Origin of the sequence: Corynebacterium sp. HMSC072G08 (assembly GCF_001809185.1) — a bacterium.
Classification (GTDB): Bacteria; Actinomycetota; Actinomycetes; order Mycobacteriales; family Mycobacteriaceae; genus Corynebacterium; species Corynebacterium phoceense.
On record NZ_KV796397.1, the window covers coordinates 1 to 53046 of the forward strand.

53 protein-coding genes and 1 pseudogene are annotated in these 53046 nt (G+C 65.5%); 9 read left to right on the forward strand and 45 right to left on the reverse strand.

The genetic code is table 11. From position 1 onward, the window contains the following. Window positions 1-201 precede the first annotated feature (201 nt). Window positions 202-1209 (reverse strand): aldo/keto reductase, encoded by a 1008-nt coding sequence (locus HMPREF2559_RS01865; RefSeq protein WP_210387025.1) that lies wholly within the window; start codon window positions 1207-1209, stop codon window positions 202-204. Further along, window positions 1143-1988 (reverse strand): aldo/keto reductase, encoded by an 846-nt coding sequence (locus tag HMPREF2559_RS01870; RefSeq protein ID WP_070539377.1) that lies wholly within the window; start codon window positions 1986-1988, stop codon window positions 1143-1145. Before HMPREF2559_RS01870 ends, HMPREF2559_RS01865 begins: the two co-directional genes overlap by 67 nt. 74 nt (window positions 1989-2062) lie before the next feature. Between HMPREF2559_RS01870 and HMPREF2559_RS01875 the strand changes: the two genes are divergently transcribed. Then, on the forward strand, window positions 2063-2860 hold the full coding sequence (locus HMPREF2559_RS01875) for a LysR family transcriptional regulator (RefSeq protein WP_066486110.1): 798 nt from the start codon (window positions 2063-2065) through the stop codon (window positions 2858-2860). Here the strand turns inward: HMPREF2559_RS01875 and HMPREF2559_RS13105 are convergent. After that, window positions 2850-3692, reverse strand: coding sequence for a GNAT family N-acetyltransferase (locus HMPREF2559_RS13105; RefSeq protein WP_083297750.1), 843 nt, complete (start codon window positions 3690-3692; stop codon window positions 2850-2852). The two genes, HMPREF2559_RS01875 and HMPREF2559_RS13105, sit on opposite strands and share 11 nt — an antisense overlap. Window positions 3693-3757: 65 nt before the next feature. Further along, entirely contained in the window at window positions 3758-5326 is a 1569-nt protein-coding gene (guaA, locus tag HMPREF2559_RS01885; protein ID WP_070539379.1) for a glutamine-hydrolyzing GMP synthase, read from the reverse strand. A 17-nt stretch (window positions 5327-5343) separates the two neighbouring features. Here guaA and HMPREF2559_RS01890 point away from each other — a divergent pair, with 17 nt between their 5' ends. Then, window positions 5344-5673 (forward strand): hypothetical protein, encoded by a 330-nt coding sequence (locus HMPREF2559_RS01890; RefSeq protein ID WP_066486120.1) that lies wholly within the window; start codon window positions 5344-5346, stop codon window positions 5671-5673. On the opposite strand, the gene HMPREF2559_RS01895 is transcribed toward HMPREF2559_RS01890, so the two are convergent. Next, window positions 5670-6551, reverse strand: a complete 882-nt coding sequence (locus HMPREF2559_RS01895) for a LysR family transcriptional regulator (protein WP_066486122.1) — start codon at window positions 6549-6551, stop codon at window positions 5670-5672. The genes HMPREF2559_RS01890 and HMPREF2559_RS01895 overlap by 4 nt on opposite strands. An 82-nt stretch (window positions 6552-6633) precedes the next feature. Here HMPREF2559_RS01895 and HMPREF2559_RS01900 point away from each other — a divergent pair, with 82 nt between their 5' ends. After that, window positions 6634-7506 carry an EamA family transporter gene (locus HMPREF2559_RS01900; RefSeq protein ID WP_070539384.1) on the forward strand — a complete coding sequence of 291 codons (873 nt, stop codon included), beginning with the start codon at window positions 6634-6636 and terminating at the stop codon, window positions 7504-7506. Here the strand turns inward: HMPREF2559_RS01900 and HMPREF2559_RS01905 are convergent. From HMPREF2559_RS01905 to guaB, 3 genes are read right to left on the reverse strand one after another with little or no spacing between them, the layout of a single operon-like run. After that, window positions 7503-7976, reverse strand: a complete 474-nt coding sequence (locus tag HMPREF2559_RS01905) for a phosphatase PAP2 family protein (RefSeq protein ID WP_066486146.1) — start codon at window positions 7974-7976, stop codon at window positions 7503-7505. The genes HMPREF2559_RS01900 and HMPREF2559_RS01905 overlap by 4 nt on opposite strands. 31 nt (window positions 7977-8007) lie before the next feature. Beyond that, the gene (locus HMPREF2559_RS01910) at window positions 8008-9144 is read right to left on the reverse strand and encodes a GuaB3 family IMP dehydrogenase-related protein (RefSeq protein ID WP_066486149.1); all 1137 of its coding nucleotides are present in this window, start codon (window positions 9142-9144) and stop codon (window positions 8008-8010) included. A 9-nt stretch (window positions 9145-9153) separates the two neighbouring features. Beyond that, complete coding sequence (gene guaB, locus HMPREF2559_RS01915; protein WP_066511062.1) at window positions 9154-10674, reverse strand: IMP dehydrogenase; 1521 nt, start codon at window positions 10672-10674, stop codon at window positions 9154-9156. A 119-nt stretch (window positions 10675-10793) separates the two neighbouring features. Between guaB and HMPREF2559_RS01920 the strand changes: the two genes are divergently transcribed. Further along, the gene (locus HMPREF2559_RS01920) at window positions 10794-11165 is read left to right on the forward strand and encodes a DUF5319 domain-containing protein (protein ID WP_066486154.1); all 372 of its coding nucleotides are present in this window, start codon (window positions 10794-10796) and stop codon (window positions 11163-11165) included. Window positions 11166-11258: 93 nt separating this feature from the next. Here HMPREF2559_RS01920 and HMPREF2559_RS01925 read toward each other — a convergent pair whose 3' ends face one another. Both HMPREF2559_RS01925 and HMPREF2559_RS01930 read right to left on the reverse strand, forming a co-directional pair. Further along, window positions 11259-12161 carry a hypothetical protein gene (locus HMPREF2559_RS01925; protein ID WP_070539389.1) on the reverse strand — a complete coding sequence of 301 codons (903 nt, stop codon included), beginning with the start codon at window positions 12159-12161 and terminating at the stop codon, window positions 11259-11261. Between the two features lie 39 nt (window positions 12162-12200). After that, window positions 12201-12773, reverse strand: a complete 573-nt coding sequence (locus HMPREF2559_RS01930; RefSeq protein ID WP_066486156.1) for a sigma-70 family RNA polymerase sigma factor — start codon at window positions 12771-12773, stop codon at window positions 12201-12203. Window positions 12774-13060: 287 nt separating this feature from the next. Here HMPREF2559_RS01930 and HMPREF2559_RS01935 point away from each other — a divergent pair, with 287 nt between their 5' ends. Then, on the forward strand, window positions 13061-13360 hold the full coding sequence (locus HMPREF2559_RS01935) for a WhiB family transcriptional regulator (protein ID WP_066486158.1): 300 nt from the start codon (window positions 13061-13063) through the stop codon (window positions 13358-13360). Here HMPREF2559_RS01935 and HMPREF2559_RS01940 read toward each other — a convergent pair. The 12 genes and pseudogenes from HMPREF2559_RS01940 to glmS form a co-directional block, all read right to left on the reverse strand. After that, window positions 13357-15768 (reverse strand): annotated as a pseudogene (locus HMPREF2559_RS01940) (excinuclease ABC subunit UvrA). The gene HMPREF2559_RS01935 and the pseudogene HMPREF2559_RS01940 overlap by 4 nt on opposite strands. Before the next feature lie 54 nt (window positions 15769-15822). Then, window positions 15823-17436 carry a chaperonin GroEL gene (gene groL / locus HMPREF2559_RS01945; protein ID WP_070539392.1) on the reverse strand — a complete coding sequence of 538 codons (1614 nt, stop codon included), beginning with the start codon at window positions 17434-17436 and terminating at the stop codon, window positions 15823-15825. Between the two features lie 6 nt (window positions 17437-17442). Next, window positions 17443-17742 carry a co-chaperone GroES gene (gene groES, locus HMPREF2559_RS01950; RefSeq protein WP_181734627.1) on the reverse strand — a complete coding sequence of 100 codons (300 nt, stop codon included), beginning with the start codon at window positions 17740-17742 and terminating at the stop codon, window positions 17443-17445. 239 nt (window positions 17743-17981) lie between these two features. Further along, complete coding sequence (locus tag HMPREF2559_RS01955) at window positions 17982-18410, reverse strand: hypothetical protein (RefSeq protein WP_066486172.1); 429 nt, start codon at window positions 18408-18410, stop codon at window positions 17982-17984. Between the two features lie 322 nt (window positions 18411-18732). Continuing rightward, complete coding sequence (gene tsaD / locus HMPREF2559_RS01960) at window positions 18733-19785, reverse strand: tRNA (adenosine(37)-N6)-threonylcarbamoyltransferase complex transferase subunit TsaD (RefSeq protein WP_066486174.1); 1053 nt, start codon at window positions 19783-19785, stop codon at window positions 18733-18735. A 2-nt stretch (window positions 19786-19787) separates the two neighbouring features. After that, entirely contained in the window at window positions 19788-20291 is a 504-nt protein-coding gene (rimI, locus tag HMPREF2559_RS01965; RefSeq protein ID WP_066486181.1) for a ribosomal protein S18-alanine N-acetyltransferase, read from the reverse strand. Next, the gene (gene tsaB / locus HMPREF2559_RS01970; RefSeq protein ID WP_066486183.1) at window positions 20292-21044 is read right to left on the reverse strand and encodes a tRNA (adenosine(37)-N6)-threonylcarbamoyltransferase complex dimerization subunit type 1 TsaB; all 753 of its coding nucleotides are present in this window, start codon (window positions 21042-21044) and stop codon (window positions 20292-20294) included. It abuts the gene before it with no gap. Continuing rightward, window positions 21044-21514: a hypothetical protein gene (locus HMPREF2559_RS01975; RefSeq protein WP_066511076.1), complete on the reverse strand. Its 471-nt coding sequence runs from the start codon at window positions 21512-21514 to the stop codon at window positions 21044-21046. Before HMPREF2559_RS01975 ends, tsaB begins: the two co-directional genes overlap by 1 nt. Before the next feature lie 131 nt (window positions 21515-21645). Next, entirely contained in the window at window positions 21646-23235 is a 1590-nt protein-coding gene (locus HMPREF2559_RS01980; protein WP_066486341.1) for an aspartate:alanine exchanger family transporter, read from the reverse strand. Window positions 23236-23334: 99 nt separating this feature from the next. Further along, window positions 23335-23838: a tRNA (adenosine(37)-N6)-threonylcarbamoyltransferase complex ATPase subunit type 1 TsaE gene (tsaE, locus tag HMPREF2559_RS01985; protein WP_066486192.1), complete on the reverse strand. Its 504-nt coding sequence runs from the start codon at window positions 23836-23838 to the stop codon at window positions 23335-23337. Next, window positions 23831-24943 (reverse strand): alanine racemase, encoded by a 1113-nt coding sequence (gene alr / locus HMPREF2559_RS01990; protein WP_066486194.1) that lies wholly within the window; start codon window positions 24941-24943, stop codon window positions 23831-23833. The genes tsaE and alr overlap by 8 nt, the downstream gene beginning before the upstream one ends. A 129-nt stretch (window positions 24944-25072) precedes the next feature. Beyond that, a complete protein-coding gene (gene glmS, locus HMPREF2559_RS01995) occupies window positions 25073-26944 on the reverse strand; it encodes a glutamine--fructose-6-phosphate transaminase (isomerizing) (protein WP_066486196.1) in 1872 nt (623 codons plus the stop codon). A gap of 161 nt (window positions 26945-27105) precedes the next feature. On the opposite strand from glmS, the gene HMPREF2559_RS02000 reads away from it, so the two are divergent. Beyond that, entirely contained in the window at window positions 27106-27933 is an 828-nt protein-coding gene (locus tag HMPREF2559_RS02000; protein ID WP_066486345.1) for a poly(ethylene terephthalate) hydrolase family protein, read from the forward strand. Here the strand turns inward: HMPREF2559_RS02000 and HMPREF2559_RS12290 are convergent. From HMPREF2559_RS12290 to eccCa, 11 genes are all read right to left on the reverse strand, one after another. Further along, on the reverse strand, window positions 27930-28313 hold the full coding sequence (locus HMPREF2559_RS12290) for a hypothetical protein (RefSeq protein WP_210387024.1): 384 nt from the start codon (window positions 28311-28313) through the stop codon (window positions 27930-27932). The genes HMPREF2559_RS02000 and HMPREF2559_RS12290 overlap by 4 nt on opposite strands. Beyond that, window positions 28313-30079, reverse strand: a complete 1767-nt coding sequence (locus tag HMPREF2559_RS02005; RefSeq protein ID WP_066486203.1) for a hypothetical protein — start codon at window positions 30077-30079, stop codon at window positions 28313-28315. The genes HMPREF2559_RS12290 and HMPREF2559_RS02005 overlap by 1 nt, the downstream gene beginning before the upstream one ends. Further along, window positions 30076-30384 (reverse strand): hypothetical protein, encoded by a 309-nt coding sequence (locus tag HMPREF2559_RS02010; RefSeq protein WP_066486210.1) that lies wholly within the window; start codon window positions 30382-30384, stop codon window positions 30076-30078. Before HMPREF2559_RS02010 ends, HMPREF2559_RS02005 begins: the two co-directional genes overlap by 4 nt. A gap of 203 nt (window positions 30385-30587) precedes the next feature. After that, the gene (gene glmM, locus HMPREF2559_RS02015; protein WP_066486221.1) at window positions 30588-31931 is read right to left on the reverse strand and encodes a phosphoglucosamine mutase; all 1344 of its coding nucleotides are present in this window, start codon (window positions 31929-31931) and stop codon (window positions 30588-30590) included. Window positions 31932-32039: 108 nt separating this feature from the next. Continuing rightward, a complete protein-coding gene (locus HMPREF2559_RS02020; RefSeq protein ID WP_068801215.1) occupies window positions 32040-32219 on the reverse strand; it encodes a hypothetical protein in 180 nt (59 codons plus the stop codon). Between the two features lie 345 nt (window positions 32220-32564). Then, complete coding sequence (rpsI, locus tag HMPREF2559_RS02025; RefSeq protein WP_066486232.1) at window positions 32565-33098, reverse strand: 30S ribosomal protein S9; 534 nt, start codon at window positions 33096-33098, stop codon at window positions 32565-32567. Further along, a complete protein-coding gene (gene rplM, locus HMPREF2559_RS02030) occupies window positions 33098-33541 on the reverse strand; it encodes a 50S ribosomal protein L13 (protein WP_066486240.1) in 444 nt (147 codons plus the stop codon). The genes rpsI and rplM overlap by 1 nt, the downstream gene beginning before the upstream one ends. A gap of 440 nt (window positions 33542-33981) precedes the next feature. Next, window positions 33982-34269: a WXG100 family type VII secretion target gene (locus HMPREF2559_RS02035; protein WP_066486245.1), complete on the reverse strand. Its 288-nt coding sequence runs from the start codon at window positions 34267-34269 to the stop codon at window positions 33982-33984. Between the two features lie 94 nt (window positions 34270-34363). After that, on the reverse strand, window positions 34364-34681 hold the full coding sequence (locus HMPREF2559_RS02040) for a WXG100 family type VII secretion target (RefSeq protein WP_066486252.1): 318 nt from the start codon (window positions 34679-34681) through the stop codon (window positions 34364-34366). Window positions 34682-34871: 190 nt separating this feature from the next. Next, window positions 34872-35897, reverse strand: a complete 1026-nt coding sequence (locus HMPREF2559_RS02045) for a type VII secretion-associated protein (protein ID WP_070539394.1) — start codon at window positions 35895-35897, stop codon at window positions 34872-34874. A 1-nt stretch (window position 35898) separates the two neighbouring features. Next, on the reverse strand, window positions 35899-39579 hold the full coding sequence (gene eccCa, locus HMPREF2559_RS02050; RefSeq protein ID WP_070539404.1) for a type VII secretion protein EccCa: 3681 nt from the start codon (window positions 39577-39579) through the stop codon (window positions 35899-35901). A 220-nt stretch (window positions 39580-39799) separates the two neighbouring features. On the opposite strand from eccCa, the gene eccD reads away from it, so the two are divergent. Then, a complete protein-coding gene (gene eccD, locus HMPREF2559_RS02055) occupies window positions 39800-41194 on the forward strand; it encodes a type VII secretion integral membrane protein EccD (protein ID WP_070539397.1) in 1395 nt (464 codons plus the stop codon). 2 nt (window positions 41195-41196) lie between these two features. Further along, window positions 41197-42399: a S8 family serine peptidase gene (locus HMPREF2559_RS02060; RefSeq protein WP_082723183.1), complete on the forward strand. Its 1203-nt coding sequence runs from the start codon at window positions 41197-41199 to the stop codon at window positions 42397-42399. 213 nt (window positions 42400-42612) lie between these two features. Here HMPREF2559_RS02060 and eccB read toward each other — a convergent pair whose 3' ends face one another. After that, complete coding sequence (gene eccB / locus HMPREF2559_RS02065) at window positions 42613-43911, reverse strand: type VII secretion protein EccB (protein WP_070539399.1); 1299 nt, start codon at window positions 43909-43911, stop codon at window positions 42613-42615. A gap of 62 nt (window positions 43912-43973) precedes the next feature. Continuing rightward, a complete protein-coding gene (gene truA / locus HMPREF2559_RS02070; protein WP_070539401.1) occupies window positions 43974-44831 on the reverse strand; it encodes a tRNA pseudouridine(38-40) synthase TruA in 858 nt (285 codons plus the stop codon). Between the two features lie 189 nt (window positions 44832-45020). On the opposite strand from truA, the gene HMPREF2559_RS02075 reads away from it, so the two are divergent. After that, window positions 45021-45368: a hypothetical protein gene (locus tag HMPREF2559_RS02075; protein ID WP_068801227.1), complete on the forward strand. Its 348-nt coding sequence runs from the start codon at window positions 45021-45023 to the stop codon at window positions 45366-45368. A 113-nt stretch (window positions 45369-45481) separates the two neighbouring features. On the opposite strand, the gene rplQ is transcribed toward HMPREF2559_RS02075, so the two are convergent. From rplQ to secY, 10 genes are all read right to left on the reverse strand, one after another. Beyond that, on the reverse strand, window positions 45482-45937 hold the full coding sequence (gene rplQ / locus HMPREF2559_RS02080) for a 50S ribosomal protein L17 (RefSeq protein ID WP_066486273.1): 456 nt from the start codon (window positions 45935-45937) through the stop codon (window positions 45482-45484). A 49-nt stretch (window positions 45938-45986) separates the two neighbouring features. Further along, window positions 45987-46997, reverse strand: coding sequence for a DNA-directed RNA polymerase subunit alpha (locus tag HMPREF2559_RS02085; protein WP_066486281.1), 1011 nt, complete (start codon window positions 46995-46997; stop codon window positions 45987-45989). 69 nt (window positions 46998-47066) lie between these two features. Beyond that, a complete protein-coding gene (rpsD, locus tag HMPREF2559_RS02090; RefSeq protein WP_066486284.1) occupies window positions 47067-47672 on the reverse strand; it encodes a 30S ribosomal protein S4 in 606 nt (201 codons plus the stop codon). Between the two features lie 29 nt (window positions 47673-47701). Beyond that, window positions 47702-48106: a 30S ribosomal protein S11 gene (gene rpsK, locus HMPREF2559_RS02095; protein WP_066486287.1), complete on the reverse strand. Its 405-nt coding sequence runs from the start codon at window positions 48104-48106 to the stop codon at window positions 47702-47704. Between the two features lie 3 nt (window positions 48107-48109). After that, complete coding sequence (rpsM, locus tag HMPREF2559_RS02100) at window positions 48110-48478, reverse strand: 30S ribosomal protein S13 (protein ID WP_066486295.1); 369 nt, start codon at window positions 48476-48478, stop codon at window positions 48110-48112. A gap of 211 nt (window positions 48479-48689) precedes the next feature. Further along, the gene (infA, locus tag HMPREF2559_RS02105) at window positions 48690-48908 is read right to left on the reverse strand and encodes a translation initiation factor IF-1 (RefSeq protein WP_004566852.1); all 219 of its coding nucleotides are present in this window, start codon (window positions 48906-48908) and stop codon (window positions 48690-48692) included. Window positions 48909-49106: 198 nt separating this feature from the next. Further along, window positions 49107-49898, reverse strand: a complete 792-nt coding sequence (locus tag HMPREF2559_RS02110) for a L,D-transpeptidase (RefSeq protein WP_066486305.1) — start codon at window positions 49896-49898, stop codon at window positions 49107-49109. A 117-nt stretch (window positions 49899-50015) separates the two neighbouring features. Next, window positions 50016-50804 carry a type I methionyl aminopeptidase gene (gene map / locus HMPREF2559_RS02115; protein ID WP_066486315.1) on the reverse strand — a complete coding sequence of 263 codons (789 nt, stop codon included), beginning with the start codon at window positions 50802-50804 and terminating at the stop codon, window positions 50016-50018. An 84-nt stretch (window positions 50805-50888) separates the two neighbouring features. Further along, complete coding sequence (locus tag HMPREF2559_RS02120; RefSeq protein ID WP_066486318.1) at window positions 50889-51434, reverse strand: adenylate kinase; 546 nt, start codon at window positions 51432-51434, stop codon at window positions 50889-50891. Next, window positions 51434-52759 (reverse strand): preprotein translocase subunit SecY, encoded by a 1326-nt coding sequence (secY, locus tag HMPREF2559_RS02125; RefSeq protein WP_066486322.1) that lies wholly within the window; start codon window positions 52757-52759, stop codon window positions 51434-51436. The genes HMPREF2559_RS02120 and secY overlap by 1 nt, the downstream gene beginning before the upstream one ends. Window positions 52760-53046: the final 287 nt, after the last annotated feature.

Genomic DNA, 53046 nt, shown 5'->3' on the forward strand with positions numbered 1-53046 from the left:
GCGGCGACACGAATGTCGCGAACCTTGTGCCGCTGTGCCGGTTCCATAACGGACGCAAGGGCGACGGTGATTCGTATACCCGCGATGCCGAGGGTAATTACTGGTACGTCACCCCGTACGGCAAGCGCCTACTCTGCACGGTGGACTAACCCCCACAAACGCAAACCCGCCCCCGAGGGGCGGGCGATTCGGCGTGCCGTTTTAGCTCTTGGTGCCACCGAAGACCTCGGACACGGCGGTGACGTCGAGGGCTGCGTCGATGTCGGCGACCTCGTCAGCTGTGAGAACAATGTCGGTCGCGGCGAGATTCTCACGCAGACGCTCAGGCTTGCGGCTGCCGGGGATAGGCACCGCGCCCTTGGCCATGACCCAGGCCAGCGAGAGCTGCGCAGGCGTCGCGTCATGCACCGCAGCCAGCCGGCGGACGAGCGCGAGCAGCTCCGCGTTCGCGCCGTAGTCGCGGAACTGCGGCATCACGGCGCGGTAGTCGCCGTCGCCGAAGGAGGCGTTGGCACCCACGGTATCGGTGAGCAGGCCATTGGCCAGCGGACTAAACGCGATGAACTGCGCGCCGAGCTCCTCGACGACGGGCAGCAACGGCTCGTGCCACCGCGCCATCATGGACAGGCGGTTCTCGATGGCGGCCACTGGGGTCACCGTCTGCGCGCGGCGCAGCGTGGACTCGTCAACCTCGGACAGGCCCCACCCAAGGATTTTGCCCTTTGCGATGAGCTCGCCCATGACGCCTGCGACCTCTTCTACGGGCACCGCCGGATCTTGACGGTGCTGCAGGTAAACGTCGATGTGGTCCGTACGCAGCCGCCGCAGAGAGCCTTCCACGGAGGCGCGGATTCCCGCAGGCCGGGCGTCTGGCACGATAGGGTGCGTGCCCGTACCGTCTGAGGGCGCGAAGCGGATGCCGAACTTAGTGAGGATCTGCACCTCGTCGCGCACGCCCGCGAGCGCCTCGCCGACGACGCGTTCGTTGAGGTGCGGGTCCTCGAAGGGCCCGTAGATCTCCGCCGTGTCGAAGAAGCGATAGCCGGCGTCGAAGGCGGCGGTGAGGCTGGAGGGGCATCGGCAAGCGGGGCTCAGTACGCGTGGGACAAGCCCATCGCGCCGTAGCCAATGCGGGGCAGCATTTACATATTCTCCTTGATGTAACCCAACAGCCCGCGGACCGTTTCCACGTTGGTGTGATCGAAGCAGCTAAAACCAGGCTCCTCGAGTGAAGCGAGCGCGGCGTGGTCGGACTCGGTAAGCGAGAAGTCGAAGACGTCGAGGTTCTCCGCCATGCGCTCCGGGCGCACGGTCTTCGGAATGACAATGACGTCGAGGTCGAGCAAGTAGCGCAGCGCGACCTGGCCGGCGGTTACGCCGTGAGCGGAGGCGATTTCGTTCAGGACGGGGTTTGCGAAAATGTTGTTCATGCCCTCGGCGAACGGGCCCCAGGACATGTGCGCCACGCCGAGGTCGTCCATCACGGCATGGTCCTCACGCGCGGGACGGAAGACGTGGCTCTCAATCTGGTTGACCATCGGCGTGACATCGGAGAACGCCGCGATGTCGAGCATGCGGTTGGGGTTGAAGTTGGACACGCCGATGGCGGAGGCGAGGCCGTCGGAGTACGCACGCTCGAGGTCACGCCACGCGCCGTAGTAGTCGTTGTAGGCCTGGTGTAGCAGCACGAGGTCCACGTGGTCGGTGCCCAGGCGTTCGAGCGATTCCTGCAGCGAATCGTAGGCGCGGCCGTAGTTGGTGACCCACACCTTCGTCACGAGGAAGATATCCTCACGCGCCACGCCGGAGTCCTTGATGCCCGCACCGACGCCGCGCTCGTTGAAATACGCCTGCGCCGTGTCAATCATGCGGTAGCCCGTGTCGAGCGCCTGGGCCACGGTGCGCTCTGTGGTGTCGTCGTCAATCTGGAAGACGCCGTAGCCCAGCTTCGGCATCTGCAGTCCGTTTGCAAGTGTTGTGAATTCCATGAACCCACTAAGACATGCCGGCTGCGCATGCGTACAATGCTTTTTCAACAGACCACCATGCACTGGAGGCATACATGGAGCTTGAACAGCTACGCCAGCTTCAGGCTGTCGCGGAGGAAGGCACGATTTCCGCGGCTGCCGATGCCCTCCACCTCACCCAGCCCGCACTCTCCCGGTCCATCCAACGGCTCGAACGCGAACTCGGAACCGAACTGTTCCGCCGGACGAAGAACCACGTCGAATTCAACGAAGCTGGCGAGCTCGCGCTGGCCGCAGCCACGGAACTCACGGCGCGCGCGGAGACGCTGCGCCGAGACCTGACAGCGCTGAGTAGGAAGCAGCGGACGGTGACGGTGGCATCGGCAGCACCGGCGCCGAGCTGGCGGCTCGCGGAGCTTGCCACGCAGCTCATGCCGGGGCTCATCCTCGACCCGGAGCTCGCGGCGAATCCAGAGCGCGTCGACGCAGACCTGCGCATCACGCTGCGCCCGCCCGGCCACCAGCTCATGACGGAGGACCTCTACGCCAACGTGCCCGCGGCGCATCGGCTGGCGGGCCGGCGCCACGTGCGGTTCGCGGACCTCAACGGCGAGCCCTTCCTCGTGCTCGCGGACATCGGTTTTTGGATGGACGTCGTGCGCGAGCACCTGCCGGACAGCGAGCTGCTCGTCCAGCGCGACGCGACCGTCTTCGAGCAGCTCCTCACGCACTCGCCCCTGCTGGCGTTTAGCACCCAGGCCACCCGGCCCCGCCCCGGCCGCACGTCCATCCCGCTTGCCGATGCCCCCGCCCACGCCACGTTCTTCCTCTCCCCCGGCCCGCACGCCGCGGCGCCCGCGCGCAAGCTCTACGAGGCAATCGCTAGAAGCTAAGTCGCATCTGATGCCACGCCACGCCGCCGTGGGTCGAGGCACTCGTGCCCTCGTCGACGAAGCCGAGCCGCGCGTAGAACCCGACGAGCTCGTCCTTGCACGTGAGCACGAGCCCCGCGCGGCCGCGTGCGCGGGAGTCCGCGATGGCGCGTTCGAGCACGCGCGTGGCTAAGCCCTTGCCGCGGCGGGCGGGGTCCGTGATGACAGAGAAGATCATCTGCCACGCGCCGTCGGGCTCGTGCGCGGCGGCGTCGGCGTACATGTCGTCGGTAAGGTCGCGGCGATTCGTCGCGAAGCCGCTCACGGCGGCAACGATTCCCGCGTCGTCGCGCAGGACCCAGTGGCATTCCGGGAATGCGGCCACGCGCGCGGCGACCTGGGCGGGTGGCGCGGCCTCGAGCCGGGCGAGCGCCGCGGCATCCGCGGGATGAGCGCGTGTGATGGGCTGGCCGAGGACCGCGACGAGGGCGATGCGCTGGGTGACGACGAGGGAGGCATCGGAAAGCGGGTGCTCGCGCCAGAAGTCCGCGTGGGCGGCGCGCCAGGCGGCGACATCGGTAAAGCCCTCGCCCTCGGCGCGGGCGAAGTCAGCGTCGATGTCGCCAAATGCGCGCAGCTCGACGTCGGTGGTGCGCAGGACCGCGACGGGCGCACCCGCGGAGTCGAGGAGGATCTCGCCCTCGCCCACGCGTGGCAGAGGCTCGTCGCCGTACGCGGCGTGGAGAGAGGACGTTGCGGTCTTTGCGCCAGCAAGGATGGCAGCGACGAGCTCGTCGCGCAGCGGGCCGGGCAGGCCGTACTCGCCCAGGGTGAAGCCGTTGAATTCGGTCATGGCAACAGTCTAAACGCGCGCAGCGCCCCGCCGAAGTTCGGCGAGGCGCTGCGTGGCAGGCGGGATTATTCCCACTCGATGGTTCCCGGCGGCTTGGACGTGCAGTCCAGCACGACGCGGTTGACGTCTTTCACTTCGTTCGTGATGCGCGTGGAGATCTTCTCCAGCACGTCGTACGGCAGGCGGGTCCAGTCCGCGGTCATGGCGTCCTCAGAAGACACCGGACGCAGGACGATCGGGTGGCCGTAGGTGCGGCCGTCGCCCTGGACGCCCACGGAGCGGACGTCGGCGAGCAGCACGACCGGGCACTGCCAGATCTCGTTATCGAGGCCAGCAGCGGTAAGCTCCGTGCGCGCAATAAGGTCGGCCTGGCGCAGCGTCTCCAAACGGTCTGCGGTGACCTCGCCGATAATGCGGATGCCCAGGCCCGGGCCCGGGAACGGCTGGCGGCCGACGATCTCGTCCGGCAGTCCGAGCTCGCGGCCCACGGCGCGGACCTCGTCTTTGAACAGCAGGCGCAGCGGCTCGACAAGGGTGAACTCGACGTCGTCCGGCAGACCGCCCACGTTGTGGTGGCTCTTGATATTCGCGGTGCCGTCGCCGCCGCCGGACTCCACGACGTCCGGGTACAAGGTGCCCTGGACGAGGAAATCGACGGTGGAGTTAGCGGGGGCATCGGCAAGCACGCCTGCGACGGCGCGCTCGAAGGAGCGGATGAACTCCGCGCCGATGGCCTTGCGCTTGGCCTCCGGCTCCGTGACGCCGGCGAGCTTGTTGAGGAAAGCCCCGCGCTCGTCGACAGTGACGAGCTTCGCGCCCGTCGACTCGACGAAGTCGTGCTCGACCTGCTCGCGCTCGCCCGCACGCAGCAGGCCGTGGTCGACGAAAACGCAGGTGAGGCGGTCGCCGATGGCGCGCTGCACGAGGGCAGCAGCCACGGCGGAATCCACGCCGCCCGACAAGCCGCAAATCGCGCGGCCGTCCGGGCCGACCTGCTCGCGGACCTGCTCGATGAGCTGATCAGCGATGTTGTCCGCGGTCCAGTTCTGTTCGAGGCCAGCGACCTCGGTGAGGAAGCGGGTAAGCACCTTCTGACCATGGTCGGAGTGCATGACCTCCGGGTGGTACTGGACGCCGGCCATGTGCTTGGTCAGGCACTCGAACGCGGCGACTGGGGCACCGGCAGAGGTCGCAGTGACCTCGAAGCCCTCCGGGGCCTTCGTCACGGAGTCACCGTGGGACATCCAAGCGTTGTGCTTTTCTTCGAGACCCTCGTGCAGGACGCCGCCGGAGACGGTGATCTCGGTGCGGCCGTACTCGCGGGCGCCGGTCGCAGCGACGGTGCCGCCGAGTGCCTGCGTCATGGCCTGGAAGCCATAGCAGATGCCAAAGACCGGGATGCCCAGCTCGAGCAGCTCCGGCTTGAGCACCGGGGCGCCATCCTCGTAGACCGACGAAGGACCGCCGGAGAGGACGAGCGCGGCCGGGTTCTTGGCCTTGATTTCTTCTACAGATGCGGAATTCGGGACGACCTCGGAGTAGATGTTGGCCTCGCGCACGCGGCGAGCAATAAGCTGCGCGTACTGGGCGCCAAAGTCCACGACGAGGACGGGGCGTGGATGAGTAGTAGTCACGCGCTACAGTCTAACGCATGCGCCCCTGTCTTCTTCCCCCAGCCGTCGCGTTGGTGTGCGCGCTCGCCGGATGCCACGCTGCGCCGACGACCGCCGGGCTCACGGGCGTGCTCGACGAGGCGGGCATCCCGCCCGTCACGGTCACGGCGGAAGAGCTCTTTGGCCACGAGTGGGACGCGTTCGCGGTCCGCGACGACGAGGTGACGCTGTGGCGCGACGGAATCGCGGAACACGTCCCAATGAACGACGGCATGGTGACGTTCGGTGACCGCGACATCGCGCGCTCCCCCATGTCGACGAAGCTCACTTTCGATAACGAGGGCCGCTGGATTTTCCTCGACGACTAACGCGCGGCCGCCGCGAGCGCCGCGCGGAACGCCACCAGCGCGGGGTGATGCTCGCGGCCGACAGAAACTGCGGTGTACAGCGTGCGCGCGGGTCGCCCGGGAAGCTCAACGACGCGGACGCCAAAGATGTTGGGCAGCAGCAACTCCGGCACGATCGATACCGCGTGGCCGCCCCGCACGAGATGGGCGTGCAGAAACGGATCTGGCGTCTGAAAGGCGAAATTCGGCTCGAACCCATGCCGGCGGCACAGCGCTCGAGCAAAATGCCCGACGGCCTGATCCGGAGGGTCGATGGCAAAGGGCACGCCCTCCAGCTCCGGCAGCTCCAAGCCCGACCAAGGGCCGGTCTCCGGCGTGATGAGGTACATCGGGTCGCGCGTGAGCGTCTCGCGGTGCATGTTTCCGTCCGTCGGCGGGACGTCGCCCGGATAATCCTCGCCGAGAATGAGGTCGACCTCACGGCGCACGAGCAGCTCCGCGGCGGTGTACATATCGTGTTGGATGACCTCGACTGTTAGTTCAGGGAACTCGACGGCCAGCTGGGTCAGGGCCGCGGGCAAGAGGGAGGAGAGAACCGTTTGAAAACTCGTCACCCGGATCGTCCCGTGCACCTGTGACGTCGACGCGGCGACGGCGGACGCGGCCTCATCGGCCAGCGCGAGCATGCGTTCGGCGTAGTCTGCGAGCACCTCGCCCTGCTCCGTGAGCCGCAGGCGCCGGCCCACGCGCTCCGTCAGCCGCGCTCCCGCGTCGCGTTCGCACGCCGCGAGCTGCTGCGAGACCGCCGAATGCGTGTAGTGCAGCGAGTCCGCCACAGCGGTGACGGTCCCAAGCCGTCGCAGCTCGGCGAGGATACGCAGGCGACGGAGATCCAACATGCCCAAAAGGTTAGCATCTCTAACAGTTAATCTGCGTAAAGTTTAGCTAGTCCGACGGTTTGCTATCCGTCACACTAGACGCATGAAGGAAATCCTGTGCATCATCGGCTCGTGTATCTCGCTCCAGCTCGGCGCCGCCCTCGCCGTCCAGCTGTTTCCTGTTGCCAGCACGTGGGGAACCGCTATCGTGCGCCTCGTCACCGCTGGGATGCTGCTATGCGCGCTGGTGCGCCCGCGCGTTAGCCGCTGGACACGCACGCAATGGGGCGCTGTCGTGCTGTTTGGCGCGTCGCTCGGACTCATGAATGGCTTCTTCTACGCGGCCATCGGCCGCATCCCGCTGGGCACAGCCATAACCATCGAGTTCCTCGGCCCTCTCCTGCTTGCCGCGGTGCTCTCGCGTTCGCTTGCCGATGCCCTCTGCGTCCTCCTCGCTCTCTGCGGCATAGCTTTGCTCGGGTTGGACTCGCTCACGGGGTCCGCGCTCGATCCGGTAGGCGCCGTCTTTGCGCTCATCGCTGGAGGGTTTTGGGTCTGTTACATCCTCGCTTCCCAACGCGCGGGCAGGCTCGTTCCAGGCCAAGGCGGACTCGCCGTAGCGCTGCTTCTGGGTGGGGTGGTGCTGGTGCCCCTGGGGGCACCGGGAGCCGCGACCATTACCACCGACCCGTCGCTGTTGCTGCTCGCAGCGGGCACGGGGCTGCTTGCCTCGCTCATCCCCTACTCGCTCGAGCTCGCGGCCTTGCGCGGCTTGACGCCTAATGCCTTCTCCGTGCTTATCGCGCTCGAGCCCGTCTTCGCCGCGTTCTTCGGGTGGCTGTTACTCGCCCAGCCGGTCACGGTGCTCAAGGGAGCAGCGGTGTGCCTGGTCGTTGCCGCGTCAATTCTCCAGACCCTGACGACGAGCCGCCGGCGACCGAAGAAACCCGCGTCCCTGGAGCCTGTTAGCTGTTAGAGGTCGGCGACTTTGACGCCGCTGCGTGGACGCGAGCCCCAGGAGACAAACGCCCCCACCGCCACGCCGATGACCACGCCGACCAAAATATCGGTGAGCCAGTGCACGCCCACATACATACGAGCCAGCGCGCTAGCTACGGCGAATGCCCACGCCCACGGCTTGCGAATGACCATCGCCAGCGCAAAGATGGCGACCGTGTGCGCCGAGGGCATGCCGGAATCCACGACCTGGGTCAGCTGGTAGAACTCCGGCGGACGCGGCCGGTCGATGATCCATTTGAGAACCAACGCGGTGACCTCGCCCAGTCCCACTGCGAAGGCCGGACTCCAGCGTCGCGAATACAGCCCCCACGCCAACACCGCGAGGAAGAGCCAACGCGGTGTCAACAGGTGGCTGAAGATGACGGTGGGATCGTTAAGCCACTCGATGCGATGGTTGTAAACGAAATCTAATACTGCTTGATCCATAGTGAGATGCGCACGCGGGAAAGACGCCGCGTTAACGGACGGCGAGACCGACCTTCTGGAAAGCCTTCAGATCGGTGTACCCGCACTTGGCCATGGCGCGCTTCAAGCCGCCGACCAGGTTGAGCAAGCCATGCGGCTCGTTGGACGGGCCGTGAAGGACGACCTCGAGGCTGGGGCGATCGGCCGCCACGGAGGCATCGGGAAGCACCTCGAGCGAGTAGAGATCCGAGGACTCGATGACGCCGCGCGGGAAGCGCGGGTGGCCCGCCGTCGACGGCCAGTAGAAGCCCTGGCCGCCAGCCTCGGCCGCGCGGGCGAGGACGGGGCCGAGCACGACGGCATCGGCACCGCAAGCAATGGCCTTGGCGATGTCCGCGGAGGTGAAGATGTCTCCATCAGCGAGGATGTGGACGTAGCGGCCACCGGTCTCGTCAAGATAGTCGCGGCGCGCGGCAGCAACGTCTGCGATGGTGGTGGCCATGGGCACGTCGATACCCACGGTCTCCGCGTTGGTGTTCACGCCGGAGCCGACGATGATGCCCGCCGCGCCCGCGCGCATGAGGTGCAGGGCGGTGGTGTAATCCGCCACGCCGCCCGCGATAACCGGGGTATCGATGGAGCCGATGAACTCCTTGAGGTTGAGCGGCTCCCCGCCCTGCTGGACGTGCTCAGCGGAAATGAGCGTGCCCTGGATAAACAGGATCTCCGCGCCCGCCTTGATGACGACGGGAGCGAGCTCACGGGCACGCTGCGGCGAGACGCGCACGGCCACGGTCACACCGGCATCACGAACCTGCGCGATGCGCTCGGCGAGCAGCTCCTCGTTAAGCGGAGCCGCGTGGAGCTCTTGGAGTACCGACAGGTCGGTGGAGTTCTCGGCGACGCGGGCCAGCGCACCCTCGAGGTCCTCGTGGCGTCCCCACAGGCCCTCGGCGTTGATGACGCCTAGGCCGCCTTGCTTGCCCATCTCGATGATGAACTCCGGCGTCGCCAGCGCATCCGTGGGGTGCGAGACGAGCGGGGTGTCGAAGGTGTAGGCGTCGATGTGCCAGGTGGTGTCGACGTCTTTCGAGGAACGAGTGCGGCGGGTCGGGACGAGCGAGACCTGCGCTAGGTCGTAGGTGCGGCGAGCCTCGCGGCCGATGCCAATTTCAACGTAGTCGCGCATGGATAATCCTTAGCGGTAGTTCGGGGCTTCGATGATCTGCTGCAGGTGGTGCGGGTGGGATTCCTTGAGACCCGCGGCGGTAATCTGCACGAAGCGCTTGGTCTTGAGCTCCTCGAGGTTCGCGGAACCGGTGTAGCCCATCGAGGCACGCAGGCCGCCGATGACCTGGTGAACGATGGCATCCATGTCGCCGCGGAACGGCACGCGTCCCTCCACGCCTTCCGGCACGAGCTTGTCCTCGCTCTTGACGTCTGCCTGGAAGTAGCGGTCCTTGGAGAAGGAACGCTTCTCGCCGGACAGGCCGCGGCCCTGCATGGCGCCCATGGAGCCCATGCCGCGGTAGCGCTTGTACTGCTTGCCGTTCACGACGACGATGTCGCCGGGGGCCTCGGTGGTGCCAGCGAACATGGAGCCGAGCATGACGGTGTCAGCACCGGCCGCGAGTGCCTTGGCGATGTCGCCAGAGTACTGCATGCCGCCGTCGCCGATGATCGGGATGCCCGCCGGGCCCGCGACCGCGGCGGCTTCCATGATGGCGGTAATCTGCGGCGCGCCGACGCCAGCGACCACGCGGGTGGTGCAGATGGAGCCCGGGCCGATGCCGACCTTGATGGCGTCCGCGCCAGCGGCGATCATGTCGCGCGCCGCCTCGCGGGTGGCGAGGTTGCCGCCCACGACGTCGATCTTCGCACCGAAGTCCTTCTGCACGCGGGAGACCATCTCGAGCACGCGGTTGTTGTGCGCGTGGGCGGAGTCGACGACGAGGACGTCGACGCCCGCGTCGACGAGTGCGCCGGCGCGGTTGTACGCGTCCTCGCCGGTGCCGATGCCCGCGGCAACGAGCAGGCGGCCGGAGTCGTCCTTCGAAGCGTTGGGGAACTGCTCGGTCTTGACGAAGTCCTTGACGGTGATAAGGCCGACGAGCTTGTTGTTCGCGTCGACGATGGGCAGTTTTTCAACCTTATTGGTGGAAAGCAACGCCAGCGCCTCGTCCTTCGTCACACCTTCCTTGGCGACGACGAGCGGCATGGGCGTCATAATCTCAGAGACCTTGCGCGAGTAGTCCGGCTCGAAGCGCATGTCGCGGTTGGTGCAGATACCCAACAGGATGCCATCCGCGTCGACTACCGGCAGGCCGGAGATGCGGAAGCGGGCGCAGAGGTCGTCGACTTCCTGGATGGTCATATCCGGCGTCGCGGTGACCGGATCCGTGACCATGCCCGATTCGGAGCGCTTCACAATCTCTACCTGCTGTGCTTGATCCTCCGTGGACAGGTTGCGGTGGAGCACGCCGATGCCGCCCTGGCGGGCCATCGCAATAGCCATCCGCGCCTCGGTAACGGTGTCCATCGCGGCCGATACCAGTGGGACGCCCAGGCGAATATTGCGCGTGAATTGAGCCGACGTCTCTACCTCGGAAGGAACGATGTTGGATTCGGCCGGAAGCAGAAGGACATCGTCAAAGGTCAAGCCGTAGAGAGCAACCTTATTCGGGTCGTCCCCACCGGTGTGAATACGAGAATCGGTCATGCGAAGCAGTCTCCTAACATATGCGGCATCAAACAAGGCTGATAGTGCCTTTTACTGTAGTCTTTTCGACTCTCAAGGGGGAATTGCGCAATAGCGCACGGCCCCCTAGGCTCGATCGGGTGAACTTTTTCGCGAATATGCCCCGCGATCCCTTCGCGGATGATCCCAACGACCCCGCGTCCTTCTTGGAAGAAGAGGACACCGTCGAGCCGTTGAGCCCTGAGGAACGCGCCGCGGTCGAACACGACCTAAAGCTCGTCCAGGAATTCGCCCGCGTCCTCGGCCCCCGCGGCGTCGACGGCGTGTTCTTCTTCTGCGAAGACTGCGGCGAAGACCACTTCTACGAGTGGGACATCATGGCCGCCAACATGCGCTCGACGCTGGGCAACGAGCTCGCGCCCGTCCATGAGCCCGGCGCCCAGCCCGACCCGTCGCGCTACGTCCCGTGGGACTACGCGCTGGGCTACCTCGACGGACTCGAGGGCCGCTAGCCCCGCCGCAACGCACGCGCCACACGCAGCGTGCAACACGACAAACCCGGCGACCATGTGGTCGCCGGGTTCTTCGCTGTCGGTTTCGTCGGCCTAGATGTCGTCTGCGGCGCCGACGCGGTCGCCGTTGGCGTCACGGACGGCATCGGCAGCAGAATTGCCCGCGTTACCGGAGTTACCGCCGTTGGAGACGCCCATGTTCGGATCATCGGCCACGGCGGTCTCCGTCTGCAGCGGTTCCGGGGCCTGCGTCGCCGACGTACCTCCGTCCGCGGACGGCTCAGTCGAACCGATGCCTTCCTCGCCTTGGCTCGGAGCCTGGACGGTTTCCGTCTGGACGAGGGTCTGCGTGACGGTGCCGGGCTCGGCGGTGGACGAGGGGGCATCGGAAGCCGGGGGCGTCACGGTAACCGTCACCGTGATTTTCTGGCTGCGCTGCTGCTCGAGACGCTTTTCAGCGGCCTCCAGCTTGGCCACGACCTCAGGAGACGGATCCTTGAGCTTCTTGCGCGTATCGGACAGTACGGCACGCGCGCCCTCGATATCGCCTTGGGCAACCTTGTCCTGCATCTCCTCGAGCGAGGAGGCGAGCTCCACCTCTGCAGCGTCCTGCGACTTGCCAAAGACGGACTCGTTGAGACCATGAAGCGGCGAGCCGGGACCGGCGTTATAGATCACAGCGCCAGACCCCGCGAGAAGCACGGTCGCAGCGGCAGCCCCGATGAGACCGGAGGCCCAGGGGCTGACGCGACGGCGACGCCGCGCGGCAGCAAGAGAGATTACTTCGGGCTCTTGGTCCGCGCCCTCAACAACGGGTGCTGGCGGCATGGGAGCCTCGACTTCGTCACGCAGTTCGAGGAACAGCGCTGCCAGCGGGTCGTCGCCCGCTGAGGGATCGTTGCCCAAGGAAAGTTCGGTGAGGAATGCGTCGTCATCGACGAGCGGCTGGAGCTGTGCGGCGATGTCTTGGGTCTCCGCATCATTGTGCTTAGCCATTCAGCTCACTCCTTTCCTGGCTATAAAATATTAATGAAATCACGCGCGCTCAGCCTGCTGAGAGGAAACGGCTTTACGCAGTTGGGATAGCGCACGATGCTGCGCAACACGGACCGCGCCTGGAGTTGAACCGACGATCTCCGCCGTCTCTTCTGCGGAGAGACCGACGAAGACGCGGAGAATAACGATGTCGCGGGCCTTGTCGCTTAATGTATCGAGCAACGCGCGCACCTTGTTACTTCCGTCGGCTTCTAAAGCCGCTTCCTCGGGAGTGTTCTCCGTCGCAGTGGAATCCGGGACGTCCTCGGTGGGCAGGGAATGGTCACGACCCATCGCTCGGTGCGCATCTGTCACCTTGTTAAACGCGATGCCGTAGACGAACGCCATAAACGGGCGTCCTTTGTCTTCGTAGCCAGAAATGGCGGTGGAGACGGCGAGGCAGATTTCCTGCGTCACGTCTTCGGCCGTGGGCTGACGCCCGCCGCCAATGCGCGCACGGCAATAGCGCAGCACCTGCGGATAAATAATCGCGAGAAGCTTCTGCAGCGCACGTTTATTACCGTCAACGGCCAACGGCACCAGGCCGTCGAGCTCAGAGTCGGTGTCGCTCACTTGTCACCATCCCTCACGCGAAAGTCGTTCCCAGCTTTTAACATATTGGCACAATCTCGTGAAAGAAACACAAACAGCCGCGTGGGTTTTAAAGAAGGAGGAAAATTCACCAATCTTTAACCTTTCTTATCTTCGCAGGTAGACCCCCTCCGGCGCGGCGCCGCACACCGCACGCCATGCGAAGGCAACCCACGGTTCAACAACCGTTCATGTCGCGGGTAGACACTTCCTATCTCGTACGACACGCCGCGATGCGTGAAGGTCTAACACAAGGAGACAGAAGGAACGTGGCTCAGCCTCAATTCCTGCCGGGACCTACTTCCGAGCTGTGGGAGTGGCAATTGCACGGCGCGTGCCGTGGCGAGAACTCGGACGTTTTCTACCATCCGGACGGCGAGCGCGGCCGCGCGCGTGCCCAGCGCGAGAACCGTGCCAAGGCGATTTGCAGCGGCTGCCCCGTCATTGAGCTGTGCCGCGAGCATGCGCTCGCCTCGGCTGAGCCTTACGGCGTGTGGGGCGGCATGAGCGAGACCGAGCGCACCATTGCGCTGCGTTCCCGCCGCAACCGCGCCAAGGTCACCGTCTAGCTTGCCGATGCCCCCTCGACATACGTCGCCAGATACTTTCCGGTGAGACTGTCGCCGGGGTCGGCGGCGAGTGCGCGGGGGCTTGCCTGCGCGATAACGCGGCCGCCGGCGCTGCCGGCGCTGGTCCCGAGATCGATGACGTGGTCGGCGCGCGCGACGACGGCGAGGTGGTGTTCGACCGCGATGACGGTCATGCCCTCATCGACGAAGCGGTCGATGAGCCGCACGAGCGTGTCGATGTCCGCGAGATGGAGGCCGGTAGTCGGCTCGTCGAGGACGATGACGTCGACGGGATCGGCGGGCGCCTTCTTCGCGCGGCGCGCTGTGGCGAGTTCGCCGAGGTGGACCGCGAGCTTGAGGCGCTGACGCTCGCCGCCCGAGAGCGTGGTGAGCGACTGTCCGAGCGTGAGGTAGCTAAGCCCCACGGCGACGAGGTCGTCGCAGATGCGCGCGGCGGCGGTGACCTTCGCGGCGCGGAGGAACTCGGCGGCGCGGGCGGCGGGCAGCTCGAGGACGTCTGCGATAGTGAGTGACTCCTCGCCGGCGGTGAGCCGGAAGTCGAGGACGGCGTCGGCGAAGCGTCGGCCTTCGCAGACTTCGCAGGGCACGTCGACGCCGGACATGAAGCCGAGTTCGACGAAGACCGTGCCGGCGCCGTTGCAGTTCGGGCACGCGCCCTCAGAGTTCGCGGAGAAGAGCGCGGGTTTGACGCCATTGGCCTTGGCAAAGGCGCTGCGGATGGAATCGAGCGCGCCGGTGTACGTCGCGGGATTGGAGCGGCGCGAGCCCTTGATGGGTTTCTGGTCCACGAGCAGGAACGAACCCGGCAGGCAGTCCATGAGTGAGGACTTGCCGGAGCCCGCGATGCCTGTGATGCACGTGAAGACGCCGCGCGGGATGTCGACGTCGACGTCGCGCAGATTATTCTTCGACGCGCCGCGGACCTCGATGGCGCCGGTGGGCTCGCGCACGGTGTCTTTAAAGTGGGCGCGGTCGGCGAGGTGACGGCTCGTTGCAGACTCCGCCGACGCGCCAGCGGCGGCGACTGCGCGCAACTCGGCGACGGTGCCGGCGAACATGATTTCGCCGCCCTCACTGCCGGCGCCGGGTCCGAGATCCACGACGTAATCGGCGAGCTCGATAATTTCCGGCTTGTGCTCGACGACGAGGACGGTGTTGCCCTTGTCGCGCAGCACGAGCAGCAGGCGGCCGAGCCGCGCGATGTCGTGCGGGTGAAGGCCGGCGGTCGGCTCGTCGAAGACGTAGATGGCATCCGTGAGCGCCGATGAGAGGTGTCGCACCATGCGGGTGCGCTGCGCCTCGCCACCAGACAGCGTGCCCGCTGGGCGGTCGAGCGTGAGATAACCTAGCCCCAGCTCGATGGCGTTGCGCAGGGACTGCGCGATGGAGTCGACGAGCGGGGCGACCTGCGGCAGACTGAGGGCGTCGAGCCAGGCGAGGGCATCGGAAAGCTCGAGCGCGCAGACGTCTGCGATGGACTTACCTGCGAGCTGTGAGTGGCGGGCGTGCTGAGCCAGGCGCGTGCCCTCGCAGGCGGGGCAGGTCACGAACTGGACGGCGCGCTCGACGAACTCTCGGACGTGCTTCTGGAGACTCGCCGGGTCCTTGGCGAGCATCGAGCCGCGCATGCGAGGCAGCAGGCCCTGGTAGCTCACGTTGATGCCGTTGAGCTTCGTCTTGATGCCGTCGAGTTCAAGCAGCGCGTGCCGCTGTTCCTCGGTGAACTCGCGGACGGGGACGTCCGTGGGTTAGAGGCCGGACTGGGCGTAGGCCTTCCACGTCCACGAGCCGACCTTGAGGCCGGGTAGGAGGATGGCGCCGTCGTCAAGGGAGAGCGATTCGTCCACGACGGCGGAAAGATCGATGTCGGAGACGGTGCCGCGGCCCTCGCACGTGGGGCACATGCCGCCGGTCCTCTCGAATCGCGTGAGCTCCTTCTTCTTTCCGTTGACGGACATGCCGCCTTGGGCAGAGACGGAGGGCACGTTGAAAGAGTAGGCGCCGGGGCCGCCCGCGCGGGGCTCGGCGGCGCGGGAGAAGAGCACGCGCAGCGCCGGCGTGATGTCCGTGGCGGTACCAAACGTCGAGCGCGCGTTGGCGGCCATGGGCTCCTGCCCCACGATGACGGCGGCGGTGAGCCCCTCCAGGCGGTCGACATCCGGGCGCGGCAGGGATTGCATGAAGCCCTGGACGAAGCCGGGGTAGGTCTCGTTGACCAGGCGCTGCGACTCCGCGGCGATGGTGTCGAAAACGAGAGAGGACTTGCCGGAGCCCGACACGCCGGTGAAGACGGTGAGCTGGCGCTTGGGGATGTCGACGGAGACGCCGCGCAGGTTGTTATCGCGCGCGCCGGTCACACGGATGAAATCATGCACGTGCATCATCATAAAACGCGTGCAACCCCGTCCACGGGTGGACGGGGCTGGCGGCGAGCCGATTAATTAGTGGTGGTGACCGGCGGCGGGGGCCGGGGTCTCCTCGGCAGGCTTCTCCACGACCGAGGCTTCGGTCGTGAGAATCATGCGTGCGACGGACGTCGCGTTGACGACGGCGGAGTGCGTCACCTTCACCGGGTCGATGATGCCCTGCTCGATGAGGTTGCCGTACTCGAGCGTCGCGGCGTTGAGGCCCTCGCCGTTGGCAAGGTCAGCGACGTGCGCGACGGCGACGGAGCCGTCCAGGCCGGCGTTCTGGGCAATCCAGTAGGCCGGGCGCGTGAGCGCGCGGGCCACGGAGAGCACGCCGATCTTGGCCTCGCCCTCGAAGTCCTCGGCGAATTTGTCGAGCTCAGCGGAAATCTGGACGAGTGCGGAGCCGCCGCCAGCGATGACGCCTTCCTCGACAGCTGCGCGGGCCGCGTTGATGGCGTCCTCGACGCGGAGCTTGCGCTCGTTGACCTCGGTCTCGGTTGCAGCGCCGACGCGGATGACCGCGACACCGCCGGACAGCTTGGCCAAGCGCTCCTCGAGCTTCTCACGGTCCCACGTGGAGTCCGTGCGCTCAATCTCGCGGCGCAGCTGCTCGCGGCGCTCCTCGACGGCCTCCTTGGTGCCAGCACCGTCGACGATGACGGTGTCTTCCTTGGAGACGGTGACGCGGCGTGCAGAACCCAGCACCTCGAGACCGACCTCGTTGAGGTTGATGCCCACCTCCGGGTCGACGACGGTGGCGCCGGTGACGACAGCCAGGTCATCCATGAAGCCCTTGCGGCGCTCGCCGAAGTACGGCGCCTTGACGGCGGCGACCTTAAGGGTCTTGCGGATGGAGTTGACGACGAGTGCCTGAAGCGGCTCGCCCTCGATATCCTCGGCAATGATGAGCGTCGGGCGGGAGGACTCAGCGATCTTCTCGAGCAGCGGCAGGAAGTCCGGCAGCGAGGAGATCTTGTTGCGCACCAGCAGGATTGCGGCGTTGTCGAGGACCGCGTTGTAGGTCTCCTCTTCCGTCGCGAAGTACGGGGAGAGGTAGCCCTTGTCGAAAGAAATACCCTCGGTCACGTCGACCGTGGACTCCATGGACTGGGACTCCTCGACGGTAACGACGCCGTCCTTGCCCACCTTATCCATGGCGCCGGCGACCATCTCGCCGACCTCCGGGTCGCGGGAGGAGACGGTGGCGACCTGCGCGATATCGCGCGAGGACGCGACCGGCGTGGCGCGCTTCTTCAGCTCTTCCACGGCCTTCTCCGCCGCGGCCTGAATACCGCGGTTGAGCTCGACCGGGTTGGCGCCGGCGGCCACGTTGCGCAGGCCCTCGTAGACGAGCGCCTGGGCGAGCAGCGTCGCCGTCGTGGTGCCGTCACCGGCGATGTCGTTGGTCTTCACAGCCACGGACTTCACGAGCTGGGCACCGAGATTCTCAAACGGATCGTCCAGATCGATGTCGCGGGCGATGGTCACACCGTCATTGGTGACGGTCGGGCCGCCAAAAGCCTTCGACAAGACAACGTTGCGGCCGCGGGGGCCGAGGGTGACCTTGACGGCATCGGCAAGCGTGTCCACGCCGCGCTGAATGCCCGCGCGAGCCTCCTGATCGAATGCAATAAGTTTGGGCATACGGGCCTACTTTTCGACGACGGCGAGCAGGTCGCGAGCCGACAGCAGCAGGTACTCCTGGCCGTCGTACTTCAGCTCGGTTCCGCCGTACTTGGAGAACACGACCACGTCGCCCTCCTTGACGCCGACCGGGATGACCTCGCCCTTGTCGTTGGTGCGGCCCGGGCCGACGGCCACGACGGTAGCCTCCTGCGGCTTCTCCTTGGCGGAGTCCGGGATAACCAGGCCAGAGGCGGTAGTGGTCTCAGCTTCGACGATCTGGACGAGGACCTTGTCTTCCAGCGGCTTGATGTTTGCCATGATGATCCTTTCGAAATGAATCAGTGTAGTTGTATGTGCCGGTTGCATTCTTTTCTGCCAGCACAGCCGTCGTCGCGGGTGAACAACTGTGAGTCAAACAACCTTCCTAGCACTCTACCCCCGTGACTGCTAGCTCTCAACACAAACGAGTGCCAGGAAGTTCGCCCTGCGCGAACGGCCCGCCACCTGCGCTTATCACGCGGGCGACGGGCCGATTGTGGGGGCGAGCATTCTTGCCGGACGAGTTAGAGCTGCTTGTCGGAGTTCATGACCGCAGCGCGCCACAGCTGGTATTCCTCCGGCTGGTCTTCGCGGTAGTTCTTCACCGCGCGCACGCCGTTTTCCACGGCGGCAATGACGACATCGATAGGCTCGTCCTGCCCCTCGGCGTCGACGAAGATCACCGGGCCGCAGATGGCACGGATGGGATCCTGGAGGAAGGCCGAGTTGCCCGTCGCCGCGGCGTTGCGCGCGAGCGAGGCCACCGGGTTCGGCTCGGCGCCCTCCGCCTTTGCATTCGGGTTGAACAGTGCCGCGTACGTCGAGCCGTCATCCTGGAAAGCCACGGCCACGCGGTCTTCCGTAGCACCGCCCAGGAACTGCTGGGCGTGCTCAAGCTCGAAGTCGATCTGGCGGCGGGTGAGGTCCGGGTTAACGAGGTAGCCGGTGGTCATAGTATGTCTCCTTGCGAAAGGGGCGGGATCATGTAAACCGTACCGCCCAGAGAGCAATTTCGCGCGCCGAGAACATTCATTCTCACATACATGTACAACGCCGCGCTCCGCCGTTCCCCGAAAACGAAGAGCCGCCCATGGCCGAGCTTTATCCTTCCACCGGGGTGGTCACGGACACGTCCTCAGACTTGTGGAAGAAAGAAAACCCTCAACGAGGCGCGCGAAAGTGGCAGTCACGGATGTCGTTTACTACGACTGGCCTCGAAGTGTTACGTCGACACTATCGAGTACAAACGCTGTGTAAGGAACACAGCGTCGGCCGCTACCCCACCGGCAGGACGAGCGGCGTTTCGACCTCGAGCGCCGTGTCCGTACCGCAGGCCAGACCCGAAGGCTGCGCACCCTCGTGGATGAGCTGGGCGGCGACGGCGGCGATCATCACGCCATTGTCCGTGCACAGGCGGAACGGCGGGACGCGCAGCTCGACGCCGGCGGCCGCGCAGCGTTGCGCCGCGAGCGAACGCAGGCGAGAGTTCGCCGCGACGCCGCCACCGAGCAGCATGACCTTCGCGCCGGTGTCTTCAAGGGCGAGCATCGCTTTGTGCGTGAGTACGTCCGCGACGGCCTCCTGGAAGGACGCGCATATGTCCTCGACGGAGACGACGCGGCCCTCGCGCTCGGCCTTCTCCACGTAGCGGGCGACGGAGGTCTTCAGGCCGGAGAACGAGAAGTCGTATCGGTGTTCACCGCGCAGGTCCTCGGCACGGGAAAGACCGCGCGGGAAGTTGATATTCGCTTCGCCTTGGGCCGCTAGCTTGTCGATGACCGGGCCGCCCGGGTAGCCCAGGCCGAGCAGGCGCGAGACCTTGTCGTAGGCCTCGCCGGCGGCGTCATCGAGGGTCGTGCCGAGCTCGCGCATGGGCTTTCCCACGGCGTCGACCTCGAGAATCTGCGTGTGGCCGCCGGAGACGAGCAGCGCGATGGAGTGCGGCAGCTTCTGCCCCTGGAGGTTAGCGACGGCAACATGACCGCCGAGGTGGTTGACGCCGTAGAAGGGCACGCCCCAGGCTGCGGCGTACGCCTTGGCTGCCGATGCCCCCACCAACAACGCGCCAGCCAGTCCCGGTCCCACGGTCGCGGCGACGGCGTCGGGCTTGTCGATACCGGCCTCGTCGAGCGCGGCACGCATGACCTGCGGCATGGCCTCGAGGTGCGCACGCGAGGCGATCTCGGGCACGACGCCGCCGAAGCGGGCGTGCTGCTGCATGGACGAGGCGACCTGGTCGGCGCGGATATCCATGTACCCGTCGCCGTCGAGCTCGACGATGCCTACGCCGGTCTCGTCGCAGGAGGATTCAATTCCCAGGACCAACATGTTTATTCCTTTTCAGTGTTATCGTGCGACGCACCAGCGGCGCACGCTGCGCGCTTCATGGTGTGGGCGTCGGCGCCGGACGGCTGGTAGTAATTGCGGCGCAGACCCATCAGCTCGAAGCCGAAGGCCTCGTACATACGAATGGCGGGGTCATTGCCCACGCGGACTTCGAGGAATACAGGCGCGTCCTTGAGGTCCGCGATGTGGCAGATATTTTCCATCATGAGCCGGCCGACGCCGCGGCGCTGGGCCTCGGGCGCGGTGCCGATGGTCAGTATTTCGAATTCCGGGGTGGCGACGGGTCCCATCATGGCGAGCCCGGCGTAGCCGAGAAGCACGCCGTCCCCGTCGGGCTCGCCGTCTTGGACGCCGAAGTAAAACGTGTGCGGCTGAGCGAAGTCGGCGAGGAAGACCTCGGTGCTCCACGGGGTCTCCCCCGGAAAGAGCTGGACTTCGAGCTCGGCACAGCGCGGGGCGTCAGCGTCGGTGAGTTCGCGCAGGAACATCTACTTCGCCTCAGAAGAATCCTGCGGCAGCGGCGGGAGGGCTGCCGAGCGCGGCTTGGGCTTCGGCGGCACGGCGTCGGGGCGGCGCAGGTAGAGCGGCACGAGCGGCGGGACGTCGGCGGCGGGTGTGGTGAGCGACTGGCCGCGGGAGGCGGCATCGGCAGCTGCGGCGGCGACGAGCCCTGCGGGGCGCGGGGTGTCCCATTCGCGCGGGAGCGCGGCGAGCGCCTCGGGCAAGCGCGGGGCGATGGCCTCGGGGATCACGATGTGGTCGACGGTGATGTCGCCGAGCTCCTCAGCGAGCGCTTCCGGTTTGGAGACGGAGGGCTCGGTGAGGCGGTGGACTCCGTCCCCCGCGAGCTCATAGGTCGCCCAATAGACCTCCTTGCGGCGGGCATCAGTGGCGATGAGCCACGTGCCGGACTCGCCGAGGGCGGCGAGCTGGTGCGCGATGGCGTCGTGGGAGCACACGCCCACCACAGGAATGCCGAGGGCCTGGCCAAAGGCCTGGGCGGTCGCCATGCCCACGCGCAGACCGGTAAAGGGGCCGGGACCACAGCCGACGGCGAGGGCGTCGAGGTCGGCGTAGGTCAAGGAGGCATCGGCAAGCAAGGCCTCGACGGTGGGCACGAGCTGCTCATTATGCGCGCGGGTGTCGGTGACGATCCGCTCGCGGGGGGCGGCGGGATCAGAAGGATCGACGAGGCCGGTGACCAGATCGGTCGTGGCAGTGTCGAGAGCGAGAACGCGCATTAGCCCGCGAACACCCACTGGCCCTCAGGCGTCTTGGCGAGCGGAATCATGGACGCGGCGTTGGACATGGGCAGCTGGCCCACGGTGGTGCAGATGTCGACCTTGTCCATGGAGATCTTCTCCGCGTAGAACTGCTGGTCCGTGTTCATCGCCACGATGTAGTTGGTGCCTGCCGGGACGGTCTCGGTAATGCCGAGGTCCTCCGGGTTGACCTGAAGACCGTTGCGGATATCGTCCGGGGTGGTGCCCGGGCACAGGTTGAGGAACTGGACCCACTGTTCGCCATACACGTCGGCGACGGCGAGCGCAGTGGCATTGAGGTTCGCGTCGTCGATGGTCTCGACGGCCTCGGCGAAGGTACGGTCGACCGGCTGGGCCGGGCGCGTGGCGCTCATCGCAATCATGCCCACGAGGGCGATGGCGAAAAGACCAATGACAAGGGTGGTAATGGCTTGGCCGACCTTATTCATAAAGGGGTGCGCTCCTTAATAAATGCGAGTACATGGGGGTGCAAACTTCCCTAAATGGTACTCGCCAGGCCACAAGCATGTCGAAACCCCGCCGCGTAACGGGGACGCGACGGGGTCATAAGCGATTGGTTTTACATGAGAAGGACGAGGAGCACCTGCGAGGCGATAATCTTGCCGATAATCGTCGTGGGATAGACCGTGGCCCAGCCGCGGTTGGCGAGGTCCGTCTTCGTCTGGCCCTGCAGGTAACTGAACACCGCGGGGTTGGTGGTCATGCCGGCAGCACAACCCATGGCCTCGTCCCACTTGAGGCGGAAGACGAGCATGCCGATAAGCCCAATGCCGATGGCAGAGATGAGGGTGATGATGAGGCCGACGCCCATGACCTTGAGCGATGCCGGGTCCGTCAGCGCCGCGCGGAAGGAGGCGCCTGCGGAGGTACCGACGCCCGCGAGGAACAAGGTGAGGCCGAGGGTCGACAGGGCCTGGCGCGTGTGGAACGGCATCTGCCAGTTGATGGAACCGGTGCGGTTCAAGTAACCGAGGAAGAGACCCATGACGATGGGGCCGCCACCGAAGCCGAGCTGCAGCGTCGTACCGCCGGGGATCGGAATCGGGATAAGGCCAAGCAGCATACCGAGGGTCAGGCCGATGGACATGGACAGCAGGTCAGCGTTGCCCAGTGCGGACTCGGAGTTACCGAGATAGCTCTTGACGGCGGGAAGGCGCTCCGGAGCGGTGACGACGCGGACGCGGTCCGAGTAGTTAAGGACGGTATCCGCGTGCGGGACGATGTCGATATCGCCTTGGCGCACGCGCGCGATGATGAAGCCATGGTCCAGCGCCTTGATGTCGCGAATACGCTTACCGGCAATCTCCGGGTTGGAGACCGTGACGCGGGTGTAGAGCAGGCCAGCGTCCTCGGTGAGCTCGACGTCTTCTTCCACGCCCAGGACCTCGATGGCGGCGTTGACGGCCTCTTCGGTGCCGTTGATCATAAAGACCGCGCCCTTTTCGAGCGGCATTTCCGGGATGGCGAGACGGTGGTGGTCAGCGTCTGGGATGAAACGGGTGGCGACGACCGTCTGTCCGGTGACGCGGTCGATGTGGCCCGCGGTGTCCGGGAAGTCGCGCGTGAGCTTAACCGCCTTCCAGATGAGCGGCGAAGGAACCATGCCCTCATCGCGCGCATCTTTTTCGTGGTCGACCTTGAGGATAATGGCGCCCGCGGCAGCGACGATGATCGCGCCGATGACCGCGCCCGGGTACGCCAGCGAGTAGCCGACGACGGGCTCGGAGTTGCCGAGCATGTCGACAACAGCAGCCATACCAGGCGTGGACGACAGGGAGCCGGCGAACATACCCACGGCGACGGGGACCTTGAGGTGGAAGACAGTGATGAGGAGGTAGCCCACGGCAACGAGCGCGATGAGCATGCCGATCATAAAGACCGTCAGCTTCCAGCCGCGCTTCCTAAAGTCGCGGACGAAGGACGGGCCGAATCCCAAACCAATGGCGTAGACGAAGATGGCGAGACCAAATTGGTAGACAAAGGCCGGAATCTGGATGTCGGGGTTTGCCGTAGACAAACCCAACGCAACAAACATGGCGGCTGCGGCGCCGAGGGAGATTCCGAATACCTTTACTTTTCCGATCACCAGGCCGACCGCCATGATGAGAAACAGCGCGAAGAGCGGATTGGATGCGAGGAAATTTAACACCATCCCAGTTTGACTTAATCAATAATCCCGCGTCAACCTGGGACTATGGGATACTTATCACTTATATAGGTCGCCTACAGGACGCCTGTACTTGATAGCTTAATTTCCCGCGTTTACCCAGCGCCACGTGATTTCGCGTGTATCTGCGCCCGTTTCTGTCCGATTCTCAGGTTCACGATCCAGCCCCACAAAGAGGTACGCGTCTGACAGTTGGGCTAACAATCCGCCACCCCATTCTGCGACGACGACAGCGTCCTCAAGCTCCGTGTCCAGGTCGAGCGCGTCGAGGTCTCCCAGCGGGTCGCCGGAGCCCGCCCCGAAATCGTCGAGGAGACGGTACGCGTCGACGTGGACGAGCGCCGGTCCCTCCCCCAGCGACCGATGCTCGCGGGCGATGACGAAGGTCGGGGACGTCACGCGCCCCTTGACACCCATGCCGCGCGCGATGCCTTGTGTCAGCGTCGTCTTCCCCGCGCCCAGCGGCCCGTCGAGGATGACTAGGTCGCCCGCCTCCAATGCCGCTCCGAGCTCCTCGCCGAAGGCCTGGGTGTCAGCCGCCGTCGCGAACTGGCGGCGGCCCTCCTGCGGAAAACTGCTACGCATGTGTTCCTCCCACGTACTGGCGGACGGTGCGCCCCGTGGGGCGGCAAATGACTTCGTAGTTGATGGTGCCGGCGGCATCGGCAAGCTCCGTGGCGGACATGCCGCCCCCTCCGAAGATAATGGCCTCGTCGCCGGGGCGCACGCCGTGCGGGTTGTCGCCGAGGTCAACGGCAATCTGGTCCATGCACACGCGACCCACCTGCGGATAGAGGTGTCCGCCAATGCCCACCTGGAGCTTGCCCTGGAACGCGCGCGGCAGGCCGTCTGCGTAGCCCACCGGCACGTTGGCGAGGTAGCCATCGCGCTCCGCATGCCACGTCATGGTGTAGCAGGTGCCCTCCCCCGCCGCGATGGGCTTGACGGCCATCGTGGTCGCCGCCCACATCATGGCGGGAATCAAGCCATGGTCCTGGCCGGGGATGGGCTCCAAGCCGTAGATGCCCAGGCCGACGCGCACCTGCTCGTAGCGCAGGTCAGGCCGCGTGAACGTGCCCGGCGTATTACACAGGTGGTTAACGGGGCACTCCAGGCCCGCCGCGCGCGCCTGCTCGAGGGCCCGGGCAAAATTCGCGGCCTGGAAATCTGTGTAGTCATTCTCCGGCTCGTCTGCGCACGCCAGGTGCGACATGAGCCCGAGCACCTCGAGGTGCTCTGCGTCGCGGGCGAGCGCGAAGGCCTCCTCCCACTCAGCCGGATCCAGGCCCGCGCGGTGCAAGCCCGTCTCGATCTTGAGGTACACGCGTGCCGGCACCTGCGCCTCGATGAGCACCCCCAGGTGCCGCAGGCTCGGAATAGCCAGGTCAACGCGCGCGGCCAACGGGGTGGACACATCGTCCTCCGGATTCCAGATCCACGCGCAAATGGGCTTGCCGATGCCCCCTTCGCGCAACTCCAGCGCCTCCGCCACCGTCGCTACGCCAAAGGCGTCCGCGCGCTCGGCGGCGCGCGCAACCTCCAACGCGCCATGGCCGTAGGCATCCGCCTTGACGACGGCCATGAGGTTGACGTCCGGCCCCACCATGTCCTTGATGGTGGAAACGTTGTGCGCAATCGCGCCCAAGTCGACGCGGGTGCGAAGTGGGGGCTGAACAGTGGACTGTGACATGGCGTCTATTGTGCCACTGTTACCCGCGAGCACGGACTGCTGGACCGCGAAAACACAAAACTCGTATGAGTTGCGCGAAAATCGTGAATTTCCACGCGACTCATACGAGTTGCGAGCGCTCGTGCGCGATTACTCGACCGTCACGGACTTGGCCAGGTTACGCGGCTGGTCCACGTCGTAGCCCTTCGCGGTGGCGACGCCGCACGCGAAGATCTGCAGGGGCACGGTGGCGAGCAGCGGCTGCATGAGCGTGGGTGCCTCCGGGATGCGGATGATGTGGTTGGCGTAGGCCTCCACTGCCTCGTCGCCCTCTTCGGCGATGACGATGGTAATCGCGCCGCGGGCACGGATCTCCTGGATGTTGGAGACGACCTTAGAGTGCAGCGAGTCGCGGCCGCGCGGGGACGGCACGATAACGAAGACCGGCTGGCCTTCCTCGATAAGAGCGATCGGGCCGTGCTTGAGCTCGCCGGCGGCGAAGCCCTCAGCGTGCAGGTACGCGATCTCCTTGAGCTTGAGCGCGCCCTCGAGCGCGACCGGGAAGCCCACGTGGCGGCCAAGGAAGAGCACGGAGTCTGCATCCGACATGGACCTGGACAGCGCGTAGACCTGGTCTTCCTGGTCGATGACCTTCTGAACCTTGTCCGGCATGGCATGCAGTTCAGAGATGACGTTCTGGACCTCATCGGCGAACATGTTGCCGCGCAGCTGCGCCAGGTAGAGGCCGAGCAGGTAGGTCGCGGTGATCTGCGCCAGGAACGCCTTCGTGGACGCAACGGCAATCTCCGGGCCAGCGTGGGTGTAGAGCGCAGCGTCTGCCTCGCGCGGGATGGAGGAACCCTGCGTGTTACAGATGGCGATGACCTTCGCACCCTGCTGGCGTGCGTGGCGCACGGCCATGAGGGTATCCATGGTCTCACCCGACTGGGACAGCGCGACAACGAGGGTCTTCTCGTTGACGATCGGGTCGCGGTAACGGAACTCGTGAGCGAGCTCGACCTCGGTAGGAATACGGCACCAGTGCTCGATGGCGTAGCGGGCCACGTGGCCAGCGTAGGCGGCGGTACCGCAGGCGATGACGATGATCTTGTCGATGGACTTAAGGATCGACTCGTCGATGTGCACCTCGTCGAGCGTGAGCTTGCCCTGCTCGTCAAAGCGGCCGAGAAGCGTGTCGCGCACGGCGGCCGGCTGGTCATGGATTTCCTTCTCCATGAAGGAGCTGAAGCCATCTTTCTTGGCAGCGGCGGCATCCCACTTGATTTCGAACGGCTTGCCCTCGGCCGGGTTGCCGTTGTAGTCGGTGATGGTGACCTCGTCGGCCGTGATGGTCACGACCTGGTCGTTGGCCATCTCGACGGCGGACTTGGTGTAGTCGATGAAGCCAGAGACGTCCGAGCCCAGGAAGTTCTCGCCCTCGCCCAGGCCGATAACCAGCGGCGAGTCGCGGCGGGCAGCGACGATGCGGTCTGCCTGCTCGGTATGAACGGCCAAGAGGGTGAACGCACCCTCGAGGCGCTGGCCGGTGAGCTGCATAGCGCGGGTGAGGTCACCGTTGGCCTCGTTGTGGAAGATGTCTCCCAGCAGCGTCGCAGCGACCTCGGTGTCGGTCTCCGACACGAAGTTGTGGCCCTTCGCCGTGAGCTCGGACTTGAGCTCGGCGAAGTTCTCGATGATGCCGTTGTGGACGACGGCCAGCTTGCCGCCATCGACAACGTGCGGGTGCGCGTTGAGATCCGTTGGACCACCGTGGGTTGCCCAGCGGGTGTGGCCGATACCCAAGACGGAGTCCTTGAGCGGGCGTGCCGCGATCTCCTGCTCGAGAGCAGCGACCTTACCGGCCTTCTTGCGCCACCCGATTTCTCCATCCGCGAAGACTGCGATACCAGCAGAGTCATAGCCGCGGTATTCGAGTCGACGCAATCCCTCGAGAATAACGTCAAGGGCAAAGTATTCGCGGTCATCAGAGTAGTGACCGACGTATCCAACAATTCCACACATAGTTGCAGATGTTACCTGATAATCCCCTATATAGAGGAGTAGGCACTTGGGGAACGAAAATCACCCCTCTACGTGCCCGCCCTTGTGCTGACTCGATGCAAAAATCGCTTCTATCGCTCTTTGCGCCCAATGCCTACACTTCTTCCTCTATCCTGGGTAGCGTGTCTGCGAATTTGAAGAAGCATCTAGCGACCCTGTCCAAGCGTGGCCCGTACCGCGTTCTTACTGGCGATCTTTCCTACGCCGGCCTTGAAGGCAAGGTGTACACCCCTGCTGAGGGGAAAGCACTGCCTGCCGTGGCCTTTGGTCACGACTGGCGCACGAATATCAAGCATTACCACTCCACGCTGCGCCACCTGGCCAGTTGGGGCATTGTGGTCGTTGCACCGGACACCGAAAATGGCTTGGTGCCCAACGTCCGCGGCCTCGTCGCCGACATGGAATCCGCACTGCAGATTGCCGCGGGCGTGAAGCTGGGTCAGGGCAATATCACCGTCTCCCCGGGCCGCTTGGGCATGGTGGGCCACGGCATGGGCGGCGGTGCCGCAGTGCTCGCAGCAGCCAATAACGAAAAGGTGCGTGCCGTGGGCGCCCTCTACCCCGCCACGGTCTCGCCTTCCGCGACAACCGCTGCCCGCTCGGTGCAGGCACCGGGACTCGTCATCGGCTCCAAGTTGGATGACTTCCTCTCCGCGGGCAACCCGGCCAAGCTCGCACAGAGCTGGGGCGGCACGGCCGTCTACCGCGAGCTCGACAAGGGCACACAACCGGGCTTCGCAGAAAACACCATGCAAAAGCTGGCGTTCGGTACCGGCATCTTCCAGTCCGGTCCGCGTGAGACCGCCCGCGCGCTGCTCGTCGGCTTCCTCCTCGCCACGCTGGGCAATGAGAAGAAGTACTCCGACTTCGCCGAGGCAGACGCTACGGCCAAGGGTGTGCACTCCCTGCTGGGTGAGGAGCTCGCAGAGAAGGCCGATCAGTACCACTAGGCCCTTGTGCTTCGCGGCACTTCCGCGACAACGCCGAACCCCACGTTCCTGGCATCACAACGATGCGAGGGACGCGGGGTTCGACTTATCTCTACGGACATAACACTCTGCCGGCGCAACACCGATTTCACGCGACCTTGAGTGCCACGGGTCTGATGCGCCGCATACGGACGTGCACCGGCTGCATGCCGAGTCTCCGCGGGTGCTTCCACAGGACCGTTCGCGTGGCTGGGCGGGCGCTGGCGCACTTCATCGCGGGCGTCGTGCACGGCCTTCTCAATATCGTCTTGTGCCTTCGCCAGCGTCTTTTCAAATTCCAAAAGCCGGCGAGCAGTCCGCTCGCGGAAGGCGCGTGCGAATTCATCAAAGTTCGTAGTCATTACCACTGACCTGCCTTTCGAGCACGAGAGGACGAACCTCCAGGAGGAGGCACCGGCGCAGCGGGCGCTGGTGCGGAGGACGGAGCTGCGGGTGAAGCATCGGACTGCGCGGGCGCCGCAGGGGCGGGCGTGTCTGCGACCGGCACCCCTGCCTGCGCAGCACCGGTAGTGCCTGCCATATGCGCCAGCTTCTTGGGCGGCGGTGCAGGCTCTTGCACGTCGTCTAGCTCAGCCGGCGGCGTATAAACACCGTCCTCCTTCTTCACTGAGGCAGGAGCGGGCGGCTCTGGTGCGCGCTCAGGCTGCGGCGCGGGCTCAGGGGCCGGCTCGGGTGCGGGTTCCGGAGCGAGATCAGGCAATTCGAGGTGAGAGACAAAGTCCACGGCCGCGGCGATGAGCAAGCCAGTTCCGATGATGGCCACACCTACGCCGAAGCCACCAAGGAATCCAGAGCACAGGGCGCCGATGTCGACACCGGTCTCCTCGCAGTCGCTTTGCGTTTCGACCTCGCACTCGACGGCAGGCTCGGGCGCGACTGGTTCGTCCTTAAGGCACTCTTCGACAACCACGGGCTCCTGCGCCGGCACCGTGTCACAATCGGCAGGAGGCTTCGTCTCTCCTGGCCTTGGCGTTGCGGGGCGGTCGACGCAGTCATCATGGGCCTCCGCAGGCTCTGGGCACTCGCACTCATGAGGCGCTGGCGGAGTGCATTGGGGTTCCACGGCAGGACGTGGCGTGGGCGGCGTCGAGCTCGGCGTCGTACGTGGCTGATTCGGCGCAGGCGGTGCACACTCCGCGGGTGGCGGCGCTGCCGGAGAGGGCGGGGTCGGAACGGCAGGCGCAGGCTGGGAAGGCGCAGGCGGCGGGCATGCTGGTGCGGTGCTCGCGGGTGTGGTGACGGGTGGCGGCGCTGCCGGAGAGGGCGGGGTCACCGGCGCGGGCGGCGCAGGAGCCGGCGCAGATGCGGGTGCCGAAGCCGGAGCCGTGCCGGAAATGGAATCCTGCGTGGGGCAGGCCGGCGGCGCGGATACGGGCGCGAGGGTCGGGCATGCGGGCGGCGGAGTACAGGTTGCCGCGTCGGGAACACGGGTGGGCAGCTCGGTGGAGCAAGCCTGTTCACAGCAGTGTTCGAGGGCGTCGTAGCAGCGCTCGATGGTGTCATCGCGGTCGCGACAGGTCTGCGCGATCAGTCCGTTGGTGTGCTCGATAATCTCATCGCCCGCGGAAGCGATGATGGGCACGAGAGCGCGCGCCAGCGGATGAATCTTGGAGACGAGCGAGGTGAGCGTGCCGAGTAGAGGAATGGCGGCGCCGAGGATTTCCTCGATGGAGGTTTCTGACACGTGGACGACATCGTCAATGGCGGAGGCACACTCCCCTGCCTGGTCCACGAGCTCCTCGCGCTGTTGCGCGTCAGCGGAGCCGAGGCCTTCGATGTTGCCGAGGAATTCGAAGATGGAGCCCGCGGCGAGTTCGACGCCGAGTTTTTGAATGACGTCACGCAGCAAGCTCCACGCGCCGGAGCCGGAAGACGATCCCGAGGAGCCCGCACCGCTCTTGCCGCCTTTGCCGGCGCGTTGGACGCCGACGGCTGCCTCGACTGACGAGACCAGCGCGCCGGTATCAATGCCATCGGCAGAGCCCACGAGTTCCTGGAGCAGCCCCAACGGCATGGACGGGCCGCTGTAGGCGCCGCCCGTCGCGGCTTGGAACAAGGCGATGGAGCGTCCGTAGTCGCCCAGGCGCGAGGCGACGGCAGTGCTCATAACGCTCCTCCCACGCCACGGAGTTGCGCAGCGTTAGCGTCGTCCGCCGCACCGACGGCGGTGAACTGGGCTACGGCCGCCTGCGCGACGGACTCGGCGTGAGCGAAACGCAGGGCGCCGCGCTCGTGCACCGTCATGAAGGCAGCCTGAAGGCGCGCGGCATGCCCGGCGAAGGCCTTGCCGGCCGCGTGGGGTGGAAAGTGTGGGGTGAGCGCGGCGTGCTGCGTGTGGCTTGCGCGAACACCCTCAGCCACGGACTGGAGTGCGCGCGAGTCCTCACCCACATCAAGGAAGACATCAGTCATTGGGAACCTCCTGCGGTAGCGGTATGTCTTTCTGATCCACCCCTATTGGACTGTGACAGCGCTCGAAAGGTTCCCAGCCCGCCGTGATTGATGGTCAGCGCCGCACAGAGCATTCCAACGCACCCGAATGCGCGTGCCGCGATAACCCGAAAACGCCGAAGTCCGCCTCGCGCGGACGCGAGGCGGCATCGGAAAGCTGGGGCTTAAGCCGCGGCGACGACGGCGGCGAGACGGCCGGCGACCTTGCGGGCCTGCTCAGCATCGGCAGCCTCGACCATGACGCGGAAGAGCTCCTCGGTGCCCGAAGGGCGCAAGAGGACGCGGCCGGTGCCGTCGAGCTCAGACTCGGCCTCGACGATGGCGGACTGGACCTCAGAGTTGCTCATGATGGTCGTCTTATCGGCGACCGGTACGTTGATGAGGACCTGCGGCAGGACAGTCATGACAGAAGCGAGTTCCGCGAGGGACTTGCCGGTCTTCGCCATGCGGGCCATGATGTTGAGACCCGTGAGCGTGCCGTCGCCGGTGGTGGCATTGGCCGGGAGCACGACGTGGCCGGACTGCTCGCCGCCGAGCGAGAAGTCACCCTTACCGAGTTCCTCGAGGACGTAGCGATCGCCCACGTTGGCCTCGATCATCGTGATGCCCTGTTCCTTCATGGCCAGCTTGAGGCCCAGGTTAGACATGACCGTGGCGACGAGCGTGCTATCACGCAGGCGGCCTTCTTCCTTCATGCCTACGGCGAGCAGCGCCATAATCTGGTCGCCGTCCACGACATTGCCCTCAGCATCGACGGCGAGGCAGCGGTCAGCGTCACCGTCGTGGGCCAGGCCCAGGTCGGCACCATGCTCGCGGACAGCTTCCTGCGTCTTTTCGATGTGGGTGGAGCCGCAGTCCTCGTTGATATTGAAGGCATTCGGCTTGTTGTGGATGGCGATGACCTCGGCACCGGCGGCCTCGTAGGCACGCGGGGCAACCTTGGAGGCGGCACCATTGGCGGCGTCGACAACGACCTTGATGCCGGTGAGGTCCACCGTGACGGACTCCGCGAGGTGCTTCAAGTAGCGCTCACGGGCGTCAGGGGCTTCCGTGATGACGCGGCCGAGCTTCGTGCCCGTGGGCCCTTCCTCGGTGAGCGTGTCCATCTGGGCCTGAATCTGATCCTCAATAGAATCTGGGAGCTTGCGGCCGCCTGCGGAGAAGAACTTGATGCCGTTGTCCGGCATGGGGTTATGCGAGGCGGAAATCATGACGCCGAAGTCCGCGCCGTAATCATCGGTAAGGAAAGCGACGGCCGGGGTGGGCAGCACGCCCACGCGCAGCACGTCGACACCGCGGGAGGCGAGGCCCGAGGCGATGGCGGCGTCGAGCATCTCGCCGGAGACGCGCGGGTCGCGTCCGATGATGGCGAGCGGGCGGCGCTCGAAGGATTCGCGGTCGCCCGTGAACACCTCGGCGGCCGCCTGCCCCAGCTTCAAGGCCAAGATCGGTGTCAGCTTCTGGTTCGCGAGGCCGCGAACTCCGTCGGTACCAAAGAGTCGAGTCATGTGTTCAATTATGCACCGTAGGTGCAGCTTGCTCCACGTTAGGGCAGAGTCACCCCCTGCTCATGCCCCCTCGCACGCCGTGCGAGCCGGGTTCTGGATGTGCTGCTACTAGGTCGACCGGTCTACGCGGTCGTAGCTCGGCGGGAGGGATTCCATGAACCACGTACAGGCGTGGTAGCGCTCAAGCAGGATGCCTTCTTCCTGCCCAGTAAGCTCACGCGCCGTATCCGGGATCGGCGCACCCTGGGAGCGCCGCAGCGAGAAGGCGCGCTCCCACGCCTCGCACATCTCCTGCGACGAGCACGGCGGCGGGAGGGGGAACGCCGTGGAAGGTAGGGTCCGTGAGCCGCGAGGGGTCGAGCACGTGCTCACCCCCGGCATTGCGCAGCGTCCCGTCCGGAAAGAGGGCGATGTGTTGGCCTCCCGCGCCCACTCCGCAAGGCTGCCGATGCCCCCATCGCGCGCCAGGTCCGCGTCCTATAAAGGGGACCTCCTCGCGCACGGTGGAATAGGCGTTGAGAATGAGCTCCCTGCCTGTCATGCTACCCAGCGGCCCGTGGGGCGAGCTGGAAAACGGCGAAAGCCGCCGCTTCCACGCGGGAAGCAGCGGCAGACACGCAGTAAGAGCGAAGATTAACGCTTGGAGTACTGCGGGGCACGACGTGCCTTGTGCAGACCAGCCTTCTTGCGCTCCACGGCACGAGCGTCACGAGTGAGCAGGCCGGCCTTCTTCAGGGCAGCGCGGTCACCCGGGTTGTAGACGTTGAGTGCGCGGGCGATGGCCAGACGCAGTGCGCCAGCCTGGCCGGTCGGGCCGCCACCGTTGACGGTGACCTTGATGTCGAACTGACCCTCACGCTCAAGCAGCGTCAGCGGAAGGAGGATGTCCTGCTGGTGCAGCTTGTTCGGGAAGTAGTTGTCGAAGGGACGACCGTTGACGACGATCTCGCCAGAGCCAGCGACCATGCGGACGCGGGCGACGGCGCGCTTACGACGACCGACGGTCTGGATCGGGCCCTCGTAGTACGCCGGGGCAGCAGCCTCGGTCTCCTCAGCGGCCGGTGCGAGCTGGTCACCGATGGTGTTGGTGAACTCCTCGGTTGCGGCGGTAGCTGCAGCGATGTCAGCAGCGTCGGCTACGTTGTTGTCGATGTTCTGCTCGGTCATTACTGTGCCACCTGCTTAAACTCGAAGGTCTCCGGCTTCTGACCGGCGTACGGGTGCTCCTCGCCTGCGAAGACGTGGAGCTTCTTGACGGCGGCGTCATTGAGCTTGTTGTGCGGCATCATGCCACGCACAGCTTCTTCGATGACGCGGACCGGGTTGGTGTCCAGGGACTGGCCCAGGGTCATGGTCTTCAGACCACCCGGGTAGCCAGAGTGGCGGTAACGCATCTCGCGCTCACGCTTGTTGGAGGACACGTGGACCTTGTCGGCGTTGATGATGACGATGTGGTCGCCGCAATCAACGTTGGGTGCGTACTGCGGCTTGTGCTTGCCACGCAGCATATCTGCCGCGGTGGAAGCAAGCTTGCCCAGCACCACATCGGTAGCGTCGATGACGTACCACTGGCGGGTGATGTCACCGCTCTTCGGGTGGAAAGTAGACAAGATGACTCCTTTAAAAGTCTCTTAAGTAGGCTGCCGGCCATCGCTGTGAACCTTGACTTCCCCACTGCAGCGGCCGGTGGAGACCTGTAGGAGGAAGCTCGCGCAGCACATCACAGCGCGCGCGAAGAACACACAGGATGAAAATTCTAACCCGACCAGCGGCTAAAACCCAAAACGCCGTATTCCCCGCTTCGCCATCCGGCACGGAGGGCCCCTCCCCAGGTAAGCCCGCCGCCCGCGCGCGGCCGCCCCAGCGGCCGCAGGAAAGCGAAAGAATACAGCGTAATTTTCAGGTTTGTTCAGGCAGTAGCCGATTGTTTCAGCCCGGTCCGTGCGAACGTGCGTCTCGTATCCAAGGCAGCGTCCCCATCACGCATGCCCTCGTTTGTCCATTCCCTCTAACGGTGCACCGAGAACGCTTCGCCTGCACGGGCCGCGACCTATCCCCAGCTCGCCGCTGCTCGACGGTTGACGTCGGACATACGGTCGTTGCTGTCGGCCACCGTGGTGGAGATGGTGGCGAGCACGGTGTTGAGTTCTGCGGCGGCGCGGTCCCACTTGTCCTGGGCGGCTGCATACGCCGCAGCGGAGTCGCCCTCCCACGTGGACGTCATGGGAGCGATGACAGACTTGAGGTCATCGAGCAGCGAGTTGATGTGCTGAGAGGTCGACTGGATATCGGCAGCGGCACCGGAGATGGCGCCGAATTCGTACTTAATGGCAGACATGAGTTTCCTTCTGTGAGATAAAGAGTGACTGTTCTATGTGGCGCCCGCGCGTAAATGACGCGGCGTGCGCTGCGCGGCAGCTGATGCGCCGTGGCTACAGCGCCAGGCCCGCGCCGCCCACGGCGCTAAACGCCTGTGCGTTCTCGTCTTCAGTGGTGTCGAAGTGGCGGGCATTCGTGCGGATATTGTCGCTGATGGCGGTGAGCGCCTCGCGCAGCTGCTGGGCTGCCGTGTTGTAGCGCTGCATGAGGTTGTCAAAGGAGACCTGCGCACGGCCGTCCCAGCTGGAACGCACGGAGTCCACAACGCCCTGGAGGCGGGTGAGCTCACCCTGGACCTCGGAGTTGGTGGAGTCCACGCGGCCGGCAGTGGCGACCATTACGTCGGCTTCAGTCCTAAAGAGCTGAGTCATGATTGTCCTTTCGAGACATGGAGTAGAAGTAGCGGGCTTGGCCCAGGGCAACACGCCGCCGGACCAGATGAGCGCTCCCCCCGGCGTTTCTGTCCCCCGGGGTGCTTTCTCGTGAGTATTGGACTGGCTTTCCGCGCAAAAGGTTCCCTGCCGCGCACAACTTTTCCCGCGCGCCCACAGGGTCCTGTGCTCAGGGCAGTTTCTCTAAAGACTCCGTCGCAATCCGGCACGCCGCCTTGTGCGCGACCGTCGGTGTCTCCTTGCTGTGGCACCCAACGGAGAGCTGATGGTCGCTGTCGATCCACGTCGTCCACGCCACGATGGACCCGTCGCCGGGGTCTTCGACATACGCCACGCGGCCGTTCGTCTCCGTAAGCTGCGAAAGCTCCTTCTCAGCCTCGACCTGTGCGCGGACCTCATCGAGGATGGCCTGCCCCGGAACGGAATAGAGCGGATCCGCGGCAATGAGCACGCGCAGGTGCGGATCACGGCCGCTTAGCGTGACCAGCCCTGCATCCTCGGTCCACCCGAAGCCACGCGGCAAGGTAAGGCGCATGCCGGCTACTTCCACCGGCGCCCCGGCATCCGCTGAAACGGCGCTGCTCGTGGGCGTGAGCATGCGTGCGCTTTCCGGGACAGAAGGCTGCGGCGACACGACTGAGAGTGACGCTGGGGTTGACGCAGGGACCGCTTTCGGCGCCGCATCCGAATCGACCCGCAACATTCCCCACAAAGCACCGCCGCCCAGCACGAGGGCAACGGCGCACACGCCGAGGTGGAGGGGTTCTATCCCGAGTGCACGCAGACCACTCCGCGCAGTTTTCTTTGTATCGCTCTTTCGCCGACGGCCACGTACAGAACGCGGAGGTTCCTGCGCCGCGCCCGCATCAGGCGCCGGCGGGGTGGTCCGTGGTCGAGAGGGCGTCGCGACCGACGGCTTCGGAGTGTCCTCAATAATGCGCACCCCCTCCAGGCGAATATGCCGAGTGATGATCTCCACGGCCTCGCGCCCCACGGCTGAGGCCGAGGGGTCGGCGCACACCATGACCTCGACGGAAGGCCAGGCGGGGCCCACGAGCTTGGCGGCCTGTTCGACCACACCGGCCAAAGCCCAGCCTTCCACGACGCCAGTGCCGGGGAGGTCATAGCGGAAAATGGATTCATGCGCTTCGTAGATGGTGGCGGTATCGAGCACCGTGAGAGTGAGATCAGCCATGTCAGGCTCCTTCCTCAGGGGCGGTAGCAAGCGCTACCTGGATAAGGCCGTGGTCTTCATTGCGCACCACCCACTGGCCGCGGCCGGCAGGCTGGGGCCGCGGTTTGATGCCAAAGATGGGGCCTTCATCCTTGTCCGCGTCGAGTACCAGCGCGCAGGGCAGCTGGTCGCGCAGTGCTGCCAGGAATCCGCCATAGAGCGCACGGCCGATGCCGCCGGACTTGCGTGCGGCCACGACGTGCAGGCCGATGTCTTGGGCGTGCGGCAACAACTCCACGAGAGGCCGCAGTGCGACGTCGGAAACCAAGTCAAGATCGTCGATGACCACGTAAATATCTGGCCCTTCCCACCAGTCGCGGCGCGCGAGCTGGGAGGCGGTGACCTCCGACCCCGGCAGACGTTCGCGTAGCGTTGTCGCCGTCGCGCGCAGCGCTTCCTCGGTGGCGAGTGACTGCGCGGAATAGGCCGCGAGCAACGACTCCTCGACGGCGCCGAGGTGTGCGCGCCGATGGTCGATGAGCACAATACGCGCAGCGTCGCGGCCCCGCGCGGCGATTCCCGCAATGACAGTGCGCAGCAGCTGGGACTTGCCCGAACCCGGCGCGCCCACGCACACCAGGTGGCCTGTCGCCGCATCGTCCCAGGCCATCGGTTCCAGGCGGGGCCCGCCGATGCCCACCGGAATCCCCACTGCATTTCCTGCCGCGTCGCAGGTGAGGTCGGCAAGCAGAATCTCCTCCGGCAGAAGTCGCACACGCGGCGCCGGCTCCACTGCGGCCCACACGTCTGCGATATGCGCCAGGTCTTGGTTGCTGCTGCGGGCGATGAGCATGGGCTCGCCGTCCTGGGTGAGCCCGCGTCCGGGCGCGACGGGCAATGCCGCCTGCGCCTTGCGGTCGATGAGCGAATCCATGGGCTCGCCCAAACGCAGCTCGAGGCGGTGCGCGATGAGGTCGCGCACGGCTGGGCGCATGGTCGTCCAGCGCGGAGTGGAAACGACGAGGTGCACCCCCGCAGAGGGCCCGTCCGCGGCGAGTTGAGTGAGCCGCTCGCCGACGTCTTCAAAGTCCGCACCTGCAGTTCCCACGTGGTGCCAGCCGTCGACGAGGAGAAAGACGTCGCCCGAGCGAGTCGCGGTCGCGTCAGCCGCGGCGTCCGCCACCAGCTGTGTCACCTCGTCGACGATCCGGCGGAGCTTCTCCGGCTCGTGCTTCGTCGCCACGCCGGAGACGTGCGGCAGGCGCTCGAGCGTCGCGAGCTGCCCGCCGCCGCAGTCGATGACGTAGAAGCGCACCGCAGACGGTGACCGGCCCGCGGCCAACGCGGCGACCACGGTGCGCAGCATCGTCGACTTCCCCGACTGCGGGCCACCGCACACGGCGAGGTGCCCGCCCGCCGCAGCCAAGTCCACCACGAGCGGATCTTGACGCTGGTGGTACGGCCGGTCCACGATGCCCAGCGCCACGGCCAGGCCCGCCCCAGAACCGGGTTCGGCTCCCGCGACAACCTCCGGCAGCTCGATGACAGGCGGCAACGGCGGCAACCAGATGCGGTGCGCCGCCTGGCCCCGCGCGGTGGCTTCGGCACGCGCCACGTCGACGACGGCATCGAGCAAAGTCGTCGAGTGGTCGAGCTGCGTCTCTTCCTCCGCCGCATGCGGAGAGGCCTCACCTGTCGCGTCCCAGCTATGGAAGAGCGTCACCCTGCCGCGCACTGGCCCGTCCGCCGCGGCGAGGACTCGGCGCGCAAGCGGACCCGAGACATACGCGGCCTGCATGCGCGCGGGTTCCTCCGCGCCCGTCTTGAGGTAGCCCGCGCCCGGCTTAGTGGGCAGCGCATAGGCGTCCGTAATGCCCAGCACCTGGCGCGACTCAGCTGCGGAGAAAGTCTTGAGACCCACGCGGTACGACAGGTGCGAATCGAGCCCGCGCAACCGGCCTTCCTCCAGCCGTTGCGAGGCGAGCAGCAGGTGGACGTGGAGCGAACGGCCCAGACGGCCCACCGCCACGAAAAGGTCCGCGAAGTCCGGATGTTGCCCAAGCAGCTCCGAGAACTCGTCGACGATGATGACGAGCGCAGGCAGCGGCCCGTACCGGGCGACGGCATCCTCAGAGGCGTTGAAGTCGCCCACGTTCGCAAAGCTGCCCGCCGCGCGCAACAGTTCCTGGCGGCGGTTGAGCTCGCCTGAAATCGCGTCAAACATGCGGTCAACGAGGATGGATTCCTCCTCCAGGTTGGTAATCACCGCCGCCGTGTGCGGCAAGGTATCACAGCCCAAGAACGTCGCGCCGCCCTTGAAATCGACGAGCACGAGGTTGAGCTCGTCCGGGCTATGCGTCGCCGCGAGAGCCGTGACGAACGTGCGCAGGAGCTCGGACTTTCCACTACCCGTCGCGCCGATGCACAGACCGTGCGGGCCCGCGCCCCCATGCGCGGCCTCCTTGATGTCGAGGTATACCGGCACCCCGTCCGTGTCCACGCCCAAGGGCACATTGAGTCTTTCTCGTCCCGCACGCCCCGGCCACAAACGCGCGGCAAGCTCGCCGATGTCCCGGTGCCCCAGCAACCGCAGCAAGTCCCCGTCCGTGACGCGTGCGGTGGACACCGCACCCTCGGGGCGCCGGCACGGCGCCAGCTGACGGGCGAGGTGCAAGGCAGCGGCCTCCGGGGCGGCATCGGCAAGCCCGAGCTCCTCATCGCCGGCCTCAGTAACAACGCGCAAGGCCCCGGTCACATCCGTGACGAGGAAGAGTCCCTCCTGCTCCGCGCGCAAGCCCAACGCCGTGGACGGGCGGGCGCCCACGTCGATGATGGTCGTGAGCGTCTCGTCGTGGAAGAAGTCCTCCAGGCCCGTTGTCGTCACCGAGTCGACGAGCAGCACGTGATATCGCGCCGCCCGGGGCTCGCGCGTGTGGGGCAGCCACTTGAGCCACTCCCAGCCCTCCCCCAGCGCCGAGATGCCCACCGTCTCCGGGCCGTGCGCTGCGGCGAGTTCCATGACCATCGCTCGAGCAAGCTCCCGTGCCTTTGGACCGCCGATACCCAGGAAGCGAAACGCACGCAGCTGAATGACGATGGGCATTCCCGGCAGCTGCCCCGCGGAATGGACGAGCTGGCGCAGGCTTACCGTGCACACTGGATCGACGTCCTCGGGCGCGTCGATATCAGGGAAGGTAATCGGCGTGCACAGTGCCACCGCACCCTCGCCCACGCGCACCGCGAGCGCATCGTCATCCTGCGCGTCGCGCTCCCACAGGCGGTTGGAGCCCACCCACGCGACCAGCTGGTCATGCCGCGGATGGTGGTGGACCGCATGCGCGCGTTGGGCAGCGGCATGCTCCTCCGCCTTGCCGCGCAACGCCTTGAGGTGCCGCAGGTAGGTCCGGCGCCGCTCGTTCGGATCATCGGCGGAGCCCTGCGGCGCAAACATCGTCGCGACGGAGGCAAGCATCATGAGCGGGAACATGAGCATCATCGGGTTGAGCTCGCGCCCGCCACCGCCGAGCACCATGAGCGCGACCATGCCGAGCATGGCCACGATCATGACGACGGGCAACAACAGACGCACGAGCGGCACGGGCTTGGGCTTCGCGGCGTCCGGCACAGCCTCGGCCTGTAAAGAGCCGCTGGGCAGCGGCGGTGCCGGGTCGCGCGGCGCGCGCGGAATGGTGGTCACGGGCATGGAATAATCCCCCTCGTAGAACTGGTCCAGGTACTGGGGCCACCCCACAACCGGCATCCCCCAGCCGTAAGCCCCCTGCTCACGGCCCGTCCGCCGCCGTAGCGGTGGACATGCGCCTACAAGTAAGCCACAATGTGAGCCATTGGGCAAGGGGGACGCCCAGCCGTCCCAGAACATTTCTGGGGCGCCACCACGAAAAATACCGGGGGAAAATTCCGCCATGATGACCGCTACGAGCGTGCGCGTCACCGTCCGCGCGCACGCCGGCCGCTTCCACAAACAAATCGACGTGTCATTGCCCGTCGAGGCCAGCCTCGACGAGGTCTTAGGCGAAGTCACCGATCTTCTCGGCGCGCCGCTGCTGTCCACGCCGTGGCGCGCCGTCACACCAGCCGGCCGCGCGCTCGATCACACCGTGCCGCTGCGCGAGACCCCGCTCTCCGATGGCGCACTCATTCTCCTGCGCCCGCACACGCCCACCGCCGCTCCCGTCATCCGGGACGCGGCGGAGGCCCTCGCCGCGGTCGGCACCGGCGCCCCGGCCCGCGCGCTCGCCGCGACGTGGTCCGTGCTCGGTCTTCTGCTCGCGGCCGCGCTCGGCACGGGCGCGCTGCGCCTCGTCCTCCCGCTTCACCTCGCCGGGGGCACGTCCTGCGCAACGGCCGCAGCCTGTGCGCTCGTGCTCCACGCCTGGGCACCCGGGGCACGCGCGCTCGGCACCGCGAGCGTCGCCTTCGCAGCGGTCTCCGCGGGTCTCGCGGTGGGCACGCCCCGCTTGGGACTCCTCGCGGCCGCGCTCGCCGCGACGACGATGGTGGGTCTCCTCCACGTCCTGCACCGGGGTACCGCGTTGCTCGCCGGCGCTGCGCTCACGGGCGCGCTGCTCGCCTGCATCGCCGGGCTCGGCGGCCTGCTGCCCGGTCTGTCCGGTCCCCGCGCCGCCCTCTCGCTTGCCGATGCTCCCGGGCACGCCAGCGCCGCAGCCGCGCTTAGCCTCGCCACGTGCGTCGCCATCATCCTCGCCGGTCCCTCGCTCGCCACGCGCGCGGCGGGGTTGCGCGTACCCCAGCTCCCCACCGCCGGCGAGGAGCCCACCGAAGACGAGCTCGGGGATATCCTCGATCCTCTCGCTGACTCCCGTGCCCGGCGCGCCCGCGAGCTCTACGAGGGTGCTCTCCTCGCGTGTGCCCTCGCCTGCATACCCGCACTGGGATTCCTCGTGCGTGGCGTCGCAGCGGGTCTGCCCGGTGGCTGGGTCGCGGGACTCGCCGCGGCGATGAGCGGCGCCTTTCTTCTCCACGCCGCTCGTCACGCCTCGGCACGCGGGACGTGGCTACTCATGGTGGGGGCCGCCGGCGGAGTTATCGCCCTCTGCGCGCTTGCCGTTATCGCCGTGAGTGCCGGTTTTGCCACTGGCACGTGGGTCCTGCTCATCGCCGCCGTCCTCATTGCTGCAACAGCTGCGACGGCCTGCCTCTGGGCACCGCGCGTCGCGCGTCTCGAGCCGACCACGCTCGTGTGGTTCGAACGCGCCGAGGCTTTGGCTCTCACCGCCATCGTGCCGCTCGCGCTCCATATCACCGGCGTCTTCGTCCTGATTCGCGGGCTGGGCTAGCCATGCGCCGCCTTGTTCTCGTCGCGGGCATTGCCGCAGCGTGTGCACTTGTCCCTCCTGCCTTGGCCCAAGAACCCGCGACTGCCTGCATGGTCCCGGTGCCCGGGGAGGGCTCGCCCGCGCCCACCGCGCAACAAGCCGACTACCGTGCCCGGCTCCACGCCTTGGCGACAGGTCGCGGCGTGCGCGTCGCCGTCATCGACACCGGCGTCGCACGCCATGATCAGCTCGCCCGCCTGGAGTCCGGGCCGGACCTCGTCGCGCCGGATTCCCCGGACCCGCATCTCGACTGCGACATGCACGGCACCGTCGTTGCCGGGGTCATCGCCGCCCGTGACACTGGAATCGCACCGTCGGCTACTATCCTCTCCATTCGCCAGTCGAGCGCCCATTATCGTTCGGACGCGCGCGACGCCGAGGCCCGCGGCGCCGGCGACCTCGAATCACTGGCGCGCGCCATCACCGCCGCCGTCGACGCAGACGCCGACGTCATTAACGTCTCCGTCGTCTCCTGCGTCGCTCCAGCCATCGCCGCCAAGCTCAACACGCGCCCGCTCGATGACGCCCTGCGCCTCGCCGAGGACTCCGGTGCCCTCATCGTTGCCGCCGCGGGCAACACCGGCGGCAGCGGCTCTGGCTGCTCGCCCGGCGACGTCGTCTACCCCGCCCACGGCCCCACGGTGCTCTCCGTCGCGGCCGTGGAGGAACCCCGTGACCACGCGGACTACTCCCTGCCCGGGCGCCTCGCGGCGCCAGGGACCGTGCCGTTGGGGCTGTCGCCCACCGGCGGATGGGCGCGCGGCGACGCAGCCTCTCCCCTGGCGCTTGCGGCCGACGAAGTGCAACCGCTCACCGGCACGTCCTTCGCCGCGCCCGTCATCGCAGGCACCGCGGCCCTTCTACGCGAGCGCTTCCCCGACGCCACCCCGGCGCAGCTGCGCGAACGCCTGCACGCAACGGCACATCCGGGCTCTGGGTTCGTCGATCCGCTCGCTGCCGTGAGCGCTACAACTTTCTCCCAGAGCCGCGTCGTGCGTCCTGCATTCGTGGCGCACCCCGCACAGCGAGACGCGGAGCCCGCGCGGCGTTTGGCGTGGCTAGCAGGGTCGCTCGCCTTCCTTGCTCTCGCCATCGCGTGTGCAGCGGCGTTACGCCCGCGACGAATTCGTGAGGAGGATTGCTTCAACGCCCGCCACGTAACATGAGTACTATCTCCGGTTTCTCACATCCAGAGTAGAAAAGGGTTGGAGAGACCTTGTGCCACTCAGCGCAACGCAATCAGCTCGGCGTACAGACTGTAACTATCCGCTACGAGGACACCTGGCGCAGGTCACCGTGAGCGGTAAGAATTATGAACGGTGGCAATACAACCCCACTAATACGCTGTAGCAAGGGTGGGTCTACCTTTTACAGAGTCGCTACTTGCTCGATTCTCCTTGAGAAACGGCACCTGTATCACCCGCGAGGGCAGCGACGCGGGATAGCTCCGAGCCTTCCGGCAACAGGCGCACAATGTCCCACGGCGCGCTGGCCGCGGCATTCAAGCCGAGTGCCTCCCATTCGGCCTGCGAGGGGACGGTGTGGCGGGTGCCGGTCGCGGAAACAACGAGACGGCCGTGGCCCGTGTCCACGGCGACGCCGCCCGCGTCGAGACCACCGAAGTGCGTGGCGACGGCCTCACCGGCTAGCGGCACGAGGCCGCCGGTCGGCCACGCGAAGCCGACGCCATTGCCCGTCGCGCACAGCCAGCGGTCGTCGGCGGGCGCGATGCGCAGCGGACGCGTGGGCAGGTTAAGTGAAAGCTCCGCATCGGGCTGCGCGGCGACGTCATCCGCGGGGACGTCGCGCAGGCGCGCGCCGGACGCGACGAGGACTTCGGCTTGCGCGGCGGTGAGCGGTGCGACGCCGTCGTCCGTGTGCGCCCACAAACCGTGGCCGGAATCCCAGACCTCCGGGAGGTCAGCGGGCAGCGCGAAGGCTGGCAGCTCCGAAACGGCATTGAGGAACTCCGGCGGCACCGCGCGGCGCGGGGCGTCCGGCTCGATGCCGACGACGCGGGCGATGGTTGTCGCAAGCTCGTCTTCATCTAGCGGGCGCCGGCCGTCCTCGGTGATGAGCCACGTGCGTCGTTCCGCCACGACGAGGGCAGCGTCCTCGGGGCCGAGGAGACGCACGGGGCGCTGGGCGTGAACGATGGTGCGGCCGGTCGGCTCGCCGGCGGCATCAATGGAGGTCACGAAGGCGACGGTGTCCTCGGGAGTAGGCTCCTGGCACAGCGCCCAGGGGGTGCTGGAGGGTGAAGAATTGAGGAAGCCGGGGGCATCGGCAAGCCCGGCGGGCACACCGAGCGATGCTGCGGCGAGGATATCGGGGCCGATGGGGGCGGCATCGGCAGGCGCACCGGTGAGCAGACGGGCCGAGGCGAGGTTGGGGACGGGGTGGAAGGTGCCGTCGATATTAGCGAGGACCTGGCCCTGCGCGGTGCGGACGATGGGTTGCGCACCCGGATCCGGGTTGGGCTGGAGCCAGGCGATGAGGCCAGCACCCGCGGCGATGAGGACTGACAGGCCCACGGAGATCCAGGCGGCGCGGCTGCGGCGCGCGAGGGGATCGTGAATCATGCGAATATCGCCGAGGACGAGGCCGTGCTCAAGCCGTCGTTGCAGGAAACGGTGACCAGAAATTTGGGCTTTGGTGGTCGGTCGCAGACGCGCCATGGTGAACTCCCCCGAGTAGCAATGCGATGTGCGCTCATCCTAACCCGGAGCGCGCTGGCCCGCTACTCGAGCGAGCGGCGATTGCGGGCCGTCTCGGCGCGGGCGGCGAGATCCTCCGACGCCGGGTAATCGACGCCGGTGAGTGACAGGCCTTTGGCAGGCGCGACCGGGCATGTGTCCGAGCGTTGCGTCTCGCCGAGGAGCGCCGCAGCGAAATCGACGTCGCGGCGGCCCTCCCCCACCGCCAGGCAACAGCCGACGAGGGAACGGACCATATTCCAGCAGAAAGCGTCTGCGGTGAGGTGGGCCTCATAGAGCTCCGGCTCGTGCGGCGTTGAGACATCGTGCCAGGTGAAGGACTGCAGATCGCGGATCGTCGTCGCGTGCGGCTTGGGCCGGCAGAAGGCCGCGAAGTCGTGGAGGCCGACGAGCACAGTGGCGGCTTCTTGCATGGCGTCGATGTCCACGGGGTGGGGCCACGTGGCCGTGTCGCGCGCGCGGGTGGGCAGCGGGCCCGCGGGGAACGTGGTGACGCGGTAGACGTAGTGACGGGTGAGGGCGGAAAAGCGCGCGTCGAAACCCTCAGGCGCGAACGTCACGTCGTGGACGCGGATATCGTCGGGCAGGAGTTTGGCCAGGCGCCGCACGAGGGTGGACGGATCGCCGTGGATGCTGCGCGACTCGAGCAGCGCGCGGGGCACGTCCGCGTGGGCGACCTGATGCGCGGAATGCACGCCGGCGTCGGTGCGGCCAGCGACGGTGAGCTCGATCTCGGTCTGCGCGATGAGCGAGAGTTTCTCAGCGAGGACGCCTTCGACGGTGCGCAGCCCGCCTTTCTGCTTGGCCCAACCGTGGAAGTCCGTGCCGTCATAGGCGAGGTCGAAACGCAGGCGGACGGTATCAGGCGAGGGGGCAGTCATACTCCGGGATACTACCAATTCGGTGTGGCTGTACCGCGGCTGAATAGGCATTCTGTGTTGCGGCTGACAATTGCGGGCAGATTCCAATACTATTGCCAGCAAAAGTATGTCATACTATGTGCCATGCCTCACGTGAGCACGCTCACGGGGCGTACGACCGACAATATTTCCCAATCGAAAGGAAACACGATGACGAAGTTCAAGAAGTTTGGTGCCTCTGTGTCCGCCATCGCGCTTGCCGGCGCACTCACCGTTGCCGCACCGAACGCTGTGGCCGCAGACAACGGCGACCAGACCGGCTCCTCCGCGTCCGGTAAGCAGGACGGTTCTTCGAACGCAGACGGCAAGGAAGGCAACGGCTCCAGCGACGAAGAGCTGGCCAAGAAGTTCCCGACCCTGAGCTCCAAGGATGGTCAGAAGCCGGATTCCTCCTCCACTGAAGAGCAGGCACTGCTCGGTGTGGGCATCACCGCCGGCATCCTGGCTCTGGGCGCCGCTCTTTGGCCGCAGATCCAGCAGTTCCTGCCGAAGATGTAATTCTTCACCGGAGGTTCCAGCTGCGCGCGACGACATCTCCGCAGACGACAAAGACCGTAACCCTTATGCAGGGTTGCGGTCTTTGCGTATGCGGGCTTTAGGCCCCGGGGAGATTAGTTCTCCTCGGTAGCCTCGGCCTCGGTGGCCTCCTCAGCCTCAGCGGCCTTGGAAGCAGCAGCGCGGGTTGCGCGGGTGGCCTCGGAGGAAACGGTCTCCTCCAGCACCAGGGCAATCTGGGACATCGGGGCGTTGTCGCCACGACGGTTGTCCAGCTTGATGGTGCGGGTGTAGCCGCCCTCGCGGTTTGCGAACTGCGGTGCGAGATCATCGAAGAGGTGAGCAACAACATCCTTGTGCGGGATGAGCTTGAGAACCTCGCGACGGTCGGCAATGGAGCCGCCCTTCGCCTTGGTGATGATCTTCTCGACGTACGGGCGAAGCATCTTCGCCTTGGCATCGGTGGTCTTGATCGCGCCGTGCTCGATGAGGCTGGCTGCCAGGTTGCTCAACAGGTGAGCCTGCTGCGCAGCGGAGCCGCCGAGACGGGCGCCCTTCTTCGGGGTAGGCATTGTGTACTCCTCGTGTGCTTTTTAAGTGTTAAGCGCGTTTAGTGATTATTTACTCGGATTCGCCCGCGGACGGATCCTTGAAGTCACCGGTTTCTGCGTCATAACCCTCAAGCTGGGTCGGGTCAAAGTCCTCAGGGGTGTCCTTGAGGGCAAGGCCCAAGCTGTTCAGCTTGATCTTCACCTCGTTGATCGACTTCTGACCGAAGTTGCGGATATCCAGCAGGTCCGACTCGGTGCACTCAGCGAGCTCACCGACGGTGTGGATTTCCTGGCGCTTCAGGCAGTTGTAGGAGCGAACAGAGAAGTTCAGGTCCTCAATCGGCATGGAGTAAGCAGCGATGTACTCGGTCTCCTGCGGGGAGGGGCCGATCTCGATGCCCTCGGCAGCCGTGTTGAGCTCGCGCGCCAGACCGAAGAGCTCGACCAGGGTGCCGCCGGCCGAAGCCAGAGCGTCACGTGCGGTGATCGAGTTCTTGGTCTCGACGTCGATGATGAGCTTGTCAAAGTCGGTGCGCTGCTCGACACGAGTAGCTTCGACCTTGTACGAGACCTTGAGGACCGGCGAGTAAATCTGGTCGACCGGAATGCGGCCGATCTCACCGGACGTCGGGGCAGCCGGGACGTAGCCGCGACCGCGCTCGACAACGAGCTCCATCTCCAGTCGAGCGGTGTCGTTGAGGGTGGCGATGTGCAGATCCGGGTTGTGGATCTCCACGCCTGCCGGCGGCTGAATGTCGCCTGCAGTGACCTCGCCGGCACCTTCCTTGCTCAAGTACATCACGACCGGCTCATCAGAGTCGGAGGAGAGCACGAGGCCCTTGATGTTGAGGATGATCTCGGCAACGTCTTCCTTGACACCGGAGATCGTGGTGAACTCGTGGAGCACACCGTCAATCTTGATCGAGGTCACTGCCGCGCCCGGGATGGACGACAGCAGCGTACGACGCAGCGAGTTGCCGAGGGTGTAACCGAAACCCGGCTCGAGCGGTTCGATGGTGAACTTGGAACGAGCCGAGTCGATAACTTCCTCGGTGAGCTGAGGACGCTGGGAAATGAGCATGGAACTTCTCCTTGTCGACGCCCGCTATTTGACGTCGGTAGAGGGTGAATATGTGGGTTAGACGAAGGGTTACTTCGAGTAAAGCTCGACGATGAGCTGCTCCTGCAGCGGGATGTCGATCTGAGCGCGCTCGGGCAGCTGGTGCACGAGGATGCGCAGGGTGTCGGGAACGACCTGCAGCCATGCCGGAACGACGGCATCAACAAGGCGATCCTGAGCGTCTTCGAACCATTCCATCTTCTTGGAGCGATCACGGACATCGATGATGTCGTACTGGGTGACCTGGAAGGACGGAACGTTGATCTTCTTGCCGTTCACGGTGAAGTGACCGTGGGAGACAAGCTGGCGAGCCTGGCGACGGGTGTTGGCCAGACCTGCACGGTAGACCACGTTGTCGAGACGAGACTCGAGCAGGATGACCAGGTTGTCACCGGTCTTGCCCGGACGACGGTTGGCCTCTGCGTAGTAGCGACGGAACTGACGCTCCAGCACACCGTAGGTGTACTTTGCCTTCTGCTTCTCCTGGAGCTGCAGCAGGTACTCAGATTCCTTGATGCGGTTGCGGCCTGCCTGTCCCGGGGGGTACGGGCGGCGCTCAAACGCCATATCTCCGCCGACGAGGTCGACGCGCAGACGGCGGGACTTACGAGTTGCTGGGCCGGTATAACGAGCCATGAGTTTTTACCTCTATCCTTTCTGTCTGCTTAGACCTTGCGGCGCTTGGTCGGACGGCAGCCGTTGTGCGGCTGGGGGGTGGCATCCGTGATCGAGGAAACCTCGAGGCCTGCAGCCTGCAGGGAACGGATGGCGGTCTCGCGGCCGGAGCCCGGACCCTTGACGAAAACGTCAACCTTCTTCATGCCGTGGTCCATGGCCTTGCGGGCAGCGGACTCAGCAGCCATCTGAGCTGCGAACGGCGTGGACTTACGGGAGCCCTTGAAGCCGACGTGGCCGGAGGACGCCCAGGAGATGACAGCACCGGACGGGTCCGTGATGGACACGATGGTGTTGTTGAAGGTGGACTTGATGTATGCGTGGCCCTGGGCCACATTCTTCTTTACGACGCGACGGCCAGTACGACGCGCGCCGGAACGAGTCTTCGGAGGCATGTATTACTTCTTCTTTCCTGCGATCGTCTTCTTCGGGCCCTTGCGGGTACGAGCGTTGGTCTTGGTGCGCTGACCGCGGACCGGGAGGCCACGACGGTGGCGAATGCCCTGGTAGCAACCAATTTCAATCTTGCGACGGATGTCAGCCTGAACCTGGCGGCGGAGGTCACCCTCGACCTTCCAGGTAGCTTCGATGACGTCACGCAGAGCGGCAACCTGATCATCGGTCAGGTTGTCGGTACGCAGGTCCGGAGAGATACCAGTCTTCTCCAGCAGCTCGGCGGCGCGAGCCGGACCGATGCCGTAAATGTAGGTCAGTGCGATCTCCATACGCTTGTTACGCGGGAGGTCAACACCAGCGAGACGTGCCATGTGGCGTGTCCTTTCGGGTTGTTACGGTGGTTTTCTCCCTATCCGTCCCACACACCGTTCACGCTTCGCCCGGACCGTGCCGGAAACTGTGGGTAAACGCTACTGTGCGGGCTCTGGCCACCGCGGCCTGAGGTGCACGGACGACCAACGCGCGAGCTCACGCTCGCGCGCAGTGATGGTCGCCTTGGGTAAGGAGGCTTAATTTCTGTGTTTACTTGTAGCGGTAGACAATGCGTCCGCGGGTCAGGTCATAAGGGGACAGCTCCACGACCACGCGATCCTCAGGAAGGATGCGGATGTAGTGCTGACGCATCTTGCCCGAGATGTGAGCAAGAACCTTGTGTCCGTTGTCGAGCTCGACACGGAACATTGCATTCGGCAGGGGTTCGATGATTCGACCCTCGACCTCGATTGCGCCTTCCTTAGCCATAACCTCTACTTTTCTAGGCCCGGACAAGTACGCCGTGGCCTGCATGTTTGTATCTACTGCGGTGGTGCATCAACCCGCGTGCAAGCACGCGCGCATACACCAACGTTCAATAATACGCATGAACGACACGAAAACCAAATAAACGCCCAGCGCACGAGGCGCTAGGCGTTCGCAGCTCACGCCGCGGAGTGACAAAGACTAGAAGATGAAGACCTTGTCGCCAACCTGCAGGTCGTTCCAGTACGCCACGGCGTCCTGGTGCTGCAGGTGGATGCAGCCGTGGGAATCATACGCCGGGGAGCCTTCGTGGAAGGCGTGGCCAGTGTTGGTGAAGTAGATCGCGTACGGCATCGGCGCGTTGCCGAACTCGCGGGAGACTTCGTCCTTGACCTTGTACTGGACATTGAAGGCGCCGCGCGGCGTGGCGAGCCCCGGGGTGCGGGCGCCGGAGGAAATCCACTCGGCAACATGGGTGACGTTGCCGTTGTCGTCCTGCAGCCAGGAACGGTTGCGATCGATATCGACGCATGCGTCAGCGTCACGCGGGCAGGGGCCGCGGTCGAACTCGTTGCGTTTGCGCTGCTCCTCGGCAATGCGGGCGGCTTCCTGAGCGGCGGCCTGCTCGCGCGCAACCTGTGCGGCGTGCTCGCGCTCGAGGCGCTCCTGCTCTGCGCGAATCTCCGCGTTCTTGCGGGCGACAAGACCCGGGAAGACGGCGTTGACCGTGTTATCGACGGCCTGCTCGAGGACCGGAATAACCTGCGGATTGTTGATGGTCTTGATCTGCTTGATGAGATCGTTGCGCTGCGCCCATGCCTGTTCTTCGCTCAGGCCCAGGAACTTGCCAATCTGAATCTGCGAGGACATCTGCTCCACGGACGGAGCGGAAGGAAGAGTCTGAGCGCCGGCGACGGGGGTCGCCAGGAGGGATAGGGAGACGGCCACGGCCGCGAGCGGCGCGGCGACCTTCGTCAGGTTGTTTTTCGACATGCTGGCAGTATAGACCGAAACCTAGCCGTGACATAGCCGAGGACTTAGTTTTCGCTCGGACTTTTTAAGACCGGCTGCTTGAAGCCCAGTTCATAGCTGAAGTCGGCGCGACTGACCTCAATAGCGCGGGGTAAGGATACGGGGGCCCTCCGCCGTCGCTGCAACGGTGTGCTCCCAGTGCGACGCCCATGAGCCGTCGAGGGTGACCACGGTCCAGTCGTCGTCCAGCACTTCGTTGTCCTCCGTGCCCAGCGTGAGCATGGGCTCAATGGCTAGGACGGAGCCCTCCATAATGAACGGGCCGCGACCGCCACGCCCCTCGTTCGCGAGATACGGGTCCTCGTGCATTTCACGGCCAATGCCGTGTCCGCCGTAGCCATCCACGATAAACAGCTCGGTCTCGAACTTCAGCTCAGCAGCATACGTTGCCTGCTCCAGCGCGTGCGAGACGTCCGTGAGCCGGTTGCCCGGCACCATGGCCTTGAGTCCTTCCATGAGCACCCATTCCGTCGCCCTATTCAGGGCGTCGGCGCGGGGGCCAAGCTTTCCGATGCCGAATGTCCAGGCGCTGTCTCCTACCCACCCGTCCAACGTGGCCCCGCAATCAATCGAGATGAGATCGCCGTCTTCGAGCACCACGTCGGCCGAGGGGATGCCGTGGACGACAACATCGTTGACGGAGGCACAGATGGACCCGGGGAATCCGCCGTAGCCCTTGAACGTCGGGATAGCGCCGGCGTCGCGAATGGTGGCTTCGGCAAGCTCATCGAGCTCCAGCGTCGACATACCAGCCTTCGCGGCGGCCCTGACCGCTTGGAGAGTGCGGCCGACGATCTCTCCGGCTGCCTGCATGGCATCCAGCTCGCCCGGGGTGCGGGCGACCATCTTTTTGTGGCGACGTGCCATGATGTGGGGTCCTTTCTGGGAGGGGTGAAAACTGCGCAAGCGCCAGGGTATATCTCCCTGGCGCTTGACTGCTGCTTGGACGGCTTACTTGCCGATGGCAGCGAGGGTGCGAGCGTTGATGTCCTCAACGGTGCCCTCTGCCTTGACGGTGATGATCTGATCACCGTAGTGCTCGATGAGCGGGAAGGTCTGGTCGCGGTAGACGCCGAGACGGGTGCGGATGGTCTCCTCGTTGTCATCGGCGCGGCCGCGGGCGAGCATGCGCTCGACGACGACGTCCTCAGACACCTCGTAGTTGATAACGCCGTCGAGCTCGAGGCCCTTGTCGGCGAGCAGCTTGGTGAGGATCTCGGCCTGCTCCACGGTGCGCGGGAAGCCATCGAGGAGGAAGCCGCCCGCGGCGTCGTCCTGGTTAAGGCGATCCTCGACCATGCGGGCGGTGACGTCCGTGGGGACCAGCTTGCCGGCATCAATGTAGGACTTCGCCTCGACGCCCAGCGGGGTGCCCTCGCCAATGTTGGCGCGGAACAGGTCGCCGGTCGAGATGTGCGGGATATTCAGCTTCTCGCTGAGGATAGCTGCCTGGGTGCCCTTGCCAGCACCGGGAGGGCCGAGGAGTACGTAACGCATTACTTGAGAAGTCCTTCGTAGTTAGATTGCAGAAGCTGGGACTCGATCTGCTTGACGGTGGTCAGAGCAACCGAGACCATAATCAGGATAGCCGTACCACCGAACGCGGACATGCCGTTTGCGGAATTGTGGCCAACACCAAGGTCGAGCAGGATGTTCGGCAGGATGGCGATGATGGCCAGGTACAGCGAGCCGACGAACAGCAGGCGGTTCATGACAAAGCCAAGGTATTCCGCGGTGGGGCGGCCCGGGCGGATGCCCGGAATGAAGCCACCGTAGCGCTTCATGTTGTCTGCTTGCTCGTTCGGGTCGTACTGCACAGAAACGTAGAAGTACGAAAAGAAGATGGTAAGCACGAAGTACGCCACGATGTACTGCCAGGAGCTCGGCGCCTGCAGGTGCGCGATGACATTGCGCTGCCACCAGTTATCCGGCACCGTTGCGGAACCCGAGTTGACGATCTGCGTGATGAGCACCGGCATGTAAATGAGCGAGGACGCGAAGATGACCGGGATAACGCCGGCCTGGTTGACCTTGAGCGGCAAGTAAGTGGAGGAACCACCGTACTGGCGACGGCCGACCATACGCTTGGCGTACTGCACGGGAATGCGGCGCTGGCCCTGCTCGATGAAGGTGATGCCCACAACGAGAACGATGAGGCCGACGGCAATCATCGCGAAGACGAGGCCACCATTGTTCTGGAGGATGTTAATGCCATCGGTAGGCAGGCGGGTCGCGATACCCGCGAAGATGAGCAGCGACATACCGTTGCCAATGCCCTTCTCCGTGATGAGCTCGCCCATCCACATGACGAGCACGGCGCCCGAGGTCATGGTGATAACGAGCATGATGAGCGTAAAGATGTTGCGGTCCGCGGTAAGGACCTCAACGCCCTGGCCCAGCAGCTGCTGACGGTCAGCGAGCGCCACGATGCCGGAGGACTGCAGCAGCGCCAGAGCGACCGTGAGGTAACGCGTGTACTGCGTCATCTTCGCTTGTCCGGACTGGCCTTCCTTCTTGAGCTGCTCGAAGCGCGGAATAACCACGGTAAGCAGCTGCACAATAATCGACGCCGTAATGTACGGCATGATGCCGATGGCGAAGATGGACAGCTGCAATAGCGCACCGCCCGAGAAGAGGTTGATGACCGAGTACAGGTTGCCCTGCTCCTCAGTTAAGGTACGCAGTCGACCGGCGATCGACGCGTAGTCGACGCCCGGGGACGGAATCTGCGCGCCGACACGGTAGAGGATGATCATCACGAGAGTGAAGATGATCTTCTTACGCAGGTCGGCGTCCTTGAAGGCCTGGAATATGGCGGACACTACTTTTATCCTCCTGCCCTCTCGGCAGTCGCGCCGCACGCTCATGGACGGCGCGGAGACCTGAGAGGGGGAACTCATCTACCCCAGCGGACCCTGCCCACGCCGCGCACCGCGCGACGATTCAGCGAATCCTTAGGGACGGTTGAAACTTATGACCTCACTACCCTACCAGCATCGCGCGCAGCCGCCACAATAACCGCATATCTCACGGCGCCATGTCCACGGCGATCCCGTCGAATTCCCCCGCCACGATCAGGGTGCGCCACAATAGTGGCCCGCCGGTGCGA

Excerpts from the sequence above, each read along its gene's own strand:
- HMPREF2559_RS01870 (WP_070539377.1), bottom strand. The coding sequence starts at position 1,988 with ATGGAATTCACAACACTTGCAAACGGACTGCAGATGCCGAAGCTGGGC.
- HMPREF2559_RS01875 (WP_066486110.1), top strand. The coding sequence starts at position 2,063 with ATGGAGCTTGAACAGCTACGCCAGCTTCAGGCTGTCGCGGAGGAAGGC.
- HMPREF2559_RS13105 (WP_083297750.1), bottom strand. The coding sequence starts at position 3,692 with ATGACCGAATTCAACGGCTTCACCCTGGGCGAGTACGGCCTGCCCGGC.
- HMPREF2559_RS01890 (WP_066486120.1), top strand. The coding sequence starts at position 5,344 with ATGCGCCCCTGTCTTCTTCCCCCAGCCGTCGCGTTGGTGTGCGCGCTC.
- HMPREF2559_RS01895 (WP_066486122.1), bottom strand. The coding sequence starts at position 6,551 with ATGTTGGATCTCCGTCGCCTGCGTATCCTCGCCGAGCTGCGACGGCTT.
- HMPREF2559_RS01900 (WP_070539384.1), top strand. The coding sequence starts at position 6,634 with ATGAAGGAAATCCTGTGCATCATCGGCTCGTGTATCTCGCTCCAGCTC.
- HMPREF2559_RS01905 (WP_066486146.1), bottom strand. The coding sequence starts at position 7,976 with ATGGATCAAGCAGTATTAGATTTCGTTTACAACCATCGCATCGAGTGG.
- HMPREF2559_RS01910 (WP_066486149.1), bottom strand. The coding sequence starts at position 9,144 with ATGCGCGACTACGTTGAAATTGGCATCGGCCGCGAGGCTCGCCGCACC.
- guaB (WP_066511062.1), bottom strand. The coding sequence starts at position 10,674 with ATGACCGATTCTCGTATTCACACCGGTGGGGACGACCCGAATAAGGTT.
- HMPREF2559_RS01925 (WP_070539389.1), bottom strand. The coding sequence starts at position 12,161 with ATGGCTAAGCACAATGATGCGGAGACCCAAGACATCGCCGCACAGCTC.
- groL (WP_070539392.1), bottom strand. The coding sequence starts at position 17,436 with ATGCCCAAACTTATTGCATTCGATCAGGAGGCTCGCGCGGGCATTCAG.
- HMPREF2559_RS01955 (WP_066486172.1), bottom strand. The coding sequence starts at position 18,410 with ATGACCACCGGCTACCTCGTTAACCCGGACCTCACCCGCCGCCAGATC.
- tsaD (WP_066486174.1), bottom strand. The coding sequence starts at position 19,785 with ATGTTGGTCCTGGGAATTGAATCCTCCTGCGACGAGACCGGCGTAGGC.
- rimI (WP_066486181.1), bottom strand. The coding sequence starts at position 20,291 with ATGTTCCTGCGCGAACTCACCGACGCTGACGCCCCGCGCTGTGCCGAG.
- tsaB (WP_066486183.1), bottom strand. The coding sequence starts at position 21,044 with ATGCGCGTTCTCGCTCTCGACACTGCCACGACCGATCTGGTCACCGGC.
- HMPREF2559_RS01975 (WP_066511076.1), bottom strand. The coding sequence starts at position 21,514 with ATGAATAAGGTCGGCCAAGCCATTACCACCCTTGTCATTGGTCTTTTC.
- tsaE (WP_066486192.1), bottom strand. The coding sequence starts at position 23,838 with ATGCGTAGCAGTTTTCCGCAGGAGGGCCGCCGCCAGTTCGCGACGGCG.
- alr (WP_066486194.1), bottom strand. The coding sequence starts at position 24,943 with ATGTCACAGTCCACTGTTCAGCCCCCACTTCGCACCCGCGTCGACTTG.
- glmS (WP_066486196.1), bottom strand. The coding sequence starts at position 26,944 with ATGTGTGGAATTGTTGGATACGTCGGTCACTACTCTGATGACCGCGAA.
- HMPREF2559_RS12290 (WP_210387024.1), bottom strand. The coding sequence starts at position 28,313 with ATGACTACGAACTTTGATGAATTCGCACGCGCCTTCCGCGAGCGGACT.
- HMPREF2559_RS02005 (WP_066486203.1), bottom strand. The coding sequence starts at position 30,079 with ATGAGCACTGCCGTCGCCTCGCGCCTGGGCGACTACGGACGCTCCATC.
- HMPREF2559_RS02010 (WP_066486210.1), bottom strand. The coding sequence starts at position 30,384 with ATGACTGATGTCTTCCTTGATGTGGGTGAGGACTCGCGCGCACTCCAG.
- glmM (WP_066486221.1), bottom strand. The coding sequence starts at position 31,931 with ATGACTCGACTCTTTGGTACCGACGGAGTTCGCGGCCTCGCGAACCAG.
- HMPREF2559_RS02020 (WP_068801215.1), bottom strand. The coding sequence starts at position 32,219 with ATGTGCGAGGCGTGGGAGCGCGCCTTCTCGCTGCGGCGCTCCCAGGGT.
- rpsI (WP_066486232.1), bottom strand. The coding sequence starts at position 33,098 with ATGACCGAGCAGAACATCGACAACAACGTAGCCGACGCTGCTGACATC.
- HMPREF2559_RS02035 (WP_066486245.1), bottom strand. The coding sequence starts at position 34,269 with ATGTCTGCCATTAAGTACGAATTCGGCGCCATCTCCGGTGCCGCTGCC.
- HMPREF2559_RS02040 (WP_066486252.1), bottom strand. The coding sequence starts at position 34,681 with ATGACTCAGCTCTTTAGGACTGAAGCCGACGTAATGGTCGCCACTGCC.
- HMPREF2559_RS02045 (WP_070539394.1), bottom strand. The coding sequence starts at position 35,897 with ATGGCTGATCTCACTCTCACGGTGCTCGATACCGCCACCATCTACGAA.
- eccCa (WP_070539404.1), bottom strand. The coding sequence starts at position 39,579 with ATGCCCGTGACCACCATTCCGCGCGCGCCGCGCGACCCGGCACCGCCG.
- eccD (WP_070539397.1), top strand. The coding sequence starts at position 39,800 with ATGATGACCGCTACGAGCGTGCGCGTCACCGTCCGCGCGCACGCCGGC.
- HMPREF2559_RS02060 (WP_082723183.1), top strand. The coding sequence starts at position 41,197 with ATGCGCCGCCTTGTTCTCGTCGCGGGCATTGCCGCAGCGTGTGCACTT.
- eccB (WP_070539399.1), bottom strand. The coding sequence starts at position 43,911 with ATGGCGCGTCTGCGACCGACCACCAAAGCCCAAATTTCTGGTCACCGT.
- truA (WP_070539401.1), bottom strand. The coding sequence starts at position 44,831 with ATGACTGCCCCCTCGCCTGATACCGTCCGCCTGCGTTTCGACCTCGCC.
- HMPREF2559_RS02075 (WP_068801227.1), top strand. The coding sequence starts at position 45,021 with ATGACGAAGTTCAAGAAGTTTGGTGCCTCTGTGTCCGCCATCGCGCTT.
- rplQ (WP_066486273.1), bottom strand. The coding sequence starts at position 45,937 with ATGCCTACCCCGAAGAAGGGCGCCCGTCTCGGCGGCTCCGCTGCGCAG.
- HMPREF2559_RS02085 (WP_066486281.1), bottom strand. The coding sequence starts at position 46,997 with ATGCTCATTTCCCAGCGTCCTCAGCTCACCGAGGAAGTTATCGACTCG.
- rpsD (WP_066486284.1), bottom strand. The coding sequence starts at position 47,672 with ATGGCTCGTTATACCGGCCCAGCAACTCGTAAGTCCCGCCGTCTGCGC.
- rpsK (WP_066486287.1), bottom strand. The coding sequence starts at position 48,106 with ATGCCTCCGAAGACTCGTTCCGGCGCGCGTCGTACTGGCCGTCGCGTC.
- rpsM (WP_066486295.1), bottom strand. The coding sequence starts at position 48,478 with ATGGCACGTCTCGCTGGTGTTGACCTCCCGCGTAACAAGCGTATGGAG.
- infA (WP_004566852.1), bottom strand. The coding sequence starts at position 48,908 with ATGGCTAAGGAAGGCGCAATCGAGGTCGAGGGTCGAATCATCGAACCC.
- HMPREF2559_RS02110 (WP_066486305.1), bottom strand. The coding sequence starts at position 49,898 with ATGTCGAAAAACAACCTGACGAAGGTCGCCGCGCCGCTCGCGGCCGTG.
- map (WP_066486315.1), bottom strand. The coding sequence starts at position 50,804 with ATGGCACGTCGCCACAAAAAGATGGTCGCCCGCACCCCGGGCGAGCTG.
- HMPREF2559_RS02120 (WP_066486318.1), bottom strand. The coding sequence starts at position 51,434 with ATGCGTTACGTACTCCTCGGCCCTCCCGGTGCTGGCAAGGGCACCCAG.